48 protein-coding genes and 1 pseudogene (1 of these 49 running past the window's edge) are annotated in these 57,383 nt (G+C 72.7%); 24 read left to right on the top strand and 25 right to left on the bottom strand.

The genetic code is table 11. The annotated features are described in order from the left end of the window. The 4 genes from ACI78U_RS06890 to ACI78U_RS06875 all read left to right on the top strand — a co-directional run. On the top strand, positions 1–727 hold the final stretch of the coding sequence (locus ACI78U_RS06890) for a streptophobe family protein (protein ID WP_456874583.1). It extends 914 nt beyond the left edge of the window; 727 of the gene's 1,641 nt are visible here — the last part of the coding sequence; the start codon falls outside the window, past its left edge; its stop codon occupies positions 725–727. 562 nt (positions 728–1,289) lie between these two features. Beyond that, on the top strand, positions 1,290–2,594 hold the full coding sequence (locus tag ACI78U_RS06885) for a PASTA domain-containing protein (RefSeq protein WP_456874544.1): 1,305 nt from the start codon (positions 1,290–1,292) through the stop codon (positions 2,592–2,594). Next, entirely contained in the window at positions 2,591–5,047 is a 2,457-nt protein-coding gene (locus ACI78U_RS06880) for a GDSL-type esterase/lipase family protein (protein ID WP_456874543.1), read from the top strand. The genes ACI78U_RS06885 and ACI78U_RS06880 overlap by 4 nt, the downstream gene beginning before the upstream one ends. A 206-nt stretch (positions 5,048–5,253) precedes the next feature. Then, a complete protein-coding gene (locus ACI78U_RS06875; protein WP_456874542.1) occupies positions 5,254–5,577 on the top strand; it encodes a zinc ribbon domain-containing protein in 324 nt (107 codons plus the stop codon). 200 nt (positions 5,578–5,777) lie between these two features. On the opposite strand, the gene ACI78U_RS06870 is transcribed toward ACI78U_RS06875, so the two are convergent. Continuing rightward, a complete protein-coding gene (locus ACI78U_RS06870; protein WP_456874541.1) occupies positions 5,778–6,221 on the bottom strand; it encodes a nuclear transport factor 2 family protein in 444 nt (147 codons plus the stop codon). A 558-nt stretch (positions 6,222–6,779) separates the two neighbouring features. Here ACI78U_RS06870 and ACI78U_RS06865 point away from each other — a divergent pair. The 4 genes from ACI78U_RS06865 to ACI78U_RS06850 all read left to right on the top strand — a co-directional run bounded on the left by ACI78U_RS06865 (position 6,780) and on the right by ACI78U_RS06850 (position 9,932). Then, complete coding sequence (locus ACI78U_RS06865) at positions 6,780–7,331, top strand: PadR family transcriptional regulator (RefSeq protein WP_456874540.1); 552 nt, start codon at positions 6,780–6,782, stop codon at positions 7,329–7,331. Further along, on the top strand, positions 7,328–8,002 hold the full coding sequence (locus ACI78U_RS06860; RefSeq protein WP_456874539.1) for an ABC transporter ATP-binding protein: 675 nt from the start codon (positions 7,328–7,330) through the stop codon (positions 8,000–8,002). The genes ACI78U_RS06865 and ACI78U_RS06860 overlap by 4 nt, the downstream gene beginning before the upstream one ends. A gap of 20 nt (positions 8,003–8,022) precedes the next feature. Further along, complete coding sequence (locus ACI78U_RS06855) at positions 8,023–9,381, top strand: hypothetical protein (protein ID WP_456874538.1); 1,359 nt, start codon at positions 8,023–8,025, stop codon at positions 9,379–9,381. A gap of 221 nt (positions 9,382–9,602) precedes the next feature. Continuing rightward, the gene (locus tag ACI78U_RS06850; protein WP_456874537.1) at positions 9,603–9,932 is read left to right on the top strand and encodes an excisionase family DNA-binding protein; all 330 of its coding nucleotides are present in this window, start codon (positions 9,603–9,605) and stop codon (positions 9,930–9,932) included. A 370-nt stretch (positions 9,933–10,302) separates the two neighbouring features. On the opposite strand, the gene ACI78U_RS06845 is transcribed toward ACI78U_RS06850, so the two are convergent. The 5 genes from ACI78U_RS06845 to ACI78U_RS06825 form a co-directional block, all read right to left on the bottom strand. Then, a complete protein-coding gene (locus tag ACI78U_RS06845) occupies positions 10,303–11,805 on the bottom strand; it encodes a glycosyltransferase family 2 protein (RefSeq protein ID WP_456874536.1) in 1,503 nt (500 codons plus the stop codon). Positions 11,806–11,807: 2 nt separating this feature from the next. Beyond that, positions 11,808–13,331 (bottom strand): glycosyltransferase family 39 protein, encoded by a 1,524-nt coding sequence (locus ACI78U_RS06840; RefSeq protein ID WP_456874535.1) that lies wholly within the window; start codon positions 13,329–13,331, stop codon positions 11,808–11,810. 143 nt (positions 13,332–13,474) lie between these two features. Continuing rightward, positions 13,475–17,470, bottom strand: a complete 3,996-nt coding sequence (locus ACI78U_RS06835; RefSeq protein WP_456874534.1) for an nSTAND1 domain-containing NTPase — start codon at positions 17,468–17,470, stop codon at positions 13,475–13,477. Positions 17,471–17,537: 67 nt separating this feature from the next. Beyond that, complete coding sequence (locus ACI78U_RS06830) at positions 17,538–17,705, bottom strand: hypothetical protein (protein ID WP_456874533.1); 168 nt, start codon at positions 17,703–17,705, stop codon at positions 17,538–17,540. A 264-nt stretch (positions 17,706–17,969) separates the two neighbouring features. Then, positions 17,970–18,920, bottom strand: coding sequence for a DUF4231 domain-containing protein (locus ACI78U_RS06825; RefSeq protein WP_456874532.1), 951 nt, complete (start codon positions 18,918–18,920; stop codon positions 17,970–17,972). A gap of 533 nt (positions 18,921–19,453) precedes the next feature. Between ACI78U_RS06825 and ACI78U_RS06820 the strand changes: the two genes are divergently transcribed. After that, the gene (locus ACI78U_RS06820; RefSeq protein WP_456874531.1) at positions 19,454–20,626 is read left to right on the top strand and encodes an SLOG cluster 4 domain-containing protein; all 1,173 of its coding nucleotides are present in this window, start codon (positions 19,454–19,456) and stop codon (positions 20,624–20,626) included. 354 nt (positions 20,627–20,980) lie between these two features. Further along, positions 20,981–21,865, top strand: a complete 885-nt coding sequence (locus tag ACI78U_RS06815) for a 4a-hydroxytetrahydrobiopterin dehydratase (protein WP_456874530.1) — start codon at positions 20,981–20,983, stop codon at positions 21,863–21,865. A 362-nt stretch (positions 21,866–22,227) separates the two neighbouring features. Here the strand turns inward: ACI78U_RS06815 and ACI78U_RS06810 are convergent, their stop codons facing one another. Beyond that, positions 22,228–23,187, bottom strand: a complete 960-nt coding sequence (locus ACI78U_RS06810; protein WP_456874529.1) for a toll/interleukin-1 receptor domain-containing protein — start codon at positions 23,185–23,187, stop codon at positions 22,228–22,230. A gap of 601 nt (positions 23,188–23,788) precedes the next feature. On the opposite strand from ACI78U_RS06810, the gene ACI78U_RS06805 reads away from it, so the two are divergent. The 4 genes from ACI78U_RS06805 (at position 23,789) to ACI78U_RS06790 (ending at position 28,387) form a co-directional block, all read left to right on the top strand. After that, positions 23,789–24,454 (top strand): hypothetical protein, encoded by a 666-nt coding sequence (locus ACI78U_RS06805; RefSeq protein ID WP_456874528.1) that lies wholly within the window; start codon positions 23,789–23,791, stop codon positions 24,452–24,454. Positions 24,455–24,952: 498 nt separating this feature from the next. Continuing rightward, the gene (locus ACI78U_RS06800) at positions 24,953–26,020 is read left to right on the top strand and encodes a patatin-like phospholipase family protein (protein ID WP_456874527.1); all 1,068 of its coding nucleotides are present in this window, start codon (positions 24,953–24,955) and stop codon (positions 26,018–26,020) included. Beyond that, entirely contained in the window at positions 26,017–28,032 is a 2,016-nt protein-coding gene (locus ACI78U_RS06795) for a tetratricopeptide repeat-containing protein (RefSeq protein WP_456874526.1), read from the top strand. The genes ACI78U_RS06800 and ACI78U_RS06795 overlap by 4 nt, the downstream gene beginning before the upstream one ends. 76 nt (positions 28,033–28,108) lie before the next feature. Further along, positions 28,109–28,387: a type II toxin-antitoxin system RelE family toxin gene (locus ACI78U_RS06790; RefSeq protein WP_456874525.1), complete on the top strand. Its 279-nt coding sequence runs from the start codon at positions 28,109–28,111 to the stop codon at positions 28,385–28,387. A 7-nt stretch (positions 28,388–28,394) separates the two neighbouring features. On the opposite strand, the pseudogene ACI78U_RS06785 reads toward ACI78U_RS06790, so the two are convergent. After that, a pseudogene (locus ACI78U_RS06785) lies at positions 28,395–28,604 on the bottom strand (IS5/IS1182 family transposase); the annotation flags it as partial. A 371-nt stretch (positions 28,605–28,975) separates the two neighbouring features. Here ACI78U_RS06785 and ACI78U_RS06780 point away from each other — a divergent pair. After that, positions 28,976–29,260: a hypothetical protein gene (locus ACI78U_RS06780; protein WP_456874524.1), complete on the top strand. Its 285-nt coding sequence runs from the start codon at positions 28,976–28,978 to the stop codon at positions 29,258–29,260. Between the two features lie 43 nt (positions 29,261–29,303). On the opposite strand, the gene ACI78U_RS06775 is transcribed toward ACI78U_RS06780, so the two are convergent. From ACI78U_RS06775 to ACI78U_RS06745, 7 genes are all read right to left on the bottom strand, one after another. After that, entirely contained in the window at positions 29,304–29,531 is a 228-nt protein-coding gene (locus tag ACI78U_RS06775) for a hypothetical protein (protein WP_456874523.1), read from the bottom strand. A 529-nt stretch (positions 29,532–30,060) separates the two neighbouring features. Then, positions 30,061–30,312, bottom strand: a complete 252-nt coding sequence (locus ACI78U_RS06770) for a hypothetical protein (protein ID WP_456874522.1) — start codon at positions 30,310–30,312, stop codon at positions 30,061–30,063. Continuing rightward, positions 30,299–31,462 carry a M14 family metallopeptidase gene (locus tag ACI78U_RS06765; RefSeq protein WP_456874521.1) on the bottom strand — a complete coding sequence of 388 codons (1,164 nt, stop codon included), beginning with the start codon at positions 31,460–31,462 and terminating at the stop codon, positions 30,299–30,301. The genes ACI78U_RS06770 and ACI78U_RS06765 overlap by 14 nt, the downstream gene beginning before the upstream one ends. A 252-nt stretch (positions 31,463–31,714) precedes the next feature. Continuing rightward, complete coding sequence (locus ACI78U_RS06760; protein WP_456874520.1) at positions 31,715–33,547, bottom strand: ComEC/Rec2 family competence protein; 1,833 nt, start codon at positions 33,545–33,547, stop codon at positions 31,715–31,717. Positions 33,548–33,599: 52 nt separating this feature from the next. Then, positions 33,600–33,731 (bottom strand): hypothetical protein, encoded by a 132-nt coding sequence (locus ACI78U_RS06755; protein WP_456874519.1) that lies wholly within the window; start codon positions 33,729–33,731, stop codon positions 33,600–33,602. A gap of 356 nt (positions 33,732–34,087) precedes the next feature. Then, positions 34,088–35,194, bottom strand: coding sequence for a DUF2235 domain-containing protein (locus ACI78U_RS06750; protein ID WP_456874518.1), 1,107 nt, complete (start codon positions 35,192–35,194; stop codon positions 34,088–34,090). 293 nt (positions 35,195–35,487) lie between these two features. Beyond that, on the bottom strand, positions 35,488–37,446 hold the full coding sequence (locus ACI78U_RS06745) for a M36 family metallopeptidase (protein WP_456874517.1): 1,959 nt from the start codon (positions 37,444–37,446) through the stop codon (positions 35,488–35,490). A gap of 365 nt (positions 37,447–37,811) precedes the next feature. On the opposite strand from ACI78U_RS06745, the gene ACI78U_RS06740 reads away from it, so the two are divergent. The 4 genes from ACI78U_RS06740 (at position 37,812) to ACI78U_RS06725 (ending at position 43,083) form a co-directional block, all read left to right on the top strand. Then, the gene (locus ACI78U_RS06740) at positions 37,812–40,598 is read left to right on the top strand and encodes a hypothetical protein (protein WP_456874516.1); all 2,787 of its coding nucleotides are present in this window, start codon (positions 37,812–37,814) and stop codon (positions 40,596–40,598) included. A 13-nt stretch (positions 40,599–40,611) separates the two neighbouring features. Further along, entirely contained in the window at positions 40,612–42,090 is a 1,479-nt protein-coding gene (locus tag ACI78U_RS06735) for a hypothetical protein (RefSeq protein WP_456874515.1), read from the top strand. Between the two features lie 11 nt (positions 42,091–42,101). Continuing rightward, a complete protein-coding gene (locus ACI78U_RS06730; RefSeq protein WP_456874514.1) occupies positions 42,102–42,383 on the top strand; it encodes a hypothetical protein in 282 nt (93 codons plus the stop codon). A 319-nt stretch (positions 42,384–42,702) separates the two neighbouring features. Further along, positions 42,703–43,083 (top strand): RidA family protein, encoded by a 381-nt coding sequence (locus ACI78U_RS06725; protein WP_456874513.1) that lies wholly within the window; start codon positions 42,703–42,705, stop codon positions 43,081–43,083. Positions 43,084–43,127: 44 nt separating this feature from the next. On the opposite strand, the gene ACI78U_RS06720 is transcribed toward ACI78U_RS06725, so the two are convergent. The 3 genes from ACI78U_RS06720 to ACI78U_RS06710 are packed head-to-tail and all read right to left on the bottom strand — an operon-like array spanning position 43,128 to position 44,276. Then, positions 43,128–43,718 (bottom strand): nitrile hydratase subunit alpha, encoded by a 591-nt coding sequence (locus ACI78U_RS06720; RefSeq protein ID WP_456874512.1) that lies wholly within the window; start codon positions 43,716–43,718, stop codon positions 43,128–43,130. After that, positions 43,715–43,993, bottom strand: a complete 279-nt coding sequence (locus tag ACI78U_RS06715) for an SH3-like domain-containing protein (RefSeq protein WP_456874511.1) — start codon at positions 43,991–43,993, stop codon at positions 43,715–43,717. The genes ACI78U_RS06720 and ACI78U_RS06715 overlap by 4 nt, the downstream gene beginning before the upstream one ends. After that, positions 43,986–44,276 (bottom strand): hypothetical protein, encoded by a 291-nt coding sequence (locus ACI78U_RS06710; RefSeq protein WP_456874510.1) that lies wholly within the window; start codon positions 44,274–44,276, stop codon positions 43,986–43,988. The genes ACI78U_RS06715 and ACI78U_RS06710 overlap by 8 nt, the downstream gene beginning before the upstream one ends. Before the next feature lie 128 nt (positions 44,277–44,404). On the opposite strand from ACI78U_RS06710, the gene ACI78U_RS06705 reads away from it, so the two are divergent. The 3 genes from ACI78U_RS06705 to ACI78U_RS06695 all read left to right on the top strand — a co-directional run bounded on the left by ACI78U_RS06705 (position 44,405) and on the right by ACI78U_RS06695 (position 47,333). Then, positions 44,405–45,412, top strand: a complete 1,008-nt coding sequence (locus ACI78U_RS06705; protein ID WP_456874509.1) for a toll/interleukin-1 receptor domain-containing protein — start codon at positions 44,405–44,407, stop codon at positions 45,410–45,412. Between the two features lie 90 nt (positions 45,413–45,502). Then, positions 45,503–45,991, top strand: coding sequence for a DUF4231 domain-containing protein (locus ACI78U_RS06700; RefSeq protein WP_456874508.1), 489 nt, complete (start codon positions 45,503–45,505; stop codon positions 45,989–45,991). Positions 45,992–46,130: 139 nt separating this feature from the next. Beyond that, entirely contained in the window at positions 46,131–47,333 is a 1,203-nt protein-coding gene (locus tag ACI78U_RS06695) for a metallophosphoesterase (RefSeq protein WP_456874507.1), read from the top strand. On the opposite strand, the gene ACI78U_RS06690 is transcribed toward ACI78U_RS06695, so the two are convergent. Further along, entirely contained in the window at positions 47,334–48,860 is a 1,527-nt protein-coding gene (locus ACI78U_RS06690) for a serine hydrolase domain-containing protein (RefSeq protein WP_456874506.1), read from the bottom strand. A gap of 243 nt (positions 48,861–49,103) precedes the next feature. Between ACI78U_RS06690 and ACI78U_RS06685 the strand changes: the two genes are divergently transcribed. Together ACI78U_RS06685 and ACI78U_RS06680 are read left to right on the top strand one after the other, a co-directional pair. After that, positions 49,104–49,619, top strand: coding sequence for a hypothetical protein (locus ACI78U_RS06685; protein WP_456874505.1), 516 nt, complete (start codon positions 49,104–49,106; stop codon positions 49,617–49,619). A 99-nt stretch (positions 49,620–49,718) separates the two neighbouring features. Next, positions 49,719–50,660, top strand: a complete 942-nt coding sequence (locus ACI78U_RS06680; protein WP_456874504.1) for a sugar phosphate isomerase/epimerase family protein — start codon at positions 49,719–49,721, stop codon at positions 50,658–50,660. Positions 50,661–50,876: 216 nt separating this feature from the next. Here the strand turns inward: ACI78U_RS06680 and ACI78U_RS06675 are convergent, their stop codons facing one another. Genes ACI78U_RS06675 through ACI78U_RS06650 form a run of 6 tightly spaced genes read right to left on the bottom strand, consistent with a single transcriptional unit; the run spans position 50,877 to position 57,261 of the window. After that, entirely contained in the window at positions 50,877–52,136 is a 1,260-nt protein-coding gene (locus tag ACI78U_RS06675; protein ID WP_456874503.1) for a DUF2272 domain-containing protein, read from the bottom strand. A 16-nt stretch (positions 52,137–52,152) separates the two neighbouring features. Next, the gene (locus ACI78U_RS06670) at positions 52,153–53,301 is read right to left on the bottom strand and encodes a hypothetical protein (RefSeq protein ID WP_456874502.1); all 1,149 of its coding nucleotides are present in this window, start codon (positions 53,299–53,301) and stop codon (positions 52,153–52,155) included. Continuing rightward, complete coding sequence (locus ACI78U_RS06665; RefSeq protein ID WP_456874501.1) at positions 53,301–54,785, bottom strand: hypothetical protein; 1,485 nt, start codon at positions 54,783–54,785, stop codon at positions 53,301–53,303. The genes ACI78U_RS06670 and ACI78U_RS06665 overlap by 1 nt, the downstream gene beginning before the upstream one ends. After that, positions 54,782–55,282, bottom strand: a complete 501-nt coding sequence (locus ACI78U_RS06660) for a hypothetical protein (RefSeq protein ID WP_456874500.1) — start codon at positions 55,280–55,282, stop codon at positions 54,782–54,784. The genes ACI78U_RS06665 and ACI78U_RS06660 overlap by 4 nt, the downstream gene beginning before the upstream one ends. A 5-nt stretch (positions 55,283–55,287) precedes the next feature. Further along, positions 55,288–56,610, bottom strand: a complete 1,323-nt coding sequence (locus ACI78U_RS06655) for a hypothetical protein (RefSeq protein ID WP_456874499.1) — start codon at positions 56,608–56,610, stop codon at positions 55,288–55,290. A gap of 36 nt (positions 56,611–56,646) precedes the next feature. Continuing rightward, a complete protein-coding gene (locus ACI78U_RS06650; RefSeq protein ID WP_456874498.1) occupies positions 56,647–57,261 on the bottom strand; it encodes a hypothetical protein in 615 nt (204 codons plus the stop codon). Positions 57,262–57,383: the final 122 nt, after the last annotated feature.

Raw genomic sequence — 57,383 nt, 5'->3', positions numbered from 1 at the left:
CGCTACGGGTGGCGTCGTCCTCGCCGTCACCCTCCTGCTCGGGCTGCTCCAACAGGACGAACGGCTGGCGCTGCTCGGCGGCGCCACGCTGGGAGCCGGCAACGGCGTCCTCGCCGGCGTCCTGTGGTCGGGCGGCGTACCTCTGACCATGGAGGGCGGGCTGGCGACCAGCGTGCTCGGTGGCTTCCAGCGCACCGCCTCGCAGAGCATCGACCTGACCACCATCACCGACGTCAGCGCGTGGTTCTGGCTCGCCCCCGTCGTCCTGCTCGTGGTCGCGCTCGTCGTCGCCATGGCGCTGGCCGTCCGGCAGGACTCCGTCCCGGACGCGCGGCGCGAGGGTCTGCGGTTCGCTGCGGCGCTCGCCGCCATCGCGTTCGCCGCGGCGCTGCTGCTCCGGATCTCCGTCTCCTCCGAGGGCAGCGCCGCCGGGGCGACCGGCTCCGCCGGCGGCACGGCCACCTTCAACCCGTTCCTCGCCGGTTTCGTCTTCGCCGTCTGGGGAGCTGTCGCAGGCCTGCTCGCGCCCGTGCTGGCGACCCACGCCCCCGTGGGGTTCGTCTCCTTCGTCCGCCGTCGGTTCGGAACGGCGGATGCCCTGGCGCGCGGCTACGCCGGGCCGTCTCCTGTCGGCGGCACTCATCCGCCCGCGCACGGAACTCCCCCGCCCAACGCGCCGCCGAGCACGTCGCCGCAGTGGCGCCCGTACGAGCCTCCTCCCGTCTAGGCCGACCATCAGCGGCCTCCGCGCCGTACCGACCACCTCGCGGCGAGTTCAAGGAGCACCACCATGGCCTCCTGCGCACCGTGGCCTGCTCCATGTACCCGGAGGTCGATCCTGCGAAGACTGCAGCGCGGCGGCGGTCACGCCACCGCCGCGGGCCAGTCGCATCAGGTCCCCGATGACAACGGCGGCCGCGACGTCGTCAGCCGATCGCACTGGACGGCTCAGGGACGGCGAACGTGCCTGGTGACCGCTGTCGTCCTGTGCTCGATCGCAGCAACGGCACCTTCGTGTACTGGCCGACGAGGACGAGCCCGTCTCGATCACCACTTCCGGTGACTCGGATGTGCGTGGTCCGGGCGCGGCCATCCCGGACGGCGGATCGACCATCCTGTCGCCGAGCGCGAGGACTCTTGGGCGCCTCATGTCCTGGACGCCTTGTGCCTGGACGGACAACGCCGAGTCCTGTCGGTCACGGCGAGCATCCAGCCGCGGGATCAGGTCGAGATCGCCCGCTCGGCGCGAAGTCCCGGAGCCGTCGCCGAGCCCCAGCCCAGGAGGCCGCATGACCCGCTACGCCCACTGCGGTCACCCACAGGCGCCCGAAGCGCGCTTCTGTGAGGTCTGCGGCGTCGCGCTCGCCGCGCCTGCGCAGACTGGGCAGCTGCAGGCTGAACCCTCACCCGCCACCCCCGGGGCGCCGCCGTCGGGCGGTCCCTTCCTGCTGCAGCCGACTGACGCCGACGAACCACGGACCACAGGTGGCGGCCTGTCATCGGCTCCCCCGGCGCCAGACCGTGCCCTCGAAGCTCAGATGTCGATCAGCCCGGACGGCCGGTCATCCGTGACCAGCGGTGCTCGCGCCGACCTCGACCCACCGGTCAGGAAGCCAAGGGCACGACGGAACCGGTGGCGCGTCGGCGTCACCGGGGTCATCTTGCTGGTCCTCGGCATTTTCGGCACCGGGCTCGGCGTCGGCTGGGTGGCCGGCAGCCGCTCGGTCGACGGTGCCGCCGGCAACACCACCGTCGAGGTCATCGGGGCTCCCAGCGTCGCCGATGGCGATCTCGTTGTGCTTCCCGACGTCCGGGGACTCCTCCTCGTCGACGCACAACAGGCCATCACGGACGCCGGCTTCCCACTCGACATCGTCGCCGTCCAGAACGCCGCCTCCGCTCTGCCCGCAGGCACGGTGGTCACTCAGGACCCCGTCGGCGGTAGCGAGGACGTCGCCCAGGTGACCCTCTTCGTCGCCGTCCCCGGCAGCATCCCGGATCTCATCGGCCACACAGCCGACGACGCCCGGCGCGCGCTACTCCAGCTCGGCGCGACCTTCCAGCAGCAGCAACGCTACGACCCCGCGGCCATCGAAGGCACCGTCCTCGCCGTCGACCCGCCCGCCGGCAGCCCGTTCACCGGCTCGGTCACCGTCACCGTCGCCGCCCCCGCCGACAGCGTCTTCCTCGCCGACCTCGAGGCCGAAGAGGGGACGTGCAACGACGGCGAGACCGGTGTCAACGGCAACCAGTACGACCACGCCCTCGTCTGCACCCCCGGCAGTGCCACCAGCCCCCGAACGACGACCTACCTGACCAACCGCCTCGGAACCACTCTCGACGCGGTCGTCGGCCTCAGCGACTCCAGCGACACCGACGCCGCGGCCACGCTCACCGTCCTCGGCGACGGACGGGTCCTCGCCCGCCTCGACGTCCGCTATGGACAGTCGCAACCGCTCTCGGTGCCGATCGGCGGCGTCCTCCGGCTGGACCTGCAGTACGCCTCCAGCGGCGAGGGCTCCGGTCAGCTCGCCTTCGGTGACGCCCGGATCGTCGGCTCCCCCGACGCCATCACCACCTTGGCCGGCCAGTGAGCGCCCTCCGCCTGCTCTCACTCGGCCTCATCGCGCTCGCCCTCGCCACCGGGGTCGTCGTCATCCCCGCCCCGCCGGCGTCGTCCGCCCCCAGTGACCCCCTGCCCACCGCCGGAGTTCAGCCGATCCTGCTGCTCGTGGACACCTCGGGCTCCATGGCCGACGACGACCCGAACGGCGTAGCCAAGATCGAGGGCGCCAAGACCGGGCTGCTCCGACTGCTCACCAGCCTGCCGCTCCGAGCCGACATCGGCTTGCGCACCTACCCGGCCGACGGCGGCGACTGCGGCACGGGACACGAGGAGTTCGAGGTCACCCGCCGCGAGACAGCCGGCATGAGCGCCGTGATCCGAGGCCTGACCCCCCAGGGCGGCACCCCCACCGCCGAGGCGCTGCGCGCGGCCGGCGACGGACTCATCGCCGATCAGCTCGACACCGCCACCATCATCGTGGTCTCCGACGGGCAGAGCACCTGCGCCGACCCGTGCCCGGTCGCCCGTGACCTGATTCGCGAAGGCCTGCAGGTCACCATCCACACTGTCGGCTTCAGCATCGCCGCCGACGACCCGGCGCAACAGGAGCTCACCTGCCTGTCGAACGCCACCGGGGGCACGTACACGACCGCCGCCAACGCCGACGACCTGGCCGAGCGCCTCGGCCGGCTCAGCGCCCCCGCCGTCGACATCGAGCTCGACACCGCCGAGACGTTCAACCCCGAGGCACAGTCGGCGCTCACCGTGCGAGCCACGATCTCCAACCCCACGGCGCAGATCGTCACCGATGTCCGCGTCGACCTGCGCTTCGACCCTCGGGCCAGCGGCGGCGCGCCCGCGGTGACCGCGCCGATGCAGCTGCTGGGCAATCTGGAACCCGGCGGCCACCGCATCGTCTCCTGGACCGTACACACGACCCTCACCCGCGCCGAGGGCGTCCTCGCCTATGTCGTCCGTGCCATCAGCGACGGCGCCCTCCCCGAGGAGGACAGCGGTCAGATCGCCTTGGTCGGCGGGATCGACCTCGCCCTCGGCGGGCAGCTGTTCCGCGACGCCGACCACGTCGTCGTCCTCGGTGACTCCTACTCCGCCGGTGAGGGCGCCGGCGACTACGAGGATGCAGCCGGCGGCGCCGCCAAGGGCTGCCACCGCAGCCGCCACACCTATGCCGTCCAGCTGTTCGGCGCCGATCGGGTGGACAACCTCGCCTGTTCCGGCGCCATCATCAACGACCACTACGCCGGCCAGAAGGGCCGGACCGTCAACGGAGGTCCGCTGCCCAGCCAGCAGGACCAACTCGACGACGTGGACACGGTCGACCTCGTCTTGCTCACCATGGGCGGCAACGACATGGGGTTCGCCGACATCATCACGAACTGCGCCGCCGGCACCGACTGCGACAGCGCGCTTCTGTGTGGCGGCCCAGCGGTCGGCGAGCTCCTGCTCATCGACGACTGCCAGGGGGCGCTGCCGAAGGTCTGGCAGGCGCAGCTCGGCTCCCTGGAGACGAACCTCGTCGGCTACTACGAGGACGTCCTGGCCGACACCGGGCGGGCGCCGGTCATCGTCCTGCCCTACGTCAACCCCGTGCCGCTGTCCGACCGCGGCCACTTCCGCTGCAACGCCGGGCTGCCCGGCGTGTCCCCCTCCGAGCTGGGGATGATCCGCTGGCTGCAGACCGAGCTGAACCGGCACATCGCCGCAGCAGTGGAGACCGTCCGCGCCGACGGGTACGAGAACCGGCTCTACTACGCCAGCGACGTGGAGACCGCCCTCGAGCCCGACCACACACTGTGCGACGGGGACCCGTGGCTGGTCTGGGCGGGGTCCCTACGACCGACCGCCTGGGGCGCCGAGACCCAGGAGCTGGTGCACCCCAACACCGAGGGCTACCGCGCCATCGCCGCCGCGCTCCTGCGCTGGTCGGCCCGCGTCGACCCGCCAACGGTCGAGGACAGCACCCCCACCGTGCGGTCCTCACTGCTCATCCGGCTGGGCAACGCCGTGGGCTCCGTGCAGGAGAGGATGGACGGCGCAGCCGCTGGCACCCCACGCCTCGACCTCCAGGACGTTCAGTCCACGGCGCCCGTATCTGCGGGACGTCCAGTCATCGTGCAAGGCAGCGGCTATGCGCCCGGTGCTTCGGTCCGTATCGGGATCGGGAGCACGCTGCACACCCTGGCCGTGGCCCCCGCTGGTGACGACGGCAGCTACCGCATCACCGTCGACGTCCCCGAGGGATACGAGGGCGACCACATTGTCTATGCGGCCGGCTTCACCCAGGAGGGCGACTATCTGCTGCAGGCGCAGCCGGTGATGGTCACCAGTCCGCCGCCGTGGGGCGCGCTCGCTCTCAGCGTGCTCGGATCGCTCGTCGCCGTCGTCGGCTGGTCACTCCTCAGGCGCGAGTTGGGACACCGCAGAGTCAGCGTTCCGGCGGGCGAGAACAGAGCGGCATAGGAACGCGCTGGAGATGCGGCTGATCGGTGGCTCGATCTCGGCCTCCTGCCGCAGCCCGTCGTCGGGCGTTACGGAGGAGGGGAGGGTCGCGACGACAGCACCGAGCAGTAGACGCGTTCGCGACGGACGCGCGACCTTTCATGACTCGTCGGTTGGCCGCTGTCCGTGAGGTCGGGGCGAACGGGCGTCGATGCACGGGGTGAGTGATGCGGGCTCGGTTCTGTTCGTCGTGCGGCGCGGCGCTGACCCCCGCTGCCCAGTTCTGCCCATCGTGCGGATCAACCGTCGGCACGCCGCCGGTCCATGAGGCGGCCGTTCCCGATGCCGGGCTTGCGGTGGACACCTTGCCGATCGCGCCGAGCGGCTACTCCGCCGCGCCGCCCGACGTCCCCTGGGAGGGACGAACCGGATCGGCGAGACGCCGACGGGCGCTGAGGCGACTCCGGCTGGTGGATAGCCGCCGCCTGGTGCGCCGGCACGCCATCCCACCGGCCATCTGCTCCTCGCGCACCGGCGGAGGCACGGTCTGAGTGTGGGCCTCGACCAACGGACCCGGGACAAGCAGTGCTCATCCGCCGGCGGCTCGGACACCCGATCCTGCCGCGGGTGCAGTCCCATTAGGGACACAGCAGCGACCTGCAGGCTCCCCTGGCACTGCGCCCACCGGACACGGCGGGATCCTCGCCCTGCGTCTACTCGGCAGGACGACATGTGCCGGCCGCATCACCGGCTAGGGGCTCAACTGCTGTTGGATCGCGGCAAGATCGATCCAGGCGCTCTCCCGGCTGATCAGGCCATCGCGGAAGTCGAAGACGTGCAAGAAGCGGGTGTGCACCGGTCGGCCCTGCCCGTCCATACCGAATGGGTGCCCCACCGCGGTGGCGTGCAGGACCGACTCGTCAACTACGTGGTCGGCGCCGTACCGACGGCGGACGGGTTCGAAGCGATCGATCCGCAAGTCAGCGAACAGCGCGCGGTAGAACTGCTCGATCTCTGTCGTACCGTGCAGCGTCGGGCCGGGGCGCCCGACGACGTCGTGCTCGGCATCGGGCTGAAAGCCCGCAACGAGCGCGGCCAGATCGCCGGTCTCCTCCGCTCTGTAGTGGCCGTCGACGAGCTCGTCCATGCGCTCCTGAGACATCTGAGCTCCCGGCACGGGCGCCGTGGTGGTCATGTCGTCCTCCTTGACAAGCCCTCGTTGTCAGGACTCGGCCATGGTGGCCTTCCGAGCAGCTCGCGACCAGCCGCCCTGGCCCCAAACCGTGTACCGGTGGGGGCAACCCGGTTGGCCCAGCCATGAGCTGCCTGTTCGGTTGCGTCGCATCCGGGGTGGCGACCTGTCCCTGAGGCCACCTTGAGGGACACGTCGTCGTCGCACCTGACCGACATGAAGGCACCGGCTCGGCGCCCTGTCGAGCTACCAGGCAGCGCTCGTCAGAGCCCGATCCCTCGGCACTGGAGATCGCCGAGACCAAGTGCCACACCTCATGCATTCGGCGTCCCGGACGTCGTTGTGACGGGTTAGCGGAGACCGTCGCAGACGGTGAGCGCCTGGTGAGACGGGACAGAGTCGGCGACCGAGCGCGCCTCCGAGAGCACGAGTGTCAGGGCCGCAAGTGCCAGAGCCAGGCACACCCCGAGGAGGTCCCTCGTCGGGTGAGGAGGTTCGCCGGCGGTCCGCGACGCGACTCATCTATTCACCAAGTATCTACTCATGGTGTAGACATCCTGCATGTCGTTGACCGAGCTCCACCTGGCCTTGCTGGCGGGCTCGCCGCGGCACGGCTACGACATCAAGCAGGAGCACGATTCGTGGTTCCCGGACACCCGGCCGCTGCCGTACGGCCAGGTGTACGCGACGTTGGCGCGACTGCAGCGCGATGGGCTGACCGAAGTCGTGGAGACCCGCGTAGAGGGCGGCCCCGAGCGAACCGTGTACGCGCTGACCGCCGAGGGGGCCGCGCGACTGCGGGCTTGGCTGGCCGAGCCTGCAGCGCCCACCGGAGTCGGCGCGGAGGAGATCGTCCGAAAGACCGTGGCCGCGTTGCACACCGGCATCGACGTCGCCGGGTTCGTCGCCCGCCAGCGAGCGGCGCACCTGCGGCGCATCCGAGAGCTGCAGGCCACTTCACCGGGCGCTGGCGCGGCCGAGCGACTGGTCCGGGAACACCTCATCGCCCACCTCGACGCCGACCTGCGCTGGCTCGAGCTGGCCACCGACCTGCTGCCGGCCCCTGACGGCCGGCAGACCGTCCACCCCGATCAGGAGGAGAACCGCGCATGAGCACGGTCGAGCTGTCCGGTGTCAGCCATGCCTACGGCCGCACGCAGGCGCTGAGCGACGTGTCGCTCAGCGTGGAACCCGGGGAGGTCGTCGCCGTGACCGGGCCCAGCGGCTGCGGGAAGTCGACCCTGCTCCTGCTGACCGCGGGAGTGCTGCGCACCCAGTCCGGCCGCGTCGTGGTCGCCGGCACCGAGCTGTCCGGGGCCGACGACGCCGCGCGCGCACGGTTCAGGCGCCGGCACATCGGCCTGGTACTGCAGTTCGGGCAGCTGGTTGAGGATCTGTCGGTGCGGGACAACGTCGCGCTGCCCTTGCTGCTTGAGGGCCACCGGCCGGCCGAGGCCCGCGCTGCGGCCGACGGCTGGCTCGACCGGGTCGGGTTGGACGTCGGACCCGACACGATGCCGGCGGACCTGTCCGGCGGCCAGGCGCAACTGGCCGCCGGCGCCCGCGCCTTGGTCACCGGGCCGCAGCTGCTGCTGGCCGACGAGCCGACCGCCAGCCTGGACACCCCCGCCGGGCGGGCGCTGCTGGACCTGCTGGTGGGCACCACGGTGCAGGCCGGCGGGTCGGTGGTCCTGGTCAGCCACGACAACGCGGTCGCAGCCCGCGCCGACCGCGAGATCCGGCTGCGCCGCGGCGCGATCGCCCACCAGGTGGCCCTGTCATGAGCCCTGCCACGAGGTCTGTCATGAGGCCTGCCGCCCTGTGGCAGCTGGCGGCCCCGAGCGTGCGGGCCTCCCGCACCCGGGCAGCGTTGGTGGCCGGCGGCACCGGCGCGGCCGGCGCGCTGGTCCTGACCACCGGAGCGCTGTTCCGAGTGCCGGCCTTCGCCCTCCCACCCTCCGACACCACCGACGTCTACGAGGTCTCCTACGACCCCCGCTTCGCCAGCATCGTCACCAGCGCCGAGACCCGCATCGGCGTGGCCACCGCGGTGCTGCTGGTCGCCGCCACCGCCTTGGTCCTGGCGTGGCAGGCCGTGTCCGCCGGCAGCGCGCGCCGCCACCGCCGCGACCGGGCGCTGGCGACCGTGGGGGCCACGCCGGGCGACCTGCGGCGGCTGGGCGCACTCGAGACCGCCGTCGCCGGCGCGGCGGGGGGACTGCTGGCCGGGCCGGCCTACTTGCTGCTGTGGCTGGTCCTCGGACCCGCACAGCCGGCGGCCAGCCGGCTGTTGCCCGCGCTGGCACCGGCCGACCTCCTCACCTGGGCGTGCCTGGTACCGGTGTCCGCGGGGCTGGCCGCCGCCGGCGCCCGCTTGAGCACAGGACGCCGCCGGCGTCCGCTTCGCGGCTGGTGGTGGGTGGCGCTCGCGGCCGTGGCGCTCACCGGCATGCTCGCCGTTCCGCGACTGAGCCAGATCGCCGACCGGCAGGTGCAGGTGGCGCTGATGTCGGCCGCGGTGACGCTGCTGCTGTTGGCCGCGCTGGGCAGCGGCACGCCCTGGGTCCGGGGCAAGGCCGCCAGGATGAGACGCCGCAGCAGCACCGCGGACGTGCTGGCCGCCGGCGGACTGCGCACCCTCGCGGGACCCGCGGGACGGGCCGCCGGGGTGCTGCTGGGTGCCGGCCTGACCACCGGTGTGGCCACCGTGCTGCTGGGCATCACCCTGCGTGAGGGCACCGCCCTCGGCTCCGGCGGCTCCCTCCTCGGGCTCGTGCTGGCCGCCGTCGCCGCCGGCTTGGCAGGACTGGCCGGACTAGCGACCCTCACCCTGGCCGCGGTCGACGACCTGCTCACCACGCGCCGGGCCCTGGCCGCGATGGCCGCCGTCGGCGCCGACGTGGCCACGCTGCAGGTCGTGCAGCGGCGGCGGCTGCGGGCGGCGACGATCGCACCTCTGGTCTGCGGCCTGCTCATCGGCGGGCTCGGCTACGGGGCCCTGAGCGCGACCCCAGGATCGGCTCCCGCCGTCGACGCGTGGCCGCTGCTCATCGTCGGCCCGATCGCCGTCGGCCTCTTGATGCTCGCGAACGCGGGGATCGTGCGGCTGCTGAGCAGCCGCACCCGTGCGGCCATCGACCCGGCCAACCTCCGCGTCGCATGACCACCGACGAACCCGCCAGCGTCATCGCCGCCCGCCAACTCGCCGCAGACGCCCGCGCACGACGCGATTGCACCGATCCGGGCATGACGGCCAGCCCTTCTCTTGCCCATCGATGCCGCAGACAGCTCCGGCGGCGCACGATCGATGGCGGCCCGCCGCCGACCGCACGTCCGGCAGCACCCGAGCCACCGCGGGGGTGAACAACGCAGAGCCGGTCGACCATGGCCGACGACCGGCGCGCACCGACCGTCACACCGGACATCGCGGCGCCGAACTGCCCGGCCGGAGCAGGACGACCGGAGGCGTACTGGAGGACGCCGACGAAGCTCCGAGGCATGACGAGGCAAGCGGCGCAGGGGCAGGCTCTTGATCGCGGCCCGCTGCTGACCGTCGCGCGTGCCGGCGAGTACCTCGGCACCGGCGAGCGGTTCACCCGCCGGCTCATCAACGAGCGCCGGATCAGCTACATCGAAGTCGGCAAGTATGTGCGCCTCGAGAGGTCGGCACCAGACGCCCTTGTGGATGCCGGCCGCGTCCACAGCCAGCACTGATCAGCGACGACGCCCGTGCGCGGTTCCGCCGGCGAGTCGGTGATCCGGTGGTGAGACACCGGGTCCAGCCTGCAGGGCGGACGACCATGCCGAGCCGTCACCGCGGCCGCCCACGAGTTCGCGGTCGGTCCACCGCTGCAGCACTGCCGGCGCCGTGGGCAGCGGCTCCGCCCACCGCTGGTCGACCGGCAGAGCGCCCGCCCGGGCACCACCGGGTCGTCCACCCGTCGACGACCACACCCGCACCGTCACGTCCTCGACGTCGCCCACCGTCGGGACGCGCACCGACCGGCCGCTGCTCCCCGCAGGCGACGGTGGAGGACCCCCGTCCGTTCGCCCGCGCCCCCTCGCCGACCCGGACGTCCTCGTGTCAGAGCGGCTTCTCGATGACCGTGAAGCGCATCGCCCCGCCACCGAGGAACCGCGTCAGGCCGGACGCGATGCCCAGGCACTCGAGCACGGCGAAGACGGGGGTTCCCGCGATCACGACAGCCGGTTCCCACCAGCGGATCCGGTCCTCCACCGACCAGCGGACGTTGATCTTGAACCCCTCCCAGTACAACCACACGTAGAAACCGAAGTTGACCGCCCAGACCGCACCGACCGCCATGTGCACCGGCGTCGTGTCCGCGTCACCGAGCAGGAACCCGACTGATATGAGGACGATGGGGTTGGCGAACGGCGCGCCGACCCACAATGCGATGGTCGGCAGGAGCAGCACGCGCCTGCGCAGCGGGATGGAATCCTGTCTCAACAGCGCCAGCAGACCCCAGACCCAGCGCTCGCGCTGCTTGACGAAATCGCTCACCCTGGCGGGCGATGCGCCGTAGGAGCACGCGGGGAACCACGCACTCCGGCCAGGATGTGCGTCGCAGAAACGCATGGCGAACTCGGCGTCCTCGACGATCGTCCGGGGACCGAAGTCCCAGCCGATCTGCGCCTCCACCGAGGCGCGCACGAGGAGCAGTTCGCCGTGCAGCCCGATGCGCGGCCTCCCGCGCCCGGTCGTGATGGGGAAGAAACTGATGTCGCACCCCGGCCGGACCGCATCCGCGTACCAGGTGAGGCGGCTGCGCGCGAATTCGCGCGGATAGGCCAGGATGCCCTGGGCCAGGTGTCGTCCGTCGCGCCCGGCCCTGCGCTGGCACTCGACGAAGCGGGCGATCTCCGCCGCTGTGTACGGGTTGAGGCTCGTGTCGTCGTCCATGTGCAGTATCCAGGCGTCGTCCACGGCTTCGCCGTCACGCTGCCGGAGCAGGTGGGCATAGTGGATGGCACGGGCCTTGAACCTCGTGCCGTGCGGCGTCCGGAAGTCGCGGGGAACGGTGACCACCCGCACCAGCGGATGGGCGGACGTCAGACGCAGGAGCTCGGTCTCGGTGTCGCAGCCCTCGTCGACGACCACGTCGATGCGGAGGCAGCGGAAGTAGGCCGGCAGACAAGCGCAGAACGAGGTGAGCACCCGGGTCAGGGCGCGGTGCGTGTCCTCCCGGCCGATCGTCGGGACGACGACGATCAGCGGCTGGGACGACACGGCCACCTCGGTCTCGTCCCGTTCTCGGCGGGTCACCAGGCGTCTCACGTAGAGCCCACCGGCCATCCCCTGGGCCGTCAGGACGATCGGCAGCGTCCACACCACGGACGCGTACCAGCCGATGGGGCCGGTACGCGGGTCGAGCATCCGCAGCCAGGCGGTGAGCAGCAACGAGAAGGCCGCCGCGAGCACGAAGCAGGTCAGTCCGGGTCGCCACCGCCGGGCGGAGTGGGGCGCCAGGACGACGGCCGCCTCGTCGCCGGCCGGGTCGGGCTCGCCGCGGAGCCAGGTGCCGACCGGCGGCGAGGTGAGCGCTCTCCTGATCGCGAGGCGGCGCACGATCACTCCGGTGCGGCGCGGTACCGGGTCACCGTGACGCCGGTGAAGGAACGCGATCCGGCTGGCTGGAACGTGGCGGCGAGCCGGGCGGGGACGATTCCCTCCGGATCGGTGTACCAATCGTGGCTGTACACCACCCAGAATGCCGGCCGTCCACTCGTCAACCGGTCGAGTCGTGGCAGGTCGGCTCCGGTCATCCTCATCTCGATCACCTCGCTCTCGAGTACGTCGACCGGGAGCCCGCGCTGCGTGATGGGTGGCCCGCCGAACCGCGCGTAGTAGTAATCGAAGGGTATCTGGGCCCATGCTGCACTGAAGAGCACGAGTTCACCCGGTTCCACCATTTCCGCCACGTACTGGGCGGCGGTACGCCAGGCCTCTTTCCCGTCGTCCTGCTGGTATCCCCGGATGCCGACGGCGTTGATGAGCACGATCGCGACGGAGACCGCCGAGACGAGGGGCCGGATCCGCAGGCGGAGGATCCCGGCCGCCAGCAGCACGCTGAGGGGAATGGACGTCCAGATCAGCGTCTGGGTGAAGAAGATCGGTCGGCGCAGGCTGACGAGCAGCTCGACGGCCACGGGCACGAGCACCAGCAGCAGGAGTCCCGCTCCGGGTCCCCCCCGCAGCTGCCGCACGCCGAGCACGACCAGGACGAGGACGCCGGCGAGGACGTAGTCCCGAGAGGCACCCTCGGGGCCGTACGCGTTGACGAGGTCGTGCCAGTGTTGGAGGAACGTGGCCAGCGTCGGCGGCTCGATCCAGAACTCCTCGTCGACGCGGCGCGCCTGCGCCACGAAGTACGGCAGCCACGGGGCCCACAGCACCCCGGCGGCACCGAGACCCGTGGCGACCCCGACCACGCCGCGCAGCGGATCCCGGAGCGAGCCGATCCGGAGCGGCCGGTCGGGGTGACCGCCGGTCCCCCGAGGTGCGGACCGAGCCAGCTCGATCCCGACGGCGACGGTGATCGCGAGCGGTAGCAGCACCGCCGTGTTGTGGCTCGACATGGCCAGCGCCGTGCTGACGACGAACAGGCCCCAGGTGAGTGCGGGGCCGAGACGTCCTGGCCACGAGCGCCCCGCGTCGGCGCGTGGATCGACGAGGACGACGAGGAACAGGATGGACACCGCCGCGCAGAGCGTCATGAGCGTGTACATCCGGGCCTGCTGTGCGTAGGCGATCTGCAGAGGAGACACGGCGAGCAACCCCGTGCTCACCAGCCCCAGGACCCGCCCTCCGAGACGCTCGCCGATCAGGAAGACGACGGGCAGGGTGAGGACGCCCAGCAGCGCGGACAGACTCCGCACCGCCACCTCCCCGTCGCCGAGGGCGAGCCAGGCGTGGAGGACTGCGTAGTACAGAGGTGGGTGGAAGTCGAGATCCACGGTGGTGCGCCAGAGGTCCCCGAGCGGCTGCCCGCTCACCCAGACGCTGAACGTCTCGTCGATCCACATGCTCTTGTCGCCGATGCCGGCGAACCTCAGGACCGCCCCGGTGCCCGTCAGCGAGATCAGCAACAGCACGGTGAGGCGGCTGGAGGGGCCGCGCCGGTCGGCCGGGGCGTGCGCGCCCGGCGTGGCTCCGGCCGGGCCCGTCCGGGGGGGCCTGGCGGGATCGGCGCGGAAGGCAGGCATCAGGGCTTCTCGACGAGGTCGGCGGCGGGCGGCTAGCCGCCCGCCTTCGGGCAGGTCTTCCGGTACTCGTGTGCCGCCCCGACCAGGTCGGTCCACTCGGCCTCGGTCATGTTGCGGTTGGCCGTCTCGCACGCCTCGCGGACCAGGGTGGGCGTCCGGATGTCCCACAACTCGACCAGCCCGTCGCCCCTGCCCACCGCGACGACGGAGCCGTCCTGGTCGAAGTCCAGGGCGACGGGCTCGGCGTCATCGGCCAGCGGCTCGCCGATCGGCCGGCCGCTGTCCACGTCCCACAGCCGGACGGTGTCGTCCTTGCCCGTGGAGACGAGCGTCGTGCCGCTGGGGCTGATCGTCACGTCGTTGACCTCGTGCGGGTGCCCCACCAGCGTGTCACCCCGTTGCTCGCCGGTCTCGGCATCCCAGAGCCGGATGGTGCCGTCGCCGCTGCCGGAGGCCACCGACCCCGCCCGGGCGCTGTAGGTCACGCTCAGGACCCAGCCGGTGTGGCCGGTCGACGGCTCCCGGCGCTCCTCCCGGGTGGCGACGTCCCAGAGCCGCACGCTGCCGTCCTCGTTGCCGGCCGCGATCGTGCTGCCGTCGCCGACGAAGACGAGGTCGAGGACCTGCCCGCCGGGACTGGTCAGCGCGTCGCCGCGCTGCCGGCCGCTCGCCACGTCCCACAGTCGCAGGGTGCCGTCCCTGCCCGCGGACGCGAGGACCTCGCCGTCGGGACTGAACACCACGCCTCCGACCTCGGCGGTGTGGCCGGTCAACGGCTCCCCTCGCGGCCGGCCCGTGTCCACGTCCCACAGGCGCACGTCTCCGTCGGCGCCTCCCGACGCCAACAGCGAGTCGTCGGTGGAGCTGAACGCCACGCTGGTGACCCACCCGTCGTGGCCCACGAGCGCCGCTCCCCGCTGCTCACGGGTGTTCGTGTCCCAGAGCCGGAGCGCGCCGTCGGCACCAGCGGTCGCGAGCAGTGCCGGGTCGTGGGGGCTGAAGGCCAGGTCTGTCACCCGGCCCCCGTGGGCGGACAGCGACCGCTTCCCGGGGAACGTCGTCGCGACCTCCCACAGCCGGACGCTGTGGTCGAAGCTGGCCGAGGCGAGACTGCGGCCGTCCGGGCTGAACTCCACGGACCGCACCGCGTTCGAGTGCCCGGTCAGCGGTTCGCCCTGGGGTCGGCCCGTGGCACCGTCCCACAGCCGCACGGTGCCGTCGCGGCCGGCTGAGGCCAGGAGCGATCCGTCGCGGGAGAAGGCGATGTCACTGACCTCCCCCACGTGTCCGACCATCGGCTCACCGACCGGCGCGTGCGAGACCACGTCCCACAACCGGACGACGCCGTCCGCCCCCGACGTGGCCAGGAGCGAGCCGCCAGGGTGGAAGGCGACCGAGATCGCCCAACCGTCGTGACCGCTCCACGGCTCGCCACTCGGACGTCCGGTCGCGACGTCCCAGAGGCGGAGCTGACCGTCGGCGCCGGCCGTCGCCAGGAGCGAGCCGTCGGCGTTGAAGGCGACGCTCCAGAGTTCGGTGTCCTGGCGGATCAACGGCTCACCGCGCTGCTGCCCGGTGGCGACGTCCCACAGCCGGACGGTGCCGTCCTCACCCGCCGTCGCCAGCAGGGACACGTCCGGGCCGAACGCGAGACCGCTCACCGGCTCGGTGTGGCCCCCCAGCGGTGCACCGCGCGGGGTGCCCGTGGCCGGGTCCCACAGCCGGATCGTCCCGTCGTGGCCCACCGAGGCCAGCGTGGTCCCGTCCCGGTTGAACGCCAGGCCCTGCACCCAGTCGGTGTGCCCGGACAGCGGCCGGCCGCGCTGCCGTCCCGTGGCCGGGTCCCACAGCGTGATGAGCTCGTCGTTGCCACCGGTGGCGAGCAGCGCGCCGTCCGGGCTGAACGTCGCCGTCCGGACGGCGTCCGCGTGGGTCAGGTGGCGGTTGGTCACGTGGAAGGGCCTGTTGAGCGTCTCCAGCAGGGTCACCCGCGCATCCCGCTCGAGGCCGGACGGCGCGCGCTCGACGGCTTCGACGCCGAGGAGGAGAGCGGCATCGGGTTGCGAGGGACGCAGCGCCGCGGCCTGGGCGATGAGCTGACGGGTCAGGGCGGTGTCGGCCTGCAGCTCGGCCTCCATCGTCCTGTTGACGGCGATGCCCCCGGCGACGACCGCGATCAGGAGCAGGGCGGCGACCGCGGCGAGGAGCTGCCGCAGCCGGCGGTTGGAGCGCTGCACGGCCTTGAGCTCCCGGGAGGCGAGCTCCTTGCTGGCCGCCAGGAAGCCGGCCTCGAGCCGGCCGAGATGGATCCCGTCCCGAGAGACCCACTCGTCGAACGCGGCGAGCCGCGATCCGCGCAGGAGGTAGGACTCCTCCCGTGCGCCCGCGGCCCAGTCCGCGGCCTCCCGTTCCAGCTCCGAGCGCATGCGGAGGGAGGTCCTGGAGTCCTCGATGGCCTGGCTGAGCGGTGGCCACCGGCGCAGCAGCGCCTCGTGCGTCACCTCGACCGTGACGTCGGCCCCGTCGCCGCCTCCTCGTCCGCTGCTCAGCAGGCGGGCGTCGACGAAGGCATCCACGACCTGGAGCTCGTCGGCGTCGAGCGTCGATCGGGTGAGGCGGCGGCGCACGGGCTCGCCGTCCTGGTCGAGCGTCACCAGCTTCAGCAGCGTCGGCAGGATGTGCTTCCCGTGGCCGCGGGCGGTGAGCTCGGCGAGCAGCTGGTCGGCTCGGCGTTGCAGTGCGCCGACGACCCCGCCCAGCAGCTCGTAGTCCGTCGACCGGATGTGGGTCCGCTGGTCCGCGGTGGCTCGCTGCGCCAGCTCGTAGAGCGTGTGGGCGAGCAGCGGTAGCGCGTCTCCCCCGGTCGTCTCCTCGACCATCCGCTCGACCAGGCCGGGGTCGAACTCCAGTCCGGCCCGGCGCGCGGGCCTCGCGATGACCTCGGAGAGCCGGTTCCGGCTGAGCGGCTCGAGGACCAGCGCCTCGTCGGTGACCTCCCCCAGGCCGGCTCGTTCGGGCGCCGTGCTGAGGTACTCCGAGCGGAGGGTGCAGACGACCCAGAGGGGACTGTCCTCACCGGTGGCGTTCTTGACCAGCCGCAGGAATGCGTGCTGCTCGTGCTGTCCGGCGCGGCTGATGACCTCCTCGGCCTGATCGATCACGAGCAGCACGCGGGGGGACGTGCTGCCGGCGGCGTCGCTGAGCTGGCGGGCGACCTCCATCAACACCGCGCTGCCGCCCGAGGCGTCGGCGAGCCGGCGCTCGAGGTCCGCGGCGTCGCACGGACGGCCACGGGCGGCGAGCGCGAGGGCCAGGCTGTTGGCGAGCTGGTGAGTGGGGCGGCGTCCCGGCACGAACGTGGGGACCACCACCCAGCGCTCGGGTGACCCGGCCAGGTCGGGCAACAGGCCCGCACACAGGAGGGATGACTTGCCGCTCCCCGAGGGGCCCACGATGGTCACCCACCGCCCGGATCCGTACCGCAGCGTCGGCTGCACCAGGCCGGAGAGCTGGCGGGTCTCCTCGCTCCTCCCGAAGAAGACGGCCGCGTCGTCAGCCGAGAACGCTCGCAGGCCCGGGTACGGGGAGCGGGTCGGGTCCCACGACCGGGACTCCGCCGGATCGAGGCGGGCGCGCTTCATCCCGGCCCAGAGACGGGCGTACGCCTGCTCCCCCTCCGCGAGGTCGACCCACTGGACGTCGTCGATCAAGCTCAGTCGAGCGCCGTCGGACGCACGGACCGCGAAGACGGGCATGTTCATCGAGCGGGCCAGCGCCAGTTCCGCGAAGCACCACCGGGAGTCCACCGAGGCGGCGGTCGCGAGGAAGACGAGCCCGTCGGAGCGGCGGAGCGCCGCGTACAGCTCGCCTTCCCACTCGCGCCCTGCCGCGATCCCGTCGGCGACGTCGAAGTCGAGGAAGAGTGCGTGGTATCCCTGGTCCCGCAACCGCCGGGCGAGCTCCTCGGCGAGCGCGCGGTCCGCACTGCTGTGACTGATGAAGACGATCGCCATCAGCGGCACCAGCATCCGGGTTCCACCGCGGACCCCGCCGGGATCGCGCACCGCCGTGGGACGTCGTCGCACCCCTGCGCCGTCACGGCACGGGTCCCCGGCGACACCGGTGCCCCGCGGCCTGCCGCTGCACCAGTCCGGTGGCGGGACGGCGGCCGATGGCGTGGAGCGCCGGCTGCGAGGGCGCATCGTCGCGCGGGTCGCCGTCCACCGGCCACCGGTCGCCCTCGCGCTGGACAGGACTCGGCACGCCGTCCTCCTCGGATGCGCAGCGTCTCCGTAGCCCAGGACTCGAGCGGCCGCGGCGAGCCGGATGTCTACCGCAACGGGCGTCACCGCCGCGTCATCGCGCGATGCCGGGGAACCGGGGACGTCCGTCCGACGCCGGCGCAAGGACCCCACCCGGCGCAGGTCCTCTCCGCCGCCCCCCGCGCCAGGGCGGCTCCGCCGTCGGCAGCGAGGAGGGGACTCGGCTGCGGTGCTGGACCGATCGCGACCGAGGGCAGGGGAACGCTCAGGTCGGAGGGGGCTCCCCCGCCTCCGGCGCCGGCGGGGGACTCAACAGATCCGTCCAGCCTTCGTTCTGGACCGCGAGGACGCGCTCCACCTCGGCGACGAAGTGCGCCTGCTCGGCCGGCGTCGCGGTGGCGGGGGCGAAGAGGGCGACGAGCCGCTCCAACTGTTCGGCGGTCGCGGCGTACGCCGCCGCGATGCGCTGGTGCTGGGTCGCAGCCAGCTGAGCCCCCACCGCGGCCGCGACGGTCGTCGCGGCCGCCGTCCACGTGGAGAGAGGCCAGGACGGGACGAACCCGCTGACGGCCGCGAGGACGACGCCCACCCCGGTCGCGAGGAGCTGCCAGAAGCGCAGGCTCCGGGCCTGCCGCTGGTGCTCCACGGTCTTGTCCCGGTGCCAGGTGGCCTGACCCTGCGCCCGGACGGTCACGTACTCCTGGACGGTGCGCAGCGCCGGCAGTGGGCGGTCGTCGGGGGTCGCCTCCTGCTGATCGGCCACGAGCGCCTTCGTCCTGCTCTGCACGATCGCCAGTTGCGCCTGCAGGACCTGCGCCCGGTCCGGTCCCGCATACGGCGCCACCCGCATCAGATAGCGATAGGTCTCGGCCTTCAGCGCCTCGGAGGCGGCTCGCGCATGCGTCCACCGGGCGGTCTGGTCCGCGTTCAAGGCGTTCGCCTGGAGGATGCCCGCGAGGCCCAGCGCGATCGCGGCAGCGATCGCCGAGCCGGTCGCCACGCCCCGGGCCAACCACGTCTGTGCCGCCAGGGCACCGGCGAGTGCCCCGAGCACCAGCAGCACGAGGTTCCACAGGCGCCACCGGTCCAGGCGGGCCCGCGCGGCGTTCGCCGCGATCGACCACTGCCGGTGGCGGCGCCAGACCAGGTCCAGCGCACCGTCCGGCCCCGGACCGGCCCCTGGGGTCGAGGCGGGTTCCAGGATGTCGGCGTCCACGTCAGTCCTCCCGGTCGCGTCAGCGGCGGCGTCACCGCGCAGGTCGGACTCGCGGTCCCCCTCCCGGTGGGGCAGATGCCAGCACGGGGCCGTCACCGCACCGTCACCGCACCGGCAGGCTTGCTGCCGAGGGTCACCCCGTCGAGGGGCTCGGCGTCCTCCTGCCGCACCGGACAGCTGCCCGGGCCGGTGCCGTGACCCCGCCTCGCGTCGTGTTGCGCACCGGGCCCACGGGGACCCGCCGGACCGTCCCGAGCTCGCTTCCCGGCCGTCGAGGTCCCGTCGGTCATCGTGCCGCCCCCGTGGAACGGCCCGCCCTCCCGGTGGTCGGGCGGCGTGGGAGAGCGGGTCGAGGTCGCTCCACGGGCTCGCCGTCGACCGCACCGACCTCCCGCCGTCGTCGCCGCCCGTCCCACCGAGGCAGGGAAGGGGCCACCGGCGGACGGCCGGTGACGGTCACGTGACGCCCCCACCTCACCCTGGACGACACCGGGGAGACCGACCCGCGGCCTCCTGCAGATCGAGGAGGGCACGTGACCACGACGCCGCCCGCGCGGTCAACGGCCGGGGATGACACAACCCGGACCGACCTGCCCGACGGGGTGCGGGTCCTCGTCGCGGGCGGGCACGACGTGACCGACGACCGGGTGCTGCACTTCGCCACCGAACTGGGCAGGGCCCTGATGCGCACCACCGCGGCGAAGAACACACCCGTCGTCCTCGTCACCGGGGGCCGGACCGGCAGCAGGGCCGCGGACGCCGCCGTCGTACGCGGCGCACGAGAGGCTCTCACGGAGGACGGCGGCGACCTCCCGCGGAGTGTGGTGACCTTCCGGTCACCGGACCACACGGCGCTCGGCGAGCCCTTCGACGGGACCCTCGACTGCCCACCCGGCTCCGGCAGCCGGCAGGCCCGACGTTTCGCGATGACCGCCGCCGCCGACGTCGTCGTGTGCATCAACGGCGGGCACGGAACGGCGGAGCAGGCCACCCTCGCGATGGCCCTCGGCCGCCCCTGCCTCCCACTGCCGTTCACCGGAGGACGCGCCCGGGACATCTGGGATGACAGGAGGGACGGCGACGCCATCCGCGAGACCTTCGAGATCACGGACAGGATGGCGCACCGCTGGCGCTGGGAGATCGATCTGGAGGCAGGTGCGGAGGTCAGCGCACTGGCCTCCGAGGTCGCTGACCTGGTGGTTGACAAGGCGGCACTGCCCTGCTTCGTCAGCAGGCCCTACCAGGAGCAGGCCGCCGAGGTCCACGCGGACGTCATAGCGCCGGCGATCGAGGCTGCCGGGATGCGCGCCGTGGTGTCGGAGGAATCGCACAGGACCGGCCCCATCTCAGACACGATGCTCGATGAGATCGCGCGGTCGTTCGTCATGTGCGCGTACCTCACCGACGACCGGTACGCACACGCGGCACGCCCGGGGGACAGCCGGCACGCCGGGTCGGTGAACCCGAACGTGATGTACGAGGCGGGTTTCGCCTGTGGCCGCGACAAGCAGATCGTTCTCCTCGCGGTCGACACCACGGCGGTTCCGTTCAACCTGCGCTGCCACCGGTTCATCGCGATCGGCGACGGCGTCGAGGCCAGGGCCCACGCGCGCGAGAAGCTCGCCGCCACGCTGGCCGACATCCGCGGCCGCCGGCCGCGGGCAGAGCCGTCGACGGAGACCGGGGACCCCGATGACCACGGATGACCAGCACCTCGCCCGGTCCGCCCTCGACTCCGCCGAGGAGGCCGAGCCGTGGGCACGGGCGGTGATGCGTGGCGAGCAGGGGGCCTCGGCGGGCGGTCCGAAGCGGCGGACGCACGAGGACCGGGCCGCCGGTCGGACGGTTGCCGCAGCTGAACTGCTGACGGACACGGCCCGTGAGGCGCCGCGAGGAGGATGGCATCCGGGGGGACGCGGGGAGTGCGCCATGGCCGTGCTGCGCAGTAGACCGCAGTCGGGCCACGCCGGGGGACTGCTCAGCGGAGTCCACCGCGACCAGAACAGCGAGCGGCGGCCGGTGCGGACGGTCACCGCGGTCCTACCTCTCGGAGCGACCCCATGAAGCGCGTGTTCATCAGCTACCGGCGACAGGACACGGCCAGGGAGGCGCACGTCCTCAAGGCGATCATCGAAGCCCGGCTGCGCCAGGTCGCGGTCTTCGTCGACAAGGCCGACATCCCATCCGGTGCCGCCTGGCCCGATCATCTGCACCACGAGTTGATGCGGTCCTCAGCGGTCCTCGTCCTGATCGGCCCCGACTGGCGTGGAGCCCCAGCACAGTCGGACCGTCTGGACGAGCCCGATGACTGGGTCCGGCAGGAAGTCGAGACTGCCCTGGCGACGCTGCCCGGCCGTGTGCTGCCGGTCGTCGTCGAGAATGCCTTCAGCTGCCTGGAGCGACTGCCCGGTTCCATCGCCGCCCTGTCAGGGGTCCAGGCCACCGTGCTCGACAGTTCCCGGTGGGAGGCGGACGCCCAGCACATCGTCCGTTGGGTCGCTCAGACCCTGGACGCCGAGATCTCCGAGGATGCGGAACGCTTTCCCCGTCCGGACCAGATCAAGCGACTGCTGCCGCCCCTCACGGCCGAGGACATCCAGCGGATGTTGGCGAGCGGAGGCGTCGACGGCTGGAGTGTCAGACCGGTCGTGGTGCCCGGGGAGACGGCCGGTGGAGGACAGGAGCTGTACAAGCTGTTCGAGTTCTCGGACTTCCGGCGCGCGTTCTTCTTCATGATGCTGGTCGCCCAACGCGCTGACGCGGTCAACCACCATCCGGACTGGCGCAACGTGTGGAACCGTGTGTACGTCAGCCAGCGCACCTGGGACGCCGGCCACGTCCTCACCGGCACGGACTTCCAGATGGCCGCCTACATGAACAAGGCAGCGCTCGAAGCAGCGCGACAAGAGCCGTCCTGGCCGCGCGAGCTCGCTTCCGCCACCTGACGAGTGCGAGCGAGCCCCGGATGAAGCGCTCAGGAGCGGACACCCGACTCCTCGCGCGCGACGGCGCACCTCTGCCGGAGGGAGAGTGGTCGGTCGCGCCCGGATCGCGTGCAGGCGATCCCCGCGAAGGGGTCGACCGCTGGCAGCAGCTCGTCTCCCTCGCAGCAGCCGCACTGGCCAGGACCGCTCCGAAGACGGCCGACCCGAGCTCCGCGACGACAGCCGAGCCGACGGCTGACGAGCGGCGGCTGAGAAGTCGTTGCGGAGTGCGCCGGTGCGGTCGGCGCGGCGGCACGGGCGGCGCGCAGCCCGACCATGACCTCACTGCTCCCGGGGCCGCGGACGGGGCGCCACCCATGTGGTCACGCCTCCAGGTACCGCCGGACGAGGACGAGATCGTGCTGGGCGGCCGGGTAGTCGCACACCCCTCGGCGTTCGGCTGCACGGATGGCGGCGAGGATGAAGAACTCGGCGGCGTGGAGGTCCCGTTCGAACAGGAGGATGCTCCCGAGACCGTTGAGTGCAGAAGGGTCCATCGGATCGATCCACAGGGTCTCGAAGAAGCGCCGCTCGGCACGCGACAGCAGCTCATCGGCAGGGGCGCGACCGGCCTGGATGGCATCCCAGTGCTCGAGCATGTAGGCGTTCTTCAGGTGATAGCCGTCCAGGTTCACGATCATGGGATCGAGGGGCCAGCGCGCTCGGGCCTGCGCCATGACGTCGTCGAGCGATCGCTGGAGATCGGCAGCAGCCTGGCGCGACTTCCCGAGTTGACCGGTCATGACCTCCTGGCCGTGAGCGATGGTGGTGATCACCTCCCGCAGCTCGTTCGACTCGCTCCGCACCACCGGGGCCAGCGGCGTCGGTACCCCGGTCGCATCGCGGATCGCGCGCCGGAGCAGGGGGCTGGCCATGGCACCCTCCTTGCGGAGGTCCAGGTGGACGGTGTTCCCCAGACACTGCGGCAGCGGTGTCGCATCCACGACGCACGGCAGGATGAGCCGCTGCTGGTGCAGCGCCATCAGCCACTCCGAGTTCACCCAGCGCGAGGCCGCGGCCGCCTCCGACCAGAGCAGCACGAGCGATCCGCACTCCAGGATGGAGCGCTGCAGCTGGGGTCCGAGTAGTCGACCGAGCCAGATCTCGGAGTCGTCGAGCCAGACGCTCACGCCGTCGTCCTCCAGCGCTGCCTCGAGCCGGCGAGCGGTGTCTCGGTCCTGCGAGGAGTGACTGAGGAACGCGTCGCACGCCACGGGTGTGCGCCGATCTCCTGTCACGCTGATCGCCCCATCCGACGACGTGGGCAGCACGGTCGCTCCCATGCTGGGGCTGTGCCGTCACCGCGCCGTCAACCACGTACCGGCGGCCGGTACGTCGGCCTCCGGGCCGAGGTGGGACTGCGGCCGCTGGAGCCCCGACCGGGTCCACTCCCCGTCGCGGAGGACGGTCCGAGGGCGCCGGCCTCACCCAGCGGCGGCACCGTCTCCGCCTCGTCGCCGCGGTCCACGGCGACGACGGCGAGGGTCCCCGGACCCCGCGGCCCGCGGCAGGGAGCAACCCCGGCCCGGCGCGCCGCTCCTCGGGTCCCTGCGCCCGGTGGTCGAGTCGATCACCGGCACCCTCGGCGGCGAGCCGGACCTCGAACGACACGACGGTCGCTTCCCGGACCGGGGCCGGCTGCGGGTGCCGCCGACGACCACGGAGCCCAGGACTCGGGGGCGAGGCTGATCCAGCGGTCGCCCGGAGGCACCCGCGCGCCGATACTCCACGCGAGGCTGTGCCGGACGGGGACGACCGCAGGAGGGCCCGGATGACCGCTTCTGCATGCGCGAGGCTGCGTTGAGCGGCCGTGCCGCGGAGGGGCGAAGCGCCCCGCTCCAACGGGTCGACGCAGCAGGGGACCTGCCACAGACGGTCGACCGCTTGGGCATCACGCGGGGTCGCCCGGTGCTCGTGCTGGTCGGCGGCGCAGCCGGGATGGACGAGACCGGCCTGCGGCTCGTGGAGGAGGTCTTCCGATCCGCGGTCATCCCGGTCCTCGTCAGCTGCCGAGGCGCCGTGGTCGACGGCGGGACCGATGCCGGGATCATGCGGGCGATCGGCCGGGCCCGGTCAGCCGGCGGTGGAGGATTCCCCCTCGTCGGGGTAGCCGCCGAAGGAACGGTCGCGGTGGGCAACGGCGACCAGCCGGCCGGCGGGGACACGGCCGAGCTCGAGCCGCACCACACGCACGTGATCCTCGTGCCCGGGAGCTCCTGGGGTGACGAGTCACCCTGGCTCGCCGCCGTCGCCTCCGCGGTCGCCGGCGAGGAGGCGTCCGCGACGCTCGTCGTCAACGGCGGCGAGATCACCTACACCGACGTGGAGCAGAGTCTGGCCGCCGGCAGGCCGGTCCTCGTGCTGGCCGGAACGGGACGCGCCGCCGACGCCATCGCCGCCGCGGCAGAGGAAGACAAGACAGCCGGGTCCCGCGCCTCCCGGATCGCCGCGTCCCCGCTGACCCGCATCGAGGAGGTCACCGACCCGGACTCCCTCAGACGGTCGCTGCAGGCTGTGCTCGGCCGGTCGTCCTCCGACCGCCACGCCTGACCGGTCCTCGTCGCCGACCCCGGCGGTCCCGGAGCCCGCCGCGCCGACACCTGCGGGCGCAGCGCGCCGCCGGATGGCGCGAGCCGGCCTGGGGCTCAGGCCGCGCTCCTCGGCGAACACCGGCCAGGTGCGCTGCTCGGAGCACGACCGGGCGGCCCGTCCCACCCGCCGCCCGGTCGCGACCGCGCGGCTGGTCGGGCGGGCCGTCGGGGTGGCGCGGCGGCGTCGCGGTGGATGCCGCACGATCTCGTTCCCCGGCTCGAGCGGCTCGTTGCGACGGCTCGACTCCCGCGGCTCCACAGACTGTCGGAGGCAGTCCCGGTCCGTCAGGGCCGGGCCGTGGGCGCGGGGAAGGGCCCTCGGCGAACCGCCTGCTGCCGTGGCCGGGACACCACGGTTGCGAGGAGGACGGTGACGCCGCCGTGACGGCCGTGGCGTAGGTGTTGCCGGGTGGGCACACACGCGGGCGTTCCGGTGTCGGTGCCGGCGACGGGCGATGTGGCTGCCGCACCGGCCGAGCTCGCGGGAACCCGGGACCGGGTCCACCGCGACGCCGCAGCCGCCGCGGCCGCCGCGGCCGCCGGGACCCGCCACGGCGAGATCGCGCTCGAGCAGCAGGCCGACCCGGCGGCGCGCTCGCACGCGACCTGTCCCGGTCGCATCCGCGGGGTGAGCACGCTCGGCGTCCTGGCTGCGCTGGAGGAGCGGCTGCGCGAGCGCCGAGGCGACCCGGACCACCGGCTGTGCCCGTTCTTCGATCTGATCGGCGGAACGAGCACGAGGGCGATCGTCGCGACCGGGCTGGCGCGCGGGATGGCGGGCGCGGAGATCGCCGGCTTCTACGGGAGGTTCGGCTCGGTCGCGTTCGAACGCCGACGGCTGTGGCAGACGTGGCGCTCGCTCTACGGCGACGGGGGCCTGGTCACCACGCTCCAGGACACCTTCGGCGCGGACACCGACCTGCGGCCCGAGCACCTGCGGTGCCTGCTGACGGTCGTCACCCGCAACGCGACGACGGACTCCGCGTGGCCGATCAGCTCCACCCCGGCCGCGAGGTACACCGCCCCCTCCCGCCGCGACTGCGATCTCCGGAGCCCGCTCTGGCAACTCGTCCGCGCCAGCACCGCGGCTCCGGTGTTCTCCCCGCCCGAGGTCGACTCGTGGGATCCCGACGACCCGGACGAGTCGTTCGTCTTCGTGGGCGGCGGCACCACCGCGTACGACGACCCCGCGTTCCTGTCGTTCCGGATGGCGACCGAGCCCGCAGACCGACGCTGCAGCCACGGCGGCATCACCGACCGTGAACTGCACGACCTGATCCCGATCGATCCGCGGGTCCAGGACACACCGCTGCGGCTGGACGTCCACACCGGCAAGGCCTTCCGCTACGCCCGGTACGACGCGGAGCCGACCGACGCGGGACTGGCGGAGTTGGGGCTCGGCGGGCTCGCTGCGCACCAGCTCAGGAAGACGGACGAGGTCGCCAACCTCCCCGACCTCGAGACCGCCGGCCAGGCGCTCGGCGAGCGCGTCAGCCTGGCCCACCTCGGCTCGTTCGCGTCATGAAGCGGGCGTTCGTCATCCGGCCCTTCGGCGTGAAGGAGGGCATCGACTTCGACCGCACGGAGTCCGACCTGATCGACCCGGTGCTGAACGGACTGGGGATCACGGGCCGCACCACCGGCGAGATCCTGGCGGCCGGGAACATCCGCAGCGACGTGTTCGAGCGGCTGCTCGTGGCCGACCTCGTGATCGCCGACATCTCGATCCACAACGCGAACGTCTACTACGAGCTCGGCGTCCGGCACGCCCTGCGTGACCGGATGACCGTCCTGATCCGCGCTCACGCCGCCGAGGTGCCGTTCGATCTCCGGACCGACCGCTACGTCCTGTACGACCGGGACGATCCGGCGCGAGCCCGTGACGCGCTGAGGGACGCGATCGAGCAGACCGACGCGATCCGGCGCGCCGACAGCCCGGTGTTCACGCTGCTGCCGGCGCTCCGGCCGGTCGACCCCGAACGCCTCAAGATCGTTCCTTCGGACTTCGCCGAGGAGGTCAGGCAGGCAGCACGCGAGGGCGACCTGCCGCGGCTGGCCGTGCTCCAGGACGAGACGGTCGGCTTCGACTGGGCGATCCCCGGCCTGCGACTGATCGGCACCGCACAGTTCGACCACAGGGCCTGGCCGGACGCCCGGGCCAGCTGGGAGGCCATCCGCCGCGAGCTGCCGCGCGACCCGGAGGCGAACCTCAAGCTGGCGACGATCTTCCAGCGACTCGACGAGTTCGCGCGTTCGTCCGAGGCCATCGAACGCGTGCTCGCCGACCCGTCGCTCGACGACCACGACCGCGCTGAGGCGCTGTCGCTCAAGGCGTCGAACACGAAGACGCAGTGGTGCACCGCATGGCGTGGCGGCGCCGAGCCGGCGGTCACCGCACTGCGCTCGCCGCTGCTCGACGAGGCGCGCAGGACCTATGACGAGGGCTTCCTCGCCGACCAAGACCACTGGTACGCCGGCATCAACGCCCTGGCGCTGACCCGGGTGACCCGCCTGCTGGCCGACCTCCACCACGAGGTGTGGAGCGAACGGTTCGAGGACGACGACGCGGCCGACCGCGAACTCCGCCGGCTCGCCGTCGCGGAGGCCGAGCTCGCCGCTGCGGTCCGCCGATCGCTCGACGCCGCGGCCGCGCGACGCCTGCGCAGGAACGACGGACCGGACGTGTGGCTGGAGCTGACGCGCGCCGACCTCCTGTTCCTGACCTCCGACCGCCCGGCGCGGATCCGGCATGCCTACGCCGAGGCGCTGGGCCGCTCGGACGCGACCAGCGGAGGGTTCGCCGCCGAGGCCGCCGCGCGGCAGATCCGCCTCTACCGCGACCTCGGGGTGTTCGCGGAGACGGCCGCCGCGGCGCTCGAGGGCCTCGGGGTGCCGGAGCAGCCGGCACCGCAGCCGGACGTGCCGCGACCGCGGGTGCTCGTCTTCGCCGGGCACCGCGTCGACGCTCCCGACCGCGCCCACCCGCGCTTCCCGCGCACGCAGGACGCCGAACACGCAGCGGCTCGCATGATCGCGGAAGCGATCGCCGACGAGCGGGCCGCGGCCGGTGACGGCGCGGTCGAGGGCATCGCCGGCGGCGCGAGCGGCGGCGACATCCTCTTCCACGAGGCCTGCCACGCCGCCGGGATACCGACCACGCTGATGCTCGCGATCCCGCGCGACAGCTTCGCCGCCGCCTCCGTCAACGACGCCGGCGCCCAGTGGACCGAACGGTTCCGGCGGCTCTGCAACCGCGGCGCCGTGAAGGTCCTGTCGGACAGCGCGGAGCTACCGGGTTGGCTCCGCGTCCGCGGCGACTACAGCATCTGGCAGCGCAACACCCGCTGGATCCTCCACACCGCGCTCTCGCGCGCCGACACCGACGTCACCTTGATCGTGCTCTGGGACGGCGGAGGGGGCGACGGGCCCGGCGGTACGGCGGACATGGTCGAGCTCGCCCGTCACCGCGGCGTCAAGGTGGTGCGGCTCGGTACCGCCCGCCTGCTGGGGCCGACTCCTCCGGAGGACCTCCGCTGAGGAGGCAGCCCACCCGGAACGGCTGCCCGGCTGGTCGGTGACCCCGGCAGCTCGCCTCCCTCGCCGCTCCGGCGGCGTGCTGGCCGAGCTCGCCGCCAGCCACGGCGGGGTGACGCCGACCCCATTGCTGCGTTCCGCCGATCCGACTGATCCCACCGCCCCCGACGACGGCGCCGTCGGCGCATTGCTGCAGGACCTCCACCGTGTCGGCAAGCGGCTCCGCCCACCCCTCGACGACGGGCACGGTGCCCGCCGCGGTACCCACCGGGTCGTCGACCGCATCGACGAAGCCACCCACACCGTCACCGTTCCCGACGTCGCCCACCGCCGCGACGCCTACCGGACCGGCCGCTGAGAACTCACGGCTCCGGTGAGAGACGTGTGCCCCCTTCGAGCGCGCGCACGTGCGAGCCCTCGACGGCACAGACCTCGAGGTCCAGCTCCCCGAGGGCGCGCAGGTGGGCCAGCAGGTGCTCGTGCAGAGCGGGCCAGACGCCGGCCCCGGTCCGGTTCCACAGGCGTCGTCGGCAGATCATCCCCGAGCGGCCGACCAGCGTGGTGGGCGGCTGGCTCCGGCGCGGAACGTCCCTGGCCGGCGGAATCGGCTCCAAGAAGGTCGAGGTGAGTGGTCGACTGGAGACTCCGGCCCGATCTCCCCGGGCTCCGTCAGGACCATCAACTCCCGGGACGGACGGTCGAACGACTTCCAGAGGAACCTCGTCAAGCGCCGCGGCGACATGCTCTTCGAGGCCGTGACGCTGCACCGCCGCTTCCGCTACGCCGTGCTGACCGGCTTCGTGTTCCTCGACAAGGGCGCCCGCCACGACGACACGCCGCGGCGGCGGTCGACGTTCGACAACGCCTTCCAGCGGCCGCAGCTCTTCACCTGCTTGCCTGAACGAAGGCACCGGTTGGCGCGGAGATCACGGTCACACAGCCTGCGGTGGCCAGGCCCATCCCGACGCGCGACTTCGATCTCGTGGATCGCCGCACCGCCGAGATCACTGACCTACTTCTGCAACAACCGCTCCAAATCGGCCAACTCACCCGCCCCGACCTCGACGTCTTCAGCCTGGTGACCTTCACCCAATTCGGGTTCGACCAGGCCTTCATCCGGATTGATCCGATCCAGCGGGACAGCGCAGACGAGTTGGCCATCGCGGTCACGTACAACTCGCAGTCTCATCACTTTGCTCCTTCGTTGGAGGTTAGCCGTTCTACCGATTGACCGCAGTGGTCATGGCCATTCCAGGCCAGCAACCATCATGGGTTCAGGCTAGACCACCCTTGATCCTCACCGTGACGGGCGAACCCGTTACACGCAGTCCAACGCGATGAACAGGACCGGGGAGAACTTCATGGAAGTAGACGATCACCCCTCCCGAACCGACTTCCGGTCCTGCGCCAACGACGTCGAAGACCGTCATGCCGGAGAACGCGGTCATCCGATGGATCACTTCTCCGGGACCCTGGACGAACTGAACGGTACTCCAGGTCATGATGCACTCCTTTCCAGCATATATGGGCGAGGGGACTCGATACGTGCTTCACAGAGTGGCCCTGACTGAGTAGCTCGCAGAACCACAATGGCCCTACGCCTGATCAGGGTAGAAAGGGCGCGTCACCGCCACGTCACCGCCACGTCAAGGTCGACAATCCTCGTCGTCAGGGTCCTGCTTCGGTGGTTCGAACCGCCCACCGAGCCGGAGGCTCCGGACATCCCGAGGCGGCTCTTCTCGTCTACTGAGTTCCTCCCAGTAGGAGTCGGCGCACCCGTGACAGGTGTGGTCTGCGCCGCTGATCGAGGCTGGAGCGAGTCGTCTGCGGCTCCGGTCTCGGCTCCTCGACGCAGGATCCCGCCCGGCGTCACTCGACTCCCCGCTGCGCCGGTCAGATGGCCGCCGCGGCGGCCGACACGTTGATCAGCCCGGATCCGGTCGCCAGGTCGCGGCCGGGGAGGGCTGGGTTGTCGAAGCACGGATGGCAGCCCCCTGGGTGTGCGGGACGCTCGTGGCGTCTCCGGGGAGCTCAGCCCTCGCTCCTGGGCCGGAGGCCGTCCTGCTGCTGCGCCAGGTACTGCGCCGTCGTGGTCAGGCGGTCGACGCGTGCCAGCCGCCGTCTCTCGAGCTCGCCGAGCCGGCTGTCGGGGGCGACGACCACGAGCGAGTCTGCGTGGCGCTCCCAGACGTCGAGGCCCAGGGGCATGTCGAGCAGTTCGTCGACGTTGCTCCCGGGTCCCGGCGTCAGGCGCGCGATCCACGTCTCCTCACTCGTCCCCATGCACACCGTCCTGTGATCGCTCGAGGACGCGCTGGAGGAACTCCAGCGCTGCAGGCCGATTCTCCTCCCAGCAGGGGTCGATCTGGCTGGCCGGCAGGATGAAGCCGCCCTCCTCCCAGGTGGCCGGTCGCAGTTCGACGGTGAGGGACACGGCGTCGTACTCGCCGTAGGTCCAGTCGGTGGTGTCCCCCGCCGTCGGGTACAGCTTCGACGACTGCTTCGCGGTGTAGGTCCTGCCGTGCACCTTGCGGATCTGCCGCTCCATGTCCTCGGCGAGATCCCGCATGGCCTGGCGGTCGGACACGTCCTCGATCGGGCTGGGGGTGTAGCCCCACGGGTAGAGGACCAGCTGCGAGTAGCTGTGATACGTCAGGACGCCGCCGAACAGCTGTCCGGCGACGAGGTCCCGGACCGCTCGCACCTCCGGCTCGGAGAAGGCCCGGGGGCCGATGTACGTGTCGTCGGCGGGGACGTGGCTGGAGGTGCTGACGTTCAGCGTGCCCCACATGTAGCCGTAGTTGCGGTTCGGGTCGACCCCGATGCTGCCGTCGTGGTTCCGGCGCCGGTTCTTGCGCCACAGCCGGTTCGCCGGGACCTGCGTGTACTCGTGCCCGTCCGGGTTGACCATCGGGGCGACCCAGACCTCGCCCTGTTGCAGCCACCCTTGCACGGGGTCGGACGAGGAGTGCTGGAGCAGGTACTCGGCCAGCCGGTAGGGGACCTCGACGGAGATCCACTCCCGGGCGTGGTGGCAGCCGAGGAAGGCGACCTTGCGGGTGCTGCCCCGGCGCTCACCGATGCGCAGGGCCCACAGCGGCCGGCCCTCGACGCTGCGCCCGATCTCGTGGAGGTCGGCGATCTCCGGGTGCTGCTCGGCCAAGCGCCGCAGGTCCTGCTCGAGGGTCGCCGCCGTGTGGTAGCCGGTGACGGCGGCGTCGGTCGCGAACGTGGACAGATAGGGCTCGATGGTCTGCAACTGCTCGACGCCGTAGCCCATGGCCTCCAGCCGGGCGGTCTGTGCCTCGTCGGCCTGCAGCACCAGGTGGTCGGGCGTGACCTCCCACACGTCCAGCCCGAGGGGGGCGGCGACGAGGTCGCCCAGGGAGACGCGGGCGCTCGGGGACGTGACTCTCGCGATCAAGCCGGCCATCGGTCTCTCCTGTTCCAGGGATCCGGCGCAACAGGACCTGCCCATCCGACGCCCCGGGCGGGTCCGGGTGCGAGCCCCACCTGCGGGCTGCGGGGCCACGTCGGGCGGGTCGACGCGTCAGGTGCAACGGTCCGCGTCGCCACGCTAGGCCGGACTCCGTCACAGTCCCGTCACAGCCTCGTCACCGCCCTCGAGCGCTCCTGCCGATGTCGTGACCTCCGGTGGGATCCTGACCGACCGTTGCCGGTCGGATCAGCGCGGCGACCGGACGGGAGCGAGCCGCTCGCCGCGGTCCAGGTCGAGCGGCTGGCCCGGGCGGTCCCCGAACCGCCACATCCGCATCTTCGACCTTCGCTGGGGTGAGAACACGAGCGCGATCGACCCGACGTCCCGGGAACCGTTCCCCTCGCGCACGGAGGCGCCCGTGTAGTGGATGCCGAGCCGGTGGTCCGGCAGCCGCGCGGTGTTCTTCGACGTGGTCCGCTGCATGGCCTCCCGGATGGCCTCGGTGGCCAGCAGGTGCGGGAAGTTGTACTTGCCCCCACCGCAGACCGAGGAGACGAGCGCGACCTCCGCGTGGATCCTCTCGACCAGCTCCAGGTTGATCCCGTGCTTGGAGGCGTGGTGGGACACCTTGAGCACCTGCGCCGAGAGGTGATCCCTTCCCCGGGCCGCGGCCAGCTCCCGGTAGAGCGGCGTGTCGTACTGGCGGTGCAGCTGCGGGAAGTCGGCGGTGACGTGTGCCCAGGAGGTGGTCTGCGCGTCGGCGCCCAGGACGAGCGTCCACGGGGAGTCGAGCCGGAGGTAACCCCGGTTGCCCTCGTGCCGTTGCTCGCCCAGTTGCTGCGCGATGCGCGCGGCCGGGAAGTCCACCTTCAGGACGATCGAGGAGTCGTTGACCTCGACCCCGTAGGAGTCGTACCGGACGCGCAGGGAGACCGACGGCGCCAGCACGGTGATCTTCACGTCGCCGACCCAGCGCGTCATGCCGCTCGTCGGCTGGGTCCGCATGATGGAGCAGTCCTCGAGCAGCGTCATCGTCTCGACGAACGTCGCACTGGGGTGGTAGTAGCCCGGCTCCCAGAAGTCACCGATCCGGCCGGCACGGCCGAAGCGCTCCAGGAACTGCGGCATCCCCCCGATGTGGTCCTCGTGCGGGTGGGTGGCCACGACGACGGGGAAGACGTCCTGGTTCGCCTCGGGGTCGAGCAGCAGCTCCGCCTCGGTCAGCGAGTCGAGCAGGCGGAGCAGCTTCGTGGAGGTGGCCACGTCCACGATGAGCGCCCGTCGCCGTGTCCGGTTCTCCCGGTCGGCCGGCAGGAGCAGCACCTGGGTGTCCCCGTCCCCGACGTTGAGGAGGAAGTAGACGAGGGCGTCGGGCTCCTGGGTCACTTCGCGGACGAACTCGCCGGGCGCCGCCGGTCTCAACAGGGCGGCCGGGAGCCGTCCGGGCGGCTCCACAGCCGGAGTGGCCGCCGGGACGACCGGGCCCCGCCACGGGCGGGCGCGGACGTGGTGCGGCTTCGGGGAGGCCTTCGGGCGGAGGACCTTGTCGGCCTGCCGCCTCGTCACCGCCTCGGCCTCGGTCACCACCGGCGCCATCGCGGCGTAGTAGGCGAGCTTGGCGACCGTCCGGGCCTCGGCGCTGACGTCGTACACCTCCCCGACGAACACGTCGGCGAGCCGCAGCTCGGCGTCCAGGGAGACGTCGTCCCCCGCGGCCAGCCTGGCCTCCACGGCCGGGGCGATCCGGACGGCGAAGGCATCCCCCACGCGGGGCTCCCGGCTCAGCCAGCCCGCGTAGAGCGTGTCGTGCAGCTCGGCATGGTGGACGACGACGTGACCGCGGTCGGCCGGGACGTCGAAGCGGAGCCGCCCGTAACCGTCGGCAGCAGGCCAGGGGCTCACGCCGAGCGTGGTGAGGACGCCCACGTTCTCGTCGACGACGACGTAGGACAGGTCCCGCAAGGACTCGTCCGGCACGTCCTCGGGCGGGACGGCGGCCGGCCGCCAGGGTCGCCGGACGTCGGCGAGATCGCCCCCGTCCTCCGTCGCCGCGACGGGCCGGGTCTCGGTCGCGGTCATCGCGGCGACCGGGGGACGACAACAGCAGCAGCGAGCACGGGTCCCTCCTTCGTCAGGGCACGCGGCGGAGCACGACGACGCCGCTCGCGGGGACGACGAGCTCGAGCCGGTCACCCGCGGCTCGCAACGTGTCCCCTCGGTTGCCGACGCCGTAGCCCCCGTACCGGTGCGCGTCGGTGTTCAAGCGCTCCTGCCGGCCCCCGCCGCTCAAGGCGGGATGCCTGGTCGAGTAGCCGGGCCGGTCGTACGGGCTGGTGGGAGGAACCGACGACGAGGACCTGCTCCGCTGCGTCGCCGCGCAGGAGGGCCAGCAGCCGGCCACGGTCGTCGCAGTGCACGACCCTGCAGGGCCCGGTGCGCACGGCGGACGGGTCGCGGCCGTGAACGAGCAACGTGCGAGCCCGGGGACGTACTCGGAGGACACCCGGACGGCGCGGCCGGCCACGCCGCTCGCCGCGGCCCGTCCGGCCGTGCGGCCGTGGACGTCGGGCATGGCGCTGTCTCCTCGCCTCGATGCCGACCTCTACCGCGGTCCCGACCTCAGGTCGGCGTCACCAGCCGGGGGGCCGGCGCCGGTTCGGGCAACCGCGGTCCGTAGCGGTCCTCGCCGTTCCTGGTCAGCTCGATCCGGTCCAGGACGCTCGGGTGGATCTCGTCGCCGGGACGGATCGGGCGCCGGTGCCAGCCGCCGCCGAGCACCGCCCAGCCGATCCCGTTCGTGTGCACCCTCCCCCGCGCGAGGTCGCGAGGGAGGTCCTGTCCCGGCGGAACGCCCAGGATGTCCACGTAGGCCTTCCCGTCGACGCGCAGCCCTGCCGCCGCGGCCTCGTCCGTCATCCACTTCAGGGCGATGTCGGAGAGCCGGTGGTCGTCCAGGAACACACCGCCGACATCGCTGTGCACGCCCGCGAACCACATCTCCCTCAGCCGGTCCCCGGCAGCGGCGACCTCCCGCTCGTCGAAGCGGTACTCGGCGTACGGGCGCCGGCGCTCGTCGATGGCGAGGGCGTGCCGGCCGCACCGGACGTTGGACACCTTGCGGGTGAACGGCCAGTGCGCCTGCTCGTACTGCGCCTTCCAGTTGAGCCAGCCGACGCTCTTGACGGTGTCCCAGACGCCGAGGAAGTCGATCTGCGGGCTGAACGGCTCGGGGAAGTCCGGATTGCCGAACCGACGGGTGAACTCCGACCGCTGACGCCAGAACGCCTGCTCGGCGGCCTGGCTCTGGTCGCGCTCGCCCGGTCGGGCGTAGAGCTTCAGGGCGTAGGGCACCAGGTTGTCGGCGCTGGGGCGCAGCAGGCCGACCGTCCGCAGCATCCCCACCAGTGCGCGCGCTGTGTACGCCCCGCGGCTGAAGCCGAAGACGAAGACGCGGTCGCCGGGTCGGTAGGTGTGCATGAGGAAGCGGTAGGCCTCCTCGACGTTCTCCTTGACGCCGTGACCGATGACGAGCCCGCTCACGCGGGTGAACGACCGCCCGAGCGAGGTCGTGGCGCTGCGGTCCCCCATCGTGCCGACGCCGGGGTCGTAGTAGACGACCTGCGCTGCGTCCTTCTCCGCGAGGTCGTACAGCCGCGCGACATTGGTCGCCCCGGACTCCGGCTCGTTGCGCGTGCCGTCGAGGCAGATGACGAGGTTCCGGCTCATGTCCCCTCCTGGTGTCCCGGCGGCCGCGTGACAGGGGCACGCCCGGAGGACCCGTTACGCCACGGACGGATCCACGCACGGGTGTAGTCGCCGACGCGTCACCGACGCGTCACCCGGGGCGGGCCGACCGTGAACGAGCACCTCGAGCACGCCTACAGGGAGCTCGGGTGTTGCGACCGGCTGTCCACGGTCCTGCGCCAGGGCCGAGGGTCTGATCGCGACTCGACCCCAGGATGTCGAGGCGGCGCGCAGGGACGTGGGACATGGGCCCGACAGGAGCCCGCGCCGGCGTCTCAGCGGCCTACCGACGCGACCGGAGCCGACGCGAGGTCTCGCTGGGCGAGGTTGTCGTGCTCCCCGACGTGCGAACCGGGCGTGGCCTCGTCCGTCGGCGTGTAGACCGACGCCAGCAGACGCGCCTGCGTGCCCGCCGGGGGCACGGCCGGCGCCGGCACCCTCGCCCTGACGACGACGTCCGCCCCTGGCGGCAGGGTGAAACCGCACGCGGCGGACAGCGGCGGCAGGAAGTCGACGGGGTAGCTGAAGTCCGTTCCCGCCACCGGTTGGATCGCGAAGGCGACCACGAACGCTCGCGCGCTCGCCGTCCCCGCGTTGCGGACCCGGGCGTAGCAGAACGCGTCCTGGCCGGGCAGCGCTGGCTGGTGTGCCGTTCCGCCGTCGTCGGCCTGGCGCATCCACAGGTCCGCCGAGCTCGTCGTCGGCGACCCGTCGCCGATCCGGAGGTCGGCGGCCGGATCGCAGACCAGCAGGCCGCGCGCGTGGAAACTCTCGAGCATGGCCATCAGATGCCGGCCGCGGTACTCGGGCAGGGCCGCGTCGGTACGCATCACCGCCTCGGCACCGTCGGGCATGCTCGACGAGGCGACGAGCAGGTGGTGGGACAGCGTGACGGTCTTGATCACGGCATCGCCGGCAGCGACGCGCTCCGCCGAGACGGAGGAGTCGCCCCCGACCGACCGGTAGACGTTCCACAGCGCAGCGGACCAGATCTCCCCGTCCGCGTGCTCCCGGTCGGTCCAGTCGTCGGGGTACACCTTCGTCCCGTCGACCCGCCGCAACCCACCCCGGTCGCCGAAGATCCACGGCTCGAAGACCTCGCGCATGAAGTCGTGCTCGGCGAAGAAGATGCACGCGGCCATGTCCCCGTAGCCCTCCCCCATCGCGCGGGTCTCGCGCCGCTGGGTGATCGGGTTCCGGACCCCCCACCCGGGTACCTGGTCGTCCTGGATCGCGTGGCCGTACTCGTGCACCATCACGTGCGCGTCCTCGGCCCGGTCGGGCCTGCAGGGGCCGGAGTTGGAGAAGTGCAGGCCCTTGTCGATCGGCGAGTAGAACGCGGCCCCCACGCTCTCGTCGTGCGGATCGCACGGGATCTGCGAGTTGCGGGCGGTGGTGATCCGCGGTCCGCGACCGCCGTCCTGCAGGTAGCGCTGGAACGTGTCGATCGCGTAGTAGACGTTGACCGCCTCGAAGCGTTCGTCCCCGCTGGAGTAGGCGAAGGCGTCGGCATCAGCCTCCTCGGGGAGGAGGGTGTTCGGTGCGGAGAAGTTCCGTATGGCGGCGAAGGGCCCGACCAGCCGGTGCCGGCCGACGGTCGCATCGAAGGTGATCTCCCGCAGCGGGCGGGTCTGCCGCTCCGCGTCGACCTGCGAGCGGGAGCTGCCGGGGAAGCCGCACCCGCTGGTGGTGGCATCGGGATCCCGGAGCCCGGCGTCCCGGGCGGTCACGACGGGGTTGGGGTCGAAGACCAGACCCGACCCGTCGACGTACGTGATCAGGTCCTCCCGGTCGAGCACCTCGCCCGTGGCGGCGTCGACGACGACCCGCCAGTCGTGCGGCGGGTTGCGGGTGGGCACCAGGACGACGAAGACCCGGCGCAGGCCGTCCTCCCCCGGCCGGTAGGCCTCGGTCGGCGCCGGCGGGTCGATCCGGAGCGAGGGGTGCTCCAGCGCCTCGAGGGCAGCTCGCTGGGCCTCCTCGGCGGTGACCGCCCGATCCCCCGGACCGGTCGCCTGCAGTTCGGGCTCCCGATCGAGGTCGATCTGGACGACCCGGTCCTGCTCCGCGTTCGTCGCAACGAGGATCTCGGTCTCCAGGACCGGCAGCCCGTCGAGCTGCTGCTGGTACCGGACGACCCGTCCGAGCGGTGTCGTCGCGCTCTGCACCTCGGCCAGTGCCTCGGCGGCCGGTATCCGGAGCTCCTCCGCGTGGTCGACGAGGAACTGCTTCACCTCGTCGGCTGCGTCCGAGGCCGCGTCCGACCGCGGGAGTGCATAGCTCCCGCGGACCCTCATGGAGCGGTCGCCGAGTTCCTCGACGTCACCGTTCTCTCGGAGTGAACCGTTCGGCATCGCTGCGACCTCCGGACCCCACCCGAGCGGGATGACATGTCGTCGACGGTGGCTGTCTCATCGTCCCCGGGCGGCGGCCCGCCGCGGCCGTCGCCGGGTGTCGACGGGGATGCTGTGGGAGACCGGTGTGCGGGGGCAAGAGCCACCACCGCCGGGCGGATACGCAGTGGTGCGTATCGCCCGGCCGAACCGAGGCACCCGAGACTCCTCCGTGCCTGCTGACCGGATGCCGGTGGAGGAATCGCATGACGACCTACTACGACGACTCGGTCAGAGGTCACGTCACCGCCGACGACGACGGCAACGTCAGGCACATCAGACACAGCCAGGAGCTGAGCGTCAGCGAGCACAACATCCCGGTCGACGCAGCGAGCGCCTATCTGCGGGACATGGCCGACGTCCTGGGGCTCGCCGGTGACCTGATGGACAACCTCCACGTACCGGCCCAGGACGAGGCGCCGGAGGACACCGGTGTGGACTACCGCCTGGAGGACGAGAAGACGCTCTTCGACGCAACCACGGTGAGCTTCACGCAGACCTTCTTCGACGTGCCCGTGTTCCGCCACGGGATCTCGGTCAAGGTGAAGCAGGGGCCGAACCGGGTCGTCGGGGTCACCAACAACACGGACCCCGGCCTGGAGGGCTCGTTGCCGAGCGCTGAGCGGATCGCGTTCTACCGCGACCTCTTCCGGGACGGCGCCGGTTTCCTCCCGCGGGCCGAGCGCGAGGCAGGAGAGGCCACCGACCTCCCCGCCGAGGTGACGGAGGCGGCCCGGGTGGTCCGGCGCATCCTCGGCCTCGCTGACGAGGATCCCCCGGCGCGGGACGACGACACCCCGGCGACCGGCCTGGTGAACGGGCGCCTCGTGGCCTACCGCTACGACCCGCAGCGGCGCTTCGCCGGCCGGCCCCAACCCGGCAGCGGGCGGGGGACGGCCCCGGCGGACGAGGAGCCCCCCGCGGCTCCGGAGGGTGACCCGCCACCGTTCCCGGACATCCCCCCGGTCCACGAGTCGATCCAGCCCGACCGCACCTACCTGTGCGCGGAGATGGTCTTCCGGCACGACCTCCCGGAGTACGGCGAGCTCGTGTGGTTGATGCTCGTCGAGGTCGAGACCGACTCCATCCTCTACATCGAGTGCCAGACCTGCTTCGTCAACGGCCTGGTGTTCCGGGTCGACCCGCACGTGGGCAGCGGCGACCTCAGCGTCGACGCGGGCGACGGCGACGCGATCCTGGAGAAGCACGACTCGGTCGAGGTCCTCCAGGACCTCGACGCGCCGGTCGCGGGCACCCAACGCCTGCGGGGCACCTACGTGGTGATCAGGGACGTCGAGAACCCGGCAGTGCCCGCCCCGACCCGCCCGCCGGGAGTCGACTTCGACTTCGCGCCCAGGACCAACGACTTCGCGGCGGTCAACGCCTACTACCACCAGACCCAGCTGTTCCGCCGGATCGCCGACCTGGGTTTCCCGATCGCCACCTACTTCGACGGGACCACCTTCCCCACGCCCATCGACCACAGGGGCAGGATCTCCACGTCGGACGGCGTCGAGATCAACGCCCACTGGGCCCCGAACGGCAGCGGCGGAACGGGCCACCAGTGCTACGCCCTGTGCGACGTGTCCAACACCGCGCAGCCGCTGGGCCGGGCAGTGGACCCGTGGGTCCACTGGCACGAGATGGGCGGCCACGGGACGCTCGGCGACCACGTGGGCAGCGGCACGTTCGGCTTCGCCCACAGCGCCGGCGACGGCCTGGCCGCGCTGCAGATGGACCCCGAGTCGGCACTGCGGGGGACGGCCGACCGGTTCCGCTACGCGCCGTTCCGGCCCTCCTTGGTGCGCCGCTTCGACCGCACCTGGCTGTGGGGCGGGCCCGAGGACGACGGGGGCTACGGCAGCGAGCAGATCCTGGCGACCTGCCACTTCCGGCTCTACCGCTCCATCGGCGGCGACCACCCGGACGTCGGCCGGCGGCGGTTCGCGTCCCGCGTCGCCACCTACCTCATCCTCCGCGCCATCGGGCAGCTCACCCCCGGCACCAATCCCGGCGACGCGCAGTTGTGGTGCGAGGAGTTGCAGGAGGCCGACCTGGAGAACTGGATCTCCGAGGGCCTCTCCGGCGGCGCCTACAACAAGGTGATCCGGTGGGCGTTCGAGAAGCAGGGCTCGTATGGTGGCCAGCCCCCGGCCGTCGACGTCTACGTGGACGACGGCCGGGCGGGCGAGTACCCGTTCCAGCAGGTGTACTGGGACAACCAGTCGATGTGGAACCGCCAGGCCGCCGACGGGCTGCCGGGCCACCAGAACGCCGTCGCGGGCGCGACGAACTTCTTCTACGCGAGGATCGACAACCGCGGGACGTCCGACTCCGGGCCCGTGACGGTCCGGGGCTATCACTGCCTGCCGGGCGCCGGGCTCACCTGGCCGAACGACTTCACCGCCATGTCACCCGCCACCGGCCTCACGGTGTCCGGCGTCGCGGCCGGCGGCGGGACGGGAGTCGTCGTCGGCCCGTTCGAGTGGGTGCCCAACGAGAACGTGCACGGTCACGACTGCGCGCTGATCATCGCCTCGACGGACGGGGACCCGAGCAACGTCGTGCACTTCACCGGAACGGAGTCCGTCCAGGAGTGGCGGTTGGTGCCCAACGACAACAACGTGGGCCAGCGCAACGTCGTCATCGTGCCCGGCGGCGGGGGTCCCGAGTCCCTCGTCGCGTCCCTGGCCGATGCGGTCTTCGTCGCCGGCAACAACCTGACCCGACCCGCGCGCATGCGCCTCCAGGCGACCCTGCCCAAGCTGCTGGCCGCCCGCGGCTGGTCGCTGGACCTCGGGGGGGACGAGGCGGGGTTCCGGCTCGCGCCGGGCGGGAAGCGCACCGTGCAGATGCGCCTGGTTCCCGGCGACTCCTTCGGCATCGACGAGGTCCGGGCCGCGGACGACCGGTCGATCGAGCTCCGCCTGTTCGCAGACGAGACGGAGCTCGGAGGAGTCCGCTACACCCTCGATCCGGAACTCGAGGGCTGATCGGGACGCGAAGATGGCCGGCAACTGGGAGGTGGCGCCACCGCCCCGGTGGGTCGACGGCCTGCTGGCCGTGCCCATCGACATCAGCACGATCAGTGCGTCGATCATCTTCGACGCCGCGACCGGTTCGGCCACGGTCGATGCGACCGTGACCTACACCGTGGGGCCGACGGGCGGAAACCCGTTCTTCGACCTGCGCCAGGCGGTCTCCGAGGGCTGGCTGGACGGCGAGCCCATCCCCGCCGCTCACCTGGCCCACCGCGACTTCGGCCACGGGGCCTTCACGGATCTGCGCGTCGTCGAGTCGCTACAGGCCGCGGGTTCGCAGCACACGCTGCGCCTGCGCTACCACCTGGGGCTCCCGGACAGCGAACCGGGCGGTTCCTCCCCGCCCCGGCTGGAGTGGGCGGCGGGCGGCCGGCTGACCTTCGCGCTCGGGATGTCCGACCTGTGGCGGGCGCGCTACCTCGAGGCGTGGCTGCCGGCCAACCTGCCATTCGACCAGTACGCCCTCGACCTGGACATCCGCGTCGAGGGCACCGCAGTCCCCCACGCCCTCATCACCAACGGCACCGTGACCACGAACGCCCCGAACCACTGGACGGTGGCGTTCCCGGCCCGGTTCAGCTCGGTGTCCCCGATGCTGGAGATCCGGGCCACCGACGCCGTCCGGAGCGCCACCGGGACGGCGACCCTGCCGGTCACCGGCGCCGAGGTCACCATCGAGGTGTGGCGGCCGGTCGGCTCGCCCGTCGACCTCCCCGCCCAGATCGATGCGGTCCGCGGCCACCTCGTCGCCAACGAGGAGGACTACGGCGGCTATCTGCACGGCCACCGCTTCGTGGCCTTCTTCCGCGGGACCGGCGGCATGGAGTACGAGGGCGGCACGACGACGTCGCCGGAGGCCCTGGGCCACGAGGTCTTCCACAGCTGGTTCGCCCGCGGCGTCAAGCCCGCCGGACAGGCGGACGGTTGGTGGGACGAGGGGTACACGCGGTTCCACGACGAGGGCGCCGCCGCTGCCGTCCCGCTGGATCTCACCGCTCCGCCGGTTCAGCTGTGCTCGCGCGACCCGTGGCAACGGCACACACCCTCCACCGCGTACGCCGCGGGCAGCGCGCTGTTCGAGGGCCTCGCTGCCCTGCTGGGCGCTGAGGCGCTCAACGCCCACATGCGCTCGCTCTACGCCCTGCGAGCGGGCCGACCGCCGATCTCGACGGCGATGCTCGAGGAGCACCTGGTCGCGCGCAGCGGAGATGTCCGGGTCGTGGACGCCTTCCACCGGTTCGTCTACGGCCTGACCGACCCCGCGCCGGTTCCCGACCTGTCGTTGCACGCCGACGCCGCCGCCCGCGACTCGCCCGATCTCTGGGTGCGAACCGCCACGACGGCGATACCGCTCATCAGGATCCGAGATCCGGTCAGGACAACTGGTTCCACGCGCGCGTGCACAACAGGACCGGTGGGGGCTCGGCGGCGCACTTCCTGGTGACCTTCCGCGCGATGGCGCCCACCGCGGACGAACCCGCCTTTCCGGCCGACTTCTTCCCGGCCACCGCGGCCACCGCGGAGTTCGACCTGGCACCAGGCCGGACCCGTGTGGTGACGGCCTGCTGGCCGCGCGCGGCCGTGCCTCCAGCGGGCTCCCGGACGACCCTGCTCGCGGCGGTGCTCAGCCGCTCCGCCGGCCCGCCGCCCGGGGAGCGCATCGACGAGGCCGGCTGCCTGGCCCGGAAGGACGTCATCGTGGCCGAACCGGAGGACCGGGCGCCGTCCGGCGCCTGATCACGCGCGCGCCGCCACAGATCGGCCGGACCTCGCCGGCCCTCCGCAACTGGGTCCGACGACTGCCGCCAAGCGGCGGCTCACCCTCCCTCCGGGGCGGGTGGCACCGGGCAGCCGACGGATGCGCAGCGCAACGCCACCGGAGTCGATCCCCCCGCGCACGATGAACCAGCCCCCCGATCGCACGGAACCCGGACCTGGTCCACGACCTCGACAGACCACCAGCGCTGATCGTCGCTGGACGTCACTCCACTCGCCGCGTGCACGTGGAGGACCGCGACACGTTGTCGCGTCTGGTGCCCACTGCGACGATCCCGGCATGGGTCGACAGCTCATCCGCACCGACCGCGCTCCCGAGTCGCCCCTCTACAGCCAGGGTGTCCGGGTCGGGGATCACGTCTACGTCTCCGGGATGACGGGCACCGACCCGGCGACGGGCGCCCTCGTCGGCGAGACGATCCAGCAGCAGACCCGCCAGGCCATCGCCAACTGCCTGGCGGTCCTGGAAGCCGGCGGCGCCACGAGCTCCGACATCGTGGAGGTCGGCGTCCTGCTGACCGACCCGACGGACTTCGCCGGCCTCAACGAGGAGTACGCGCGGGCGTTCCCGACCGACCCGCCTGCGCGTTACGTCGCCAAGCTCGGCGTCGAGCTGCCCAGGGTCCTCGTCTCCATCCGGATGACCGCGATCACCTCCTGAACGGGTCCGATCCGCGTCACCCGCTCCAGCGCCCCGCTCCGCCGTCAGACCGCGGCGGTCCCGATGAGCCCCTTCCGGGTGACCAGGGCGGCGAGCTGCTCCTCGGAGAGCCCCTCGGTGCCCTCGGGACGGCGCGGCACCACCATGTAGCGCGACTCCGCGCTGGCGTCCCACACCGAGATCCGCGTCCGCTCGGGCAGCTCGAGCCCGAACTCGCGCAGCACGCTCCGCGGGTCGCGCACCACCCGCGAGCGGTAGGCCTCGCTCTTGTACCAGCCCGGCGAGGGACCCAGCAGCGCGATCGGGTAGCAGGAGCACAGCGTGCAGACGACGACGTTGTGCTCGTCGGCGGTGTTGGCGACGACCTTCAGCCGCTGCTCCTGCAGACCGCCGGCCATCGACAGGCCCACCTCGCGGATCGCGTCGTTCGCGTCGGCGAGCAGCCGCTCGGCGAAGCCCGGGTCGACCCACGCGCGGGCGGCGATCCGGGCGCCGTTGGCCGGTGAGCCACCGGCCAGGAACTCGTCGATCCGTCCGTCGATCTCGCCCTCGTCGAGCAGACCCCGGCTCTCCAGCAGCGCCTCCACGTGGCGCACCCGCGCCGAGATCACCGAGCTGGTGTGGTCGCCGCTCATGCGGACTCCTCGATCGGGGTCAGGTAGTCGGCCCACAGCTCCACGGTGACCGTGTGGTCCCCGGAGCCGAACAGGTCGGCAGCCGCGAACCGCACGTGCCACACCGGCTCGGGCGTGCCGGCACGACCTCGGGCCCGGTCGTCGGCCAGCGGGTGGTGGCCGGCCTCCTCGACCAGGACACCGACGGCGCCGCGGACGTACCGGGGCAGCCGGGTGTGCCCGTCGGGGTCGGCGGTGCGGGTCCGCACCCGCACACCGGGAGCGAGGTCAGTCATGCGGCACGTCCAGCTCGTCCGGCGACGCCACGCCCTTCTCCGCCAGCAGCGTGGTGATCGCGGTGAACCAGCGCTCGTAGTAGGAGGCGGCGAGGTACTCCTCCGGCGGCATCCGCTCGATCGCGTCGCGGAACTCGTCGAGGTTGTAGACGCCCCGCTTGATCAGCGCGCCGTTGAGGGCGAAGACGTGGGCCTCCCAGTCGGCGTGGAACGGCGGTTCGTCCGGTTCCTCGACGATCGCCGGGAACCCGGCCATCCCACCGACGTCGTTGATGCGGCTCACCCGCTCTTCCTACCGCGCCGGGGCGGTCGGTCGCCCGGGAACTCCGCTCGTTGCCCGTGCCGTGCCCGCGGTGGGACCCTCTGCGGGGGCGGCCGGGCGCCGCCGGGGCGCGCGAGGGCAGGCGTGCGGTGCGGATCTTCCTGAGCTACCGGCGCGGTGACGCCGGCGGGTACGCCGGGCGGCTGGCCGATGCGCTGCACGAGCGCATCGGTCCGAGGAACGTGTTCCAGGACGTGCTCGACATCGCCCCGGGCCAGGACTACACCGCGGTGATCGACGGTGCCCTCGACCGGAGTGACGCGCTCCTGGCGGTCATCGGGCCGGGCTGGCTCACCGCGTCGACCCCGCAGGGCTCCCCCCGGCTGTCCGCCCCCGACGACTACGTGCGCCTGGAGATCGCCCGGGCGCTGGACCGCGACGTCCGCGTCGTCCCGGTTCTCGTCGGCGGCGCCGCCCTGCCGGCGGCTGCCGAGCTGCCCGAGGCGCTGCAGGGACTGACCCAGCGGCAGGCGGTGGTGCTGCGCGACGAGACGTGGCACCGCGACGTCGACGGCCTGGTGCGGTCGCTGCGGGGTGAGCCGGCGCTGCCGACCGCGCGGCGTTTCCCCTGGTGGGTGGCGCTCGCCATCGCGGTCCTGCTGCTCGGGCTGGGCGGGGGCGCGTGGTGGCTGTCCAGACCGGCCGACGAGGGTGGGGACGACGACGAGGCGGAGCCGGGGATCGCGTCGTGCGCGCCACCGACCGGCGACGGCTGGACCGAGATCGGACTGAGCCCGGACCCCACGGGCACGGAGGAGGTCGAGGGCGGGTCGCTGTCCTTCACCGTGGAGGCCGCCGGCTGGCGCCCGCGAGGACAGGCGTGGCAGGTGGTCCTCGCGACGAGCATGGAGGCCGCGGTCCCCGATGGCGCCTACCACGGCGACTGGCGGTACGACTCCCTCGTCGTCGGGCAGCGGCAGTTCGCGGTGACGTGCTTCGTGCCGAACCCGGAGTTCGTGGACCCCGAGACGGTCGGCGACGCGCTCGTCGGCTTCGACGTCACCTGCGAGCCGGTCGGCTACGTGCAACTCCGGCTCGAGGACGACGCGGCCCGGATCGACGTCACCGATCCCGCCCTCGAACCGGGTGGGTGCTGAGGCCGCGACGCCGAACGGCCGAAACCGCGCGGGGTGAGGCCATCATCGGAGGACCTCCGAGCACGGCGTCGTCAGCACCAGGGGGGCGGGATGACCCACGACGTTCCGGCGCCGCCGCGGCGGTACACGGGCGAGCCACCTGCGGGCACCGACCCGACCTGGGACCGCCTCCAGGACCAGCTGGCCTGGTACGACCGCAAGAGCCAGGCGGCCCAGCACGCGTACAAGCAGACCAAGATCGTCCAGCTCCTCCTGGCCGCCGGCGTACCGGTCGCCGTGGCGAGCGCGGCACCGGGCCTGGTGACCGCGCTGCTGGGCGCCCTCGTCGTTGTCCTGGAGGGCGTCCAGCAGCTGTACCAGTGGCAGACGAACTGGGTGCTCTACCGGTCCACGCACGAGTCGCTGCGGCACGAGCAGTTCCTCTTCCTGGCCGGCGCCGGGCCCTACAGCGGCCTCGAGCGGCACCAGGTCCTGGCCGAGCGGGTGGAGGGACTCGTCTCGCAGGAGCACGCCAAGTGGACCGAGGGACGGCACCAGGCCGTCGCCGAGCCCGGCGTCGGTCCCCCGCGCCCCGACTGACCCGGGGTGCAGCCGCTCGCGCGGCACCGCACCGTCACGGGGCGACCAGTCGGTCACCGCAGACCGGACGCCCCCTGCCGTGGGATCCTCCGGACCCCTGCCGCTCCCTCGACCCCGGGGCAGGTCCCAGGGAGGCACCGTGCCCGACGTCCGCCTGTCCGGCTTCGACGTCGTCGCGCTCGTCGTCGTGCTCGTGGCGCACCTCTACCTGTGGTGGCGGCTGGTGCGGGACACCACCCGCCCGGGCCGGGTCCGGCGAGGGCTCACCGTGCTGCTCGCCGTGCTGGCGCTCCTGCTCACCGCCGCCTTCGTCCTCCCGTACCCCCCGGTCGTGCTGGTGCCGGTGCAGTGGGCGGGGTACAGCTGGCTGGGCGTCGCGTTCTACGCGACCCTCGCCCTCCTGCTGCTCGAGCCGCTCAGGGCGGGCGCCGGCTGGTGGCTGCGCCGGCGCCGTCGTCCCGGCGCCCGGACGTCGACCAGCGGGCCGGAGAGCCCGCCGGAGGAGTCCCGGCGCCTGTTCCTCACCCGGGGCCTGGCGGTGGCAGCGGGCACGGTGGCACTCGGCGTGGCCGGCAACGGGGCACGCGACGCCAACAGCGCCCCCGTCGTCCGGCGGGTGCCCATCACCCTGCCCCGCCTGGACCCGGCGCTGGACGGGTTCCGCCTGGTCACCTTCTCCGACGCCCACCTCTCGTCGACGTACTCGGGGCGGCGTTTCGAGCGGGTCGTCGAGCTGGTCGACGCCCAGCGGCCGGACGCGGTCGCGATCGTGGGGGACCTGGTGGACGGCGAGCTCACGCGGCTGCGCGAGGAGGTCGCTCCCGTGGCCGACCTGGTGGCCGCCCAGGGGGTCTACTTCGTCACCGGCAACCACGAGTACTACGCGGACCCGGTGGCCCTGGTGCGCCACCTCGAGACGCTCGGGGTGCGGACCCTGCGCAACGAGCGCGTGGCCCTCGGCCGCGACGGCGCGACCGTCGACCTGGCCGGTGTCGACGACGTGTCGGCGGCCGACTCGGGGTTTCCCGGTCACCGCACCGACCTGGACGCCGCCCTCGACGGCCGGGACGAGTCGACGCCGGTGGTCCTGCTGGCGCACCAGCCCGTGGCGGTCGCGCAGTCCGAGGCCGCCGGGGTCGACCTGCAGCTCTCCGGGCACACGCACGGAGGCCAGCTCTGGCCCCTCGACTACGGCATCCGGTGGGACCAGCCGGCGGTCGAGGGGTACAGCCGGCACGGCGACACCCAGCTGTACGTCACCTCCGGGATCGGCTTCTGGGGACCGCCCATGCGGGTGGGTGCCCGGCCGGAGGTCATCGTGGTGGAGCTGCGCGCGCCCTGATCAGGCGGCCCGGCGTCCCGGCCGGGGCCTCGTCACCGACCGCGTGAGGACGGCGGCACCGGCGGCCGCGAGCGCCACCTCGGCCCAGCGACGCGAGGGCACCGCGCCCGGCCGCCGCTCCGCCCACACCGGCTGCATCTCCAGGGCCAGCCCCGTCGTGCGCCCGGCGGGGTCACGGCCGAACACCGCGCGGATGCCGCCGGTGCCCGGCAGGCCGAGGTCGAGCCGGAAGGCGTAGGGGTCCGCCTCGTCGTCCGGACGCAGCTCGAAGCCCCGGGCCAGCGTGGGCACCGGGGTCAGGAAGCGCACCCACAGCCGGCCGCGGCGGACGGAGACCTCCAGGCCCGCGCCGAGGAACGCGGTCGCCCGCACGTCGGTGACCGGGCCGGGCACGCGGTACCGGCCGACCAGCTCCCCCCAGACCTCCGGGTGCTGCGGCACGTCCGTGCGCGGCTCGCGGTGCGGGATGCCGAGCAGGTCCTCGAGCAGTCCGCCGATCTCCCCCGGCAGCCAGAACGGGCCCTGGTGGGTGCCGTTGGTGAACGCCAGGACACCGACGCCGTCGTCGGGTGCGACGAAGACCTGCGCGTCGAAGCCGGGCATCGTGCCCTGGTGCTCGACGACGCGGTGACCGCGGCCGTCGACCCGCCAGAACGCCAGTCCCATGCCCGGGATCCGCGGATCGGGCCGGTAGTGCGGCTCGAACACCGTGTCCAGCGTCGCGGGCTGGAGCACCCGGCCGTGCGCGTTGGCACCGCCGCCGGTCAGCGCCGCCAGGTAGCGGGCCATGTCCCGCGGGGTGGAGTAGACGTTGCCGGCCGGGGCGGTCACCGCGTCCCGCCGCGGCACCGGTCGGGGGCCGGCCGGCGACAGCCGGTAGCCGGTGGCCACGCGCGGCCGCAGCCGGTCGGTCAGGACCAGGTCGGAGTCGGTCATGCCGAGCGGGGCGAACACGCGCTCGCGCACGTACCGGTCGAACGGCAGGCCGGTGACGTCCTCGACGACCTGCCCGACCGCCGTCGGCCCGTGGTCGGTGTAACGGAACCGGGTGCCCGGCTCGACGTCGAGCCGCACCCGGCCGCGGTAGTACTCGGCCGGCGTCGGCACCCGTCCGGGCGGGAAGCCGATGCCGTACTGCCGGCGGACGGCGGCCGAGCGGGGCACCTCCTCGGCGATGCCGGCGGTGTGGGTGAGCAGGTGGCGTACCGTCGCCGGCCGCCAGTCGGGCCTCCGTGGCACCAGCCGGTACGCCCGCAGGTGGTCGTTCGCCGGCGCGTCCAGGTCGACCCGTCCCTGCTCGACCAGCTGCATCACCGCGATCGCGGTGACCGTCTTGGTGATCGAGCCGATGCGGAAGACGGTGTCCTCGGTGACCGGTGTGCGTGACGGGATGTCGGCGAGTCCGTGCGCGCAGAAGGAGTCGAGGGCTCCGTTCCGCACCACGCCCACCGCGAGGCCGACACACGGCTGCCGGCCCCGCATCTCGGCGACCCGCGTCTCGAGCCGGAGCTCGTCCAAGGCGGTCATGGCCCCTCCCGTGCAGACAGACGACCGGTGTCCCGCGACGCCACGGGGAACGTGTCCAGACTGCCCGGCGCCGGGTCACCGCGGAGAGGGCGAGAGACCCGACCGACCGCCGACGGACGGCCCTGGGCGGTGCCCACCGCGCGGATCCAGGCTCGTCCCCGGGGCAGCGGCGGAGGACGCCATGGACACGTCCGGTGCCGGGCGCACGGCGGTCGGCACGCGGGCCCACGACCGGACCGGGCCGTGGCGCTCCTCGTCGTTCTGCTGGCGGCGCTCCTCGGGGGATGCGGTGGTGGCGGCGACGACACCACGCCACCGGCGGCGACGTCCTCGACGACCCCGTCCACGACCCACCCGAGCCCCGAGCCGTCCCCGACGGACGAGGCACCCGACGACGAGGCACCCCCGCCCGGCACGGCGATCCCCGGCGAGGGCCTCTCCGCCGAGCAGGCCGAGGCACTGCAGGACGCGGTGGACGGGGGCGCGCAGCCCTGGCGCACCGACGTCGCGGCCGTGGCCGCGGCCTTCGTGGCGCGCGAGCTCCTCTGGGACGACGCCGACGTCGCCCTCGCCGACCCCCACACCGCCGAGGTGACCAGCCCCGCGGACGGGCGCATCGTCGCCCTGGAGCTCCGCCAGCCGGTCCGCGAGGGCGACGGCGGCGGTTCATCGCCGCACCGCTCAGGAGCCCAGAGGCCTTACGCCCCGCCTTGGGCAAACTTCTGCTTTGCGAGGCGCGTAAGTCCCGCTACGTTGTGAGGCACCGCACACAGTCAACGCAGAGCAACCACCCCTGAACCTGAGGTGACCGCTCCTGCGGCGATGACGTGCACCCACGTGACGAGCCAAGGGAGCTCCATGAACTTGACGACCGGCCTGCGGGCCGTCCTCGTTGCCGCCCTGTCGGCGCTGGTGTTCGTCGGCCTCGCCGGCACGGCGAGCGCCGCCCCACCCGCCCAGGCCCAGGGTGCCTCCGACTGCGCCGGCCGCGGCGTGCCGCTCAGCAAGATCTCGATCCAGCTGTACACCTTCGCCGACTACATCGGCTTCGGCGCCGACGCCGACACGCAGGCACGCCACGAGGACGTCCTGCGCTCGCTCGCGGAGATGGGCTACCGCAACGTCGAGCCGTTCACGCTGAGCGGCTGGACCGCCGAGGAGTACGCGGCCGTCCTGGACGAGTACGGCCTCAAGGCGTCGGCCCGCCACGTCGAGGTCGGCACGCACACCGACCCAGCGGACATCGAGCAGATCCTCGAGGAGAACCGCGTCCTCGGCATCAAGTACTTCGGCTCCGGCAGCAGCGCCGGAGCTCCGTGGACCCAAGCGCTGCCGACCGAGGCTGACTGGGTCGCCTACGCCGAGTACCTGGACACCGTCGGCGAGCAGGCCCGCAAGGCCGGCCAGACGCTGATGATCCACAACCACGACTTCGAGTTCACGACCCTCTTCGGCGACCGCACCGCCTTCGACATCCTGATGCAGCACACCCAGGCGAAGAACGTCGTCTCGCAGCTCGACCTCTACTGGGTGTCCTACGCCGGGCTCAATCCGGTCGATGTGATCGAGGAGTACGGCAACCGGATCCAGCTGTTCCACGTCAAGGACCTCAACCCGACCAACGAGGAGATCGAGATCGTGGGCCGCGGCAGCATCGAGTTCCCGTCGATCTTCGCTGCTGCCGGTGGCAGCACCCGCTACTTCGTCGTCGAGCACGACCCGCGCTTCGACGACCCGACGTTCGATCCCTTCGAGGCCGCGCGGGTGGGCCTCGGCTACCTCACCTGCACGACCTACTGAGGGAGCAGCGCTCCGTCGGGGACGGTCCCGGTTCGCCGGGGCCGTCCCCTCGCGCTTGCCGGAGGAGGCGCGGCCCGGTGCACCCGTCACGGACCACTCCCTCGGTCGTGGACCGTCAGGCCGGCCGGTGCCGCCTCGGCCATCCGCGCTACCGCCGTGGCGAGCAACGACACGACACGTCGAGCAGGTCCCTGACGGGTCGCGCCGAAGGGACGGCTATGCCGGCCGGGCCACGGCCCGGCTCCCCGAACTGCTGATGACGGCGAAGTAACGCCGTTGGTTGCCGTCGGTCTGCAGCCGCCCGTCGGGGCGCGTGCGGACCCACTTGTGTCCGACGGTCTGCGACACGTTGCCCCCGATGGTGCACACCCGCCCCGGCCGGACGGCGGTGACGATGTCGCAGTGCGTGGCCCGGATCGTGGCGTCACCGATGTTGTCGTAGGTGGCGCCGCTGTTGCTCCGTTCGGCGCAGACGAGGTCGCCGACCTGCGGCGCGATCTCGGTGACCCGGTACGCCCAGAATGGGTTGCCGGCGTTGCGGTCGAGCCGGTTGCGCCGAGCAGCGCGGATGTAGGTCTGGTGCGCTCGGGAGTAGGCGAAGTGCCCTCCGGCACCGGCGGTCCGCATGACGTAGGAGACGAACACGGCGCTCCACGGATTGCCCTGCTGATAGGCGGCGCGCGCCAGCTGGGCCAGGGGGACCTCCATGCCGACCCCGGTCCGGTAGTACTCCTGCAGGATCGGCCCGGCCGCCCGGTCGGTCTCCACCAGCGCCGGACCCCCTCCGGGTCGCCAGCGGGCGTGTTCCGCCTCGGCGACGCGCGCGATGGCCACCGCCAATGACCCCGCCGCCGGTCTGGGCGCCGGGACCGGCCCGACGCCTCGACGAGCCAGTGCGCCGGCCAGCGCGGCTCTCGTCCCCGACCCCACGACGCCGTCGACGACGAGGCCGGCCGACGCCTGGAAGTCGCGCACCGCGCGTTCGGTGGCGGGGCCGAAGACGCCGTCGGCGGTCAGCGGCGTGCCGAGGGTGGTCAGCGCCCTCTGCAGCGCCACGACGCCGGGACCGCGGGACCCGCGACGGAGTGGTGCGTCCCCGAACGCGAATGCGGCGATCTCGACGGTGTTGCCGCCCCCGGCCTCGCTGAGCGCCTCCACGAGCGCGAGCCCCGTGTCGACCGGTAACGCTCCCGTTCCCCTGCCCGGCTCGGACTCCTCGGCCCGGTCGGTGGACGCGACGTCGACGTACGGGGACCGTCCGCCGTAGAACCAGCGCGTCCCGGCCCGCCGTCGCGTCAGCCGGCCGTCCGCACGCCGGGTCAGCCGGGCGAGGTGGTAGTGCGGCCGCGGCTGGGGATCGTGGACGACGGTCCACCCCGGCCCGAGGGCCCGGGCCCGGCGCACCGCCCGGGCCCGCGCCTGGGACTCGGCGGCGTACCAGTGGTCCCGCCGCCCCGGCAGCGTCTGCTGGCGCACGATGCTCCTCCCCCGGCTACCCGAGCGCCAGGTCCCGGCGCCGGCCGGACCGCACCGGGGCCACCGGGCGCGGCCGGCGGTCCTGCACCGGCAGGGCGGTGACCTGCGGCGCGGCCCGGTCGGCGACCACACCGATCGCCTGGGCGCTGGTCAGCCACTCCTCCGAGTCCTCGGCGACCTGCAGCAACAGCGCCTCGAACTCGGTGCGGCCGCTCTGCAGCACGTGCGGCTGGGCCAGCCAGCGCAGGATCTCCCGGCCGGTGACCGCCATCCGCTGCCGCGGCGAGGTCATCAGCGGCTCATGGAAGTAGCGCGTCAGGACCTCCTCCACGACGTCCCAGGCGTTGTCCGCCCCGAAGACGCGCTTGACGTCGTCGGCGTCGAGGATGCGGAAGGCCTCCTCGAGGAGCTGCATGACCTCGACGCGGAGCACGTTGATGTTGCCGTAGGACACGAACTTCAGGTTGTTGCGCAGGTCGAGGCCGGCCCGCCGGACGACGGCGATGCTGCCGAACGTCGGGTCGTTGGCGCGGTCGCGGATCACGTCCGAGATGCGCTTGTCCCGCCAGTACTGGGCGACGTGCCGGTTGAACAGCGTGAACAGCGGGTGGAACTCCCGGTTCGGGCGGGCGTCGCCCTGCGGCGTCCTCACCCCGTAGCCGAACGCCCGCCGGTACGCGGCGGCCCGCTCGTACCGGGTCCCGCGCAGGACCTCGCGCCGGTCGAACTGGTACAGCCCGTAGGCGCCCGGGCCGGACGACAGCCGGACGGCGCCGTTGCGGAACAGCTCCCGCAGCTTGCGGACGACGCGGAAGACCCCGACGCGTTCGTGCTGGTAGATGTAGTAGAGGTCGCCGATCGCGATGATCCGCTCGGACGTGACCGTCTCGTCGTAGTGCTCGACCCCCTGCGGGATGCGCGTCTGCCCGAACTGCCGCGCCGCCTCCGGGCCGAGCCCGACCAGCTGGGCCAGGCCGCTGTCCGGCGGGATCGGTGCGGCCTTGTCTGCCTCCTCCGCCTGCTGCATGTAGTCGTCGATCTGGCCGACGAGCGCGTCGGCCAGTCGGGGGGTGTCCAGCAGGTCCACCCCGAGCTGGTCGATCGCCTCCTGCCGCAGCTGGGCGAACCGGTCCAGAAGGGCCTGGTACTGCGCCTCGGTGGCCATCAGAACACCTCCACCCTGACGGCGTCGTCAGGCTCGTGCGCTGCGCGGGCAGCGTCGAAGGTCGCGACATAACGCCCCGGATGGACGATCAGCTGGGAGAACGGGGGCTTTGCCTTCCGCGGGAAGTACCTTCTGCTGGCTGGACGATGGACGCGGACGCGGAACTGCTCCCCCGCCTTGAGATACACGGGCTCGCTCCGGTAGTGGGATTCGCCCTCGTCAAAGAGCGGGAGGGCGTAGATCTCGTTGTCCTGGTCGTCCACTCGTTGGGCCGTGAGATCTTCGGCCGGCGCGCCGATCGAATCCTGGACGATGTCGAACAACTGCTCTTCGAGTGCGTCCAGCGCCAGCCGGACCGACGGCGATGAGAACCTCAACCCGTTGCCGTCTCCGCTCAGGACGGCGGCCGCCTCGACGAGGCGGCGCAGCTCACGGGCTCCCGCAGGCAGGGCTTCCTCAAGGGCGACCCGGCCGCCGTCCTTGACCAGGCGTGGACCTTCCTGGGTCGCGAAGTCTTCGGTCCAGTCGATCAGGTCCTCCAGGAAGATCCCTTCACCGGACGTCGCGCCAGCGGGGTAAGGGATCCGGAAGGTCCGGCGTTCGTCCGCGTCGAGGAGCACTGAGTCCAGCGCCGAGCGGAGTTCGTCGACCGAGCCCGACACCACGGCGAGCCGACGCTCCAGGACGACGAGGCGCATGCCGAGGAATCGAGCCTCGTCGGCGCCGCCGAAGAACTTCTGATCGCGGTCCCAACTGGCACGCAACGACACGAGGTCGTCGACGACGATGCGGAAGCTGGTGAGCTGCCGCTCCTCCGCGGCGTTGATCACCGTCCTGTCCGAGCCGGCCTGACACAGGCCGAGTTCCTCCCTGAGCTCCCCGAGTTGGCCACCGATGCGGTCGGGGTCACCCCCGCTGACGACGACCGGGCCCAGCAGCACACGCCACAGCTGGTTGACGCGGTGAACACGCGGGCCGCCGAGCCGGCCCAGCTCCTCGACCAGCTCCCGGGCCTCCGTCTCGATGATCCCCTTGAGGGCGGCCGCTACGTCGTCATCCGCGTTCTCCCTGAGTGCCTTGAGGTCCTGCAGCAGAGGCAACGACCGGTTGACCGCCTCCTTGGCGCGGACGTGGAGGCTGGCCTGCGCACCGACGACCCCGCCGTCGAGCTCACTGTGGAAGCTGGCGATGTTGGGCTTGTGTCGGTAGAGCGTCCGCCCGTGCTGCTCGTACGGCTCGAACGCCTGCTCGAGCGCCGAGACGACGCCCTCGATCTTCGGAGGGCGGCGTCGCCAGCCCAGGACGTTGCCGATCGCCTGGTCGACGGAATCCTTCAGGTCCCTGCTGCGGCGGTCGTCCCGGTCACGCGCAGGCGCTGTGGGAACGGTCCGTACCGGGTAGGCGAGCAGCTCGCGCAGCGCCTTGACCAAGTCCTGGACACCGCCACCACCACCGCCACCGCCGCTCGTCGGTGCTGTCGTCATCCCGTCCTCCCCGGCGTGTGTACGTAGACCGGCCCCACCGGGGCGCGATCGGCGAGCTCCTGCCAGCACCGGCACTGCGCCTCCTGGACCGCGGCGACCCGCGGCCGGCAGCGGTCGATCCCCTGCCGGACCACCCGCACCCAGGCCGGCCACGCGCCCCCGCGGTGCCGCAGCGCGGCGACCGGTTCCAGGGCGTCGTAGGAGACGAGGTCGTCCCGGAAGCGGTCGGCGAGCAAGGTCAGTGCCGTCTGCGCCGCCGCCAGCTGGCGCTGGGCGCCGACCAGGTCGAGCCGCTCCGCGGCCTCGGATGCGAGCAGCGTGCTGTAGTACGCCTCCTCGGCGCGCCCGTCGAGGTCGTCGACGGCCCGCCCGAGCCGGTCCACGACCGACAGGTCGGCCGGCGCGTCCTCGCCCAGTGTCAACCCGAGCGAGCGGAGCTCGGCGCGGAGCTGCCGGCAGCCCTCGGTGAGCTCGGCGAGCGCGGTCGGGACACTCATCGCGCTCACCGCCGTGCGAGGTCGCGGTAGAAGTGGCGGGTGACGACCTCGGGCGGGGCCAGCCGCCGGTCGAAGGCCAGCCGGGCGGCCCCGATGAGGAACCTCTCCGGGAGGATGCCCGGGTCGATCCCCCGGGCCAGGCGACTCGCGGCCTCCTCGATCATCTGCTGCTCCTTGGGAGCGAAGCGGATCACCTGGGCCAGCGACCGGCGGCCGAGGGCCTCGTACTGCCGGAAGCACATGGTGTCGACGACGAGGCGCACGGCGTCGTCGGCCGACTCCAGCAGCGCCTGCGGGAACGGCGCCGCACGCCGGCCGTAGGTGCGCCGCCACGCCCGCTGCGAGCCCTCGGCCTCCTCGGGGAAACCCATCCGCGCCAGCAGCTCGGCGCTGATGAACAGCCGCAGGTACGGCGTCGGGTGCACCGCCGTCGGGTTGTAGGTCCAGACGCTGACCGGTCCGCGGGCCAGGATGTCCATCAGCGAGGCGACGACGGCGGGACCGCCCAGGAGCAGGCCGCACAGGTCGGCGAAGGTCTCCCGGTTCCACCGCCGCCACACCCGCGCGACCTCGGGCGGGTGACCCGCCTCGACCAGCCGGCGCTCGAGGGTCTCCGGGACCACCCGGGCGAGGCCGAGCTCGTTCTGCAGGTTGTGGCTGACCTCGTGGAGGACCGCGCCCAGCGTCCAGGGGTTCACCAGCCGGTGGTAGGGAAGCTGGATCTGCGGGAAGGGGTTGCGCTGGAACCCCAGCCGCCGCAGCCGGACGTCCCGCCGGAAGGTGGCCGGGGTGGGTCCGGCCTCCATGCAGCACATCGGCGCCGGCTGCGGGACCGACCGGGCGGTGCCCAGGCCCAGGAAGGCGTCCTGGTAGCAGTCGAGCGCGATCCGGTCGCAGCCGAGCAGCCACTCGCCGAACCGGCCCTGCCGCTGGCCGAAGAACGCCATGTAGAAGTCCCAGACCCGCTCCACCGCCCGCACGTGCTCGTGCGCGACCTCCCCGGCCGCGACCAGTCGCCGCAGCCGCTCCGGGGTCGGGTCGGCCTGCGCCCGCGAGGCGAGGGCCGCGACCCGCCGGTTGAGCGTCAGCAGCGGCTCTCGCAACCGGGTGATGAGCGCGTTGACCGCCTCCACGTGCCCCTGGGTGGGTGCGGCGTGTCCGGTGCCAAACTCCTCACGGGTGAACGGGCGCAGCGCCAGCGCGTGGCGTTCGAGGTTGCGGGCCTGCGCGCTGGTCCACCGGCCGAGGACCGCGGGCGGCCGCGGCGGCGACGGGCGGGGGTCGCTCCCCCGCCCGCGGTGCGTCGCCGCTGCGGCTGGCGCGCTCATGACCACGCTCCTCGACTGGACCCGGCCGGGTACGTCTCAGCACCGGCACCAGCGCTGCCCGTTGACGACGATCGACCGGCGCGGGACACCGGGCGGGCGACCCGGTCCCCCGCCGTTGGCCTGCGCGGCGCGCCGGCGGGCCTCCGCGATCCACGCCTGGTCCGCCCGGCGGGCCCGCTGGATCACGCGGCGGCGCCGGTCGGGGTGCCGCAGCGCCTGGGAGGCGTGGTGGGCGAACCGGCGGCTCACCAGGTCCAGGGACACCGGCGCGCCGCGCGAGTACCGCCCCGCGACGTCGGCCGTGGTGCGGCGGACGACGTGCGGCAGCGCCTGAACGTAGGGCTTGGCCGCCGGGCTGTTCCACAGCTGCCGGCCCAGCTGCACCGCCCGCTTGGTCAGCTCCGGGACCCAGCGGGCCGCCGCGGGGGCGAGCCTGGCCGCCAGCGCCGGCAGCGCGCCGAGGAAGGCCTCGGCCTCCGACTCGGACTCCGTCTGCGCCGCCATGGCCGCCAGGTGCTCCATGAGCCGGATCTCGGCGGCCGGTGACGTCCCCGCCTCGTACTCCTGGTCGCCGAAGAACTCGTCCTCGGGGTCGCCGTAGGGCTCGAGCTCGCCGGCGGCCGGGAGGAGGTCCTCCATCGTGATCGACATCGCCGCGTCTCCTCGGGGTCGTCAGCCGGTCAGGGGGGGGGGGGGCGGGGGGGGGGGGGGGGGGGGCGGGCGGTCGGGGGCGGGGGGGGGGGGGGGGGGGGGGGGGGGGGGCGCCGCCGGGG

This window comes from Geodermatophilus sp. SYSU D00710, from assembly GCF_054050195.1.
The sequence above is the reverse complement of the archived record's forward strand: the minus strand, read 5'-3'. Positions and strand labels throughout refer to the sequence as shown.

Excerpts from the sequence above, each read along its gene's own strand:
- ACI78U_RS06725 (WP_456874513.1), top strand. The coding sequence starts at position 42,703 with ATGGGTCGACAGCTCATCCGCACCGACCGCGCTCCCGAGTCGCCCCTC.
- ACI78U_RS06875 (WP_456874542.1), top strand. The coding sequence starts at position 5,254 with ATGCGGGCTCGGTTCTGTTCGTCGTGCGGCGCGGCGCTGACCCCCGCT.
- ACI78U_RS06795 (WP_456874526.1), top strand. The coding sequence starts at position 26,017 with ATGAAGCGGGCGTTCGTCATCCGGCCCTTCGGCGTGAAGGAGGGCATC.
- ACI78U_RS06815 (WP_456874530.1), top strand. The coding sequence starts at position 20,981 with ATGAAGCGCGTGTTCATCAGCTACCGGCGACAGGACACGGCCAGGGAG.
- ACI78U_RS06850 (WP_456874537.1), top strand. The coding sequence starts at position 9,603 with ATGGCCGACGACCGGCGCGCACCGACCGTCACACCGGACATCGCGGCG.
- ACI78U_RS06750 (WP_456874518.1), bottom strand. The coding sequence starts at position 35,194 with ATGAGCCGGAACCTCGTCATCTGCCTCGACGGCACGCGCAACGAGCCG.
- ACI78U_RS06700 (WP_456874508.1), top strand. The coding sequence starts at position 45,503 with ATGACCCACGACGTTCCGGCGCCGCCGCGGCGGTACACGGGCGAGCCA.
- ACI78U_RS06720 (WP_456874512.1), bottom strand. The coding sequence starts at position 43,718 with ATGAGCGGCGACCACACCAGCTCGGTGATCTCGGCGCGGGTGCGCCAC.
- ACI78U_RS06865 (WP_456874540.1), top strand. The coding sequence starts at position 6,780 with ATGTCGTTGACCGAGCTCCACCTGGCCTTGCTGGCGGGCTCGCCGCGG.
- ACI78U_RS06655 (WP_456874499.1), bottom strand. The coding sequence starts at position 56,610 with ATGAGCGCGCCAGCCGCAGCGGCGACGCACCGCGGGCGGGGGAGCGAC.
- ACI78U_RS06715 (WP_456874511.1), bottom strand. The coding sequence starts at position 43,993 with ATGACTGACCTCGCTCCCGGTGTGCGGGTGCGGACCCGCACCGCCGAC.
- ACI78U_RS06775 (WP_456874523.1), bottom strand. The coding sequence starts at position 29,531 with ATGACCTGGAGTACCGTTCAGTTCGTCCAGGGTCCCGGAGAAGTGATC.
- ACI78U_RS06855 (WP_456874538.1), top strand. The coding sequence starts at position 8,023 with ATGAGGCCTGCCGCCCTGTGGCAGCTGGCGGCCCCGAGCGTGCGGGCC.
- ACI78U_RS06660 (WP_456874500.1), bottom strand. The coding sequence starts at position 55,282 with ATGAGTGTCCCGACCGCGCTCGCCGAGCTCACCGAGGGCTGCCGGCAG.
- ACI78U_RS06650 (WP_456874498.1), bottom strand. The coding sequence starts at position 57,261 with ATGTCGATCACGATGGAGGACCTCCTCCCGGCCGCCGGCGAGCTCGAG.
- ACI78U_RS06735 (WP_456874515.1), top strand. The coding sequence starts at position 40,612 with ATGGCCGGCAACTGGGAGGTGGCGCCACCGCCCCGGTGGGTCGACGGC.
- ACI78U_RS06670 (WP_456874502.1), bottom strand. The coding sequence starts at position 53,301 with ATGGCCACCGAGGCGCAGTACCAGGCCCTTCTGGACCGGTTCGCCCAG.
- ACI78U_RS06870 (WP_456874541.1), bottom strand. The coding sequence starts at position 6,221 with ATGACCACCACGGCGCCCGTGCCGGGAGCTCAGATGTCTCAGGAGCGC.
- ACI78U_RS06690 (WP_456874506.1), bottom strand. The coding sequence starts at position 48,860 with ATGACCGCCTTGGACGAGCTCCGGCTCGAGACGCGGGTCGCCGAGATG.
- ACI78U_RS06760 (WP_456874520.1), bottom strand. The coding sequence starts at position 33,547 with ATGACCGCGACCGAGACCCGGCCCGTCGCGGCGACGGAGGACGGGGGC.
- ACI78U_RS06860 (WP_456874539.1), top strand. The coding sequence starts at position 7,328 with ATGAGCACGGTCGAGCTGTCCGGTGTCAGCCATGCCTACGGCCGCACG.
- ACI78U_RS06885 (WP_456874544.1), top strand. The coding sequence starts at position 1,290 with ATGACCCGCTACGCCCACTGCGGTCACCCACAGGCGCCCGAAGCGCGC.
- ACI78U_RS06770 (WP_456874522.1), bottom strand. The coding sequence starts at position 30,312 with ATGGGGACGAGTGAGGAGACGTGGATCGCGCGCCTGACGCCGGGACCC.
- ACI78U_RS06810 (WP_456874529.1), bottom strand. The coding sequence starts at position 23,187 with ATGGGAGCGACCGTGCTGCCCACGTCGTCGGATGGGGCGATCAGCGTG.
- ACI78U_RS06730 (WP_456874514.1), top strand. The coding sequence starts at position 42,102 with ATGGCGCCCACCGCGGACGAACCCGCCTTTCCGGCCGACTTCTTCCCG.
- ACI78U_RS06765 (WP_456874521.1), bottom strand. The coding sequence starts at position 31,462 with ATGGCCGGCTTGATCGCGAGAGTCACGTCCCCGAGCGCCCGCGTCTCC.
- ACI78U_RS06740 (WP_456874516.1), top strand. The coding sequence starts at position 37,812 with ATGACGACCTACTACGACGACTCGGTCAGAGGTCACGTCACCGCCGAC.
- ACI78U_RS06680 (WP_456874504.1), top strand. The coding sequence starts at position 49,719 with ATGAACTTGACGACCGGCCTGCGGGCCGTCCTCGTTGCCGCCCTGTCG.
- ACI78U_RS06835 (WP_456874534.1), bottom strand. The coding sequence starts at position 17,470 with ATGCTGGTGCCGCTGATGGCGATCGTCTTCATCAGTCACAGCAGTGCG.
- ACI78U_RS06665 (WP_456874501.1), bottom strand. The coding sequence starts at position 54,785 with ATGACGACAGCACCGACGAGCGGCGGTGGCGGTGGTGGTGGCGGTGTC.